Consider the following 49650-nt stretch of genomic DNA (forward strand, 5'->3'; position numbering starts at 1 on the left):
GCCGTCGGTGTGCAGGTCGACCGGGCAGCCGTACTCGGCGGCGAGGTCGAGGGCGGTCTCGGCGAAGCCGGTGGGGTCGGGGTCGAGGTCGGGACAGCCGCCCACGGCGGCGCCCATCTTCACGGCGTCCCGCAGCAGGGCCAGCCCGTCGGCCCCCGCGGCCCCGGTCAGCAGCCGGGGCACGGCGACGGCGGTGAGGTCGGTCAGCCCGCGCAGCGCCCGCCGGGCCTGCAGGACGGCCTCCAGCGAGCGCAGCCCCTGCACGTCGCCGATCCGCACGTGGCAGCGCAGGGCGGTGGCCCCGTGCCCGAGCTGGAGCAGCGCGGCCTCGGTGGCGCGGCGCTGGACGTCCTCGGCGGCGTACGAGACGGGGCCGTCCGCCTCGGCGGTGAGCGCGGTGGCGCCGTGCCCGTGCGGTTCGGCGGGCGCGGGCAGCAGCAGATAGCCGCTGAGGTCCACGCGCGGGCCGGGCGCCAGGCTCCCGGCGGTGCCCACCGCCTCGATGTGCCCGCCGCTCAGCCGCACGTCCACGGTGCGGCCGTCGGCGAGCCGGGCGCCGCAGAGGACGAGGGCCCCGTCGCCGGGCACGACGGCGGGAGGGGTGGCATCGCCGCCGGGGTTCGCCGGGGGCTGCGGCTGGCTGTCGGGCATCGCGCTCCTCCGGGGGCCGGGGCGTGCATGATCACGCAGCACGTCCGAGCGTAGGGCGCGTCAGGAACGGCTTCGAGCAAGCGACGAATAGTCGTACTGATGTGGTGCGGGAAGGCTTCCGTGGCGCCGTCGCGGGCACCCGCCGGATACGGATTTCACCTTCGGCGGCCAACCGTGTAATGTCTTCCTCGCTCGCCCCAATAGCTCAGTCGGCAGAGCGTCTCCATGGTAAGGAGAAGGTCAACGGTTCGATTCCGTTTTGGGGCTCTGGTGTGAGAGGTTCCCCGCCTTCGGGCGGGGATCCCTCCCACATCAAAGCGGTGTAGCTCAGTCGGTAGAGCAAGCGGCTCATAATCGCTGTGTCACCGGTTCAAGTCCGGTCACCGCTACACGTAGTAGCCGATTGTGGGGTCGGTCCTCCGGTCGGCTACTCTTGTCTGCGTTCATCCGTCCATTCCGTCAAGGAGCACTCACGTGGCTGCCACCGACGTCCGCCCGAAGATCACGCTGGCCTGCGTGGAGTGCAAGGAGCGGAACTACATCACCAAGAAGAACCGGCGTAACGACCCGGACCGTCTTGAGATGAAGAAGCACTGCCCCCGTTGCAACTCGCACACCGCGCACCGCGAGACGCGATAACAACAGGCTCGTTCATGAGGCCGTCCCCATTCCTTGGGGGCGGCCTCGTGGCGTATCCGCCACCGTAACCACCCAGGAGGTGCCGAGCCCATGGCGCTCGACCAGTCCTTCGTAGGGCGGACCTATCCGGCCACCGAACCGTACGAGGTCGGCCGGGAGAAGATCCGCGAATTCGCCGAGGCCATCGGCGACACCAATCCGGTGTACACCGACCCCGAGGCCGCCAAGGCGCTGGGGCACCCGGATGTGATCGCCCCGCCGACTTTTGTCTTCTCCATCACGTACCGGGCCGCCGGCGCGGTCGTGAACGACCCGCAGCTGGGCCTGGACTACTCGCGCGTCGTGCACGGCGACCAGAAGTTCGCCTACGCCCGCCCCGTGCGGGCCGGTGACCGCCTCTCGGTCGTCTCCACGATCGAGTCGATCAAGTCCCTGGCGGGCAACGACGTCCTGTCGGTCCGCGGCGACGTCCAGGACGAGCACGGCGAGCACGTGGTGACCGCGCACACGACGCTGGTGGCCCGCGCGGCCGAGGAGGCGTGATGGCTGCCCGTATCTCCTACGACGAGGTCGAGATCGGCACCGAGCTGCCGGCCCGCTCCTTCCCGGTGACGCGCGCGGACCTGGTCCGCTACGCGGGCGCCTCGGGCGACTTCAACCCGATCCACTGGAACGAGAAGTTCGCCAAGGAGGTGGGCCTGCCGGACGTGATCGCGCACGGCATGTTCACCATGGCCGAGGCAGGCCGCGTCGTCACCGACTGGGTGGGCGACCCGGGCGCCGTCGCCGAGTACGGCGTGCGCTTCACCCGCCCGGTGGTCGTGCCGGACGACGACACGGGCGCGGTGATCGAGGTCACGGCCAAGGTCGCGGCCAAGGACGACGAGCACCGGACGGTCCGGGTGGACCTGGTGGTCAAGAGCGAGGGCAAGAAGGTCCTGGGGATGTCGCGAGCGGTCGTACGCCTCGCCTGACGCCGGGGGCGCCGCGAACGAGCGGCGCCCTCCCTCTTTGACATCCGAAGTAAGTGACCACTAACTTATGACCCATGGTCAGGATGAGCGCGGAGGAGCGCCGCGAGAGTGTGATCCGCGCCGCAATCACGGAGTTCGCGCGCGCCGGCTACAAGGGCACGTCCACGGAGTCGATCGCGCGCCGCGTGGGCGTCTCGCAGCCGTATCTGTTCCGGCTCTTCCCGACCAAGGAGGCGATCTTCCTGGCGGCGGCCCACCGCTGCCTGGAGGAGACCGGGGAGGTCTTCCGGAAGGCGGTCGAGGGCGCGCCGCCCCGCGGGGTGCTGCAGGCCATGGCCGCCGCCTACGACCACCTCATCGCCGAGGACCCCGAGAAGCTGCAGATGCAGATGCAGATCTACGTCGCGGTGGCCTCGGCCGAGGCGGCGGGGGACCACGAGTTCGGGAGCGCCATCCGGGCGGCGTGGCTGGAGCTGTGGGACGGGGCGAACCTGGCGCTCGGCGGGGACCCGAAGGAGACGACGAGGTTCCTGGCCAAGGGGATGCTGATCAACACGCTGGTGTCCCTGGGGTTCCCGCCGGGTCACCGGGTGTGGAGCGGCTTCTAGGGGACGCGGGAGACCCGCGTCTCCTCATGGCCATCAAAGTTAGTGACCAATTACTAATTAACACGGGGGAGAGCATGCAACCCAAAGCAATCTGGGCCCTGATCATCACCGGCGCGGCCGGCTTCATGGCGGCCCTGGACAACCTGGTCGTCACCACGGCCCTCCCGTCGATCCGCAAGGACCTCGGCGGGGCGCTGGAAGACCTGGAATGGACCGTCAACGCCTACACGCTGACCTTCGCGGTCCTGCTGATGTTCGGCGCGGCCCTGGGCGACCGCTTCGGCCGCCGCAAGCTCTTCGTCACCGGCCTGGTGATCTTCACGGCCGCCTCCGCCGCGGCCGCCCTCGCGCCCGGCATCGAGGCCCTGATCGCCGCCCGGGCCGTCCAGGGCGTGGGCGCCGCCATCACCATGCCGCTGACGCTCACGCTCCTCACTGCGGCCGTCCCCGCCGACCGCCGGGGCCTGGCCTACGGCATCAAGGGGGCCGTGGACGGCCTGGCCGTCGCCGGCGGCCCGCTCATCGGCGGCACGCTCACCGAGCACGTCTCCTGGCAGTGGATCTTCTGGCTCAACGTCCCGCTGGGCCTGGCCCTCATCCCGCTGGCCCGCCTCCGCCTGGACGAGTCGCGCGCCGAGAACGCCCGCCTGGACCTCCCCGGCACGCTGCTCGTCAGCGGCGGCCTCTTCGGCGTCGTCTACGGCCTGATCAACGCCGACGCGCACGGCTGGACGAGCCCCCGGGTCCTGACCGCCCTCGTCGCGGGAGGCGTCCTCATAGGAGGCTTCATCGGCCACGGCCTCCGCGCCGAGCGGCCCATGCTCCCCATGCGCCTCTTCAAGAACCGCGCCTTCGCCGGCGTGAACGCCGCGAGCGTCTTCATGTTCCTGGGCATGTTCGGCTCGATCTTCCTGCTCAGCCAGTTCCTCCAGAACGTGCTCGGCTACTCGCCCACCGAGGCCGGGCTGCGCATGCTCCCCTGGACCGGCATGCCCATCATCGCGGCGCCGCTCTCCGGCTACCTCGCCGACCGCATCGGCAGCCGCCCCGTCGTCGTCACCGCCCTGGCCCTCCAGGCCCTCGGCCTCGCCCACTTCGCCCTGGTCATGAGCCCGGACGTCTCCTACGCGGCCCAGCTCCCCGGACTGATCCTCAGCGGCATCGGCATGGGCCTGTTCTTCGCCCCCGCCGCGAAGCTCGTCATGTCCGGCGTCCGCCCGGCGGAGCAGGGCATGGCCTCCGGTGCGAACAACGCTCTGCGGGAGGTGGGCGGGGCGCTGGGCATCGCCGTCCTCGCCTCCCTCTTCTCCGCCCGGGGCGGCTACGGGTCGCCCCAGCGCTTCCTGGACGGCCTGACCCCTGCGCTCTGGGCCGGCGCGGCGGCGGTGGCGCTCGGGGCGCTGGCGGCGACCCTGATCCCCTCGCACCGCGGCGCGCCCTCCCGGGCCGGGACCCAGCCCGCCGACCTAGTCGGCACGCCCTGACGCACCACCCCCGCCGCTGCGCGGCCGGTCCCACCCACCCACCCGTCAGGGAATGGCAGAGGCGCTGCACCGGAAACCCGGCGGGCAGCAGCCACCGCCTCCCAGGGGCAGGGAAGGGCAGCCGCCGCCGCTTGCGGGGGAGGGCGGCGGCCACCGTGTGACGGAGGGGGGACGGGATAAGGGAGGAGCCACTGCCTGCGGAAGGGGCCGGGGGAGAGGGACCGTCTACGGCAGGGGCACCGGCGGCGGGAGGGACCATCGACGGGAGGGGACCGTCTGTGTAGGGGGACGACGGGAAAAGCAGGAGCCACCGCCTACTGCAGGGGTACCGGCGGCGGGAGGGGACCACCCACCGGAGAGGACCGTCCACGGGAAGGGACCGCCCACTGGAGGGGACTATCCACCGGAGAGGACCGTCCACGGAGAGGGACGGGGCGGGGAAGGCAGGAGTCCCCGCCTGCGGAAGGGGCCGGGGAGGGGGACCGTCCACGGAGGGGGACGGGGGCGCAGGGGGTGTTTCGGAATGCTGCCGGATATTTGTGGGCGGCGCGCGGGGTGCCCGGTGCGGCGGACGGTTCCGCCCGTAAATATCCGATTCCGAAACACCCCCGGAGCCCCCGGCCCCCGGCCCCGGACCACCGCGCCCGACCCACCCGTACCCTGGTCTGGTGCAGGAACGACACGACGCCCCCCTCGCCCCCCTGACCACCTTCAGGCTCGGCGGCCCGGCCACCCGCCTGATCACGGCCACCACCGACGCCGAGGTGATCGCCGCCGTCCGCGAGGCCGACGAGACCGCCACCCCGCTGCTGATCATCGGCGGCGGCAGCAACCTCGTCATCTCCGACAAGGGCTTCGAGGGCACCGCCCTGCGCATCGCGACCACCGGTTTCACCCTCACCGGCACCGGCCTCGAACTGGCCGCCGGCGAGAACTGGTCCGACGCCGTCGCCCGCACCGTCGAAGCCGGCCTCGCCGGCATCGAATGCCTCGCCGGAATCCCCGGCTCCGCTGGTGCCACCCCCATCCAGAACGTCGGCGCCTACGGCCAGGACGTCGCCCAGACGATCACCGAGGTCGTCGCCTACGACCGCCGCACCGGCGAGACGGTGACCCTCACCAACGCCGAGTGCGCCTTCTCCTACCGCCACAGCCGCTTCAAGCAGGACCCCGCCCGCTACGTCGTCCTCCGCGTCCGCTTCGAGCTGGAGGACGCGGACGGCATGTCCGCCCCCATCCGCTACCCGGAGACCGCCCGCGCCCTCGGCGTCGAGGCCGGCGACCGCGTCCCCGCGGAGCAGGCCCGCGAGACGGTCCTCAAGCTGCGCGCGGGCAAGGGCATGGTGCTCGACCCCGAGGACCACGACACGTGGTCGGCCGGGTCGTTCTTCTGCAACCCGATCCTCACCGAGGCGGAGCACGCGGCGTTCCTGACCCGCGTCGCGGACCGGCTCGGCCCGGACGTGGCGCCTCCGGCGTACCCGGCGGGGGAGGGCTTCATGAAGACCTCGGCGGCCTGGCTGATCGACAAGGCGGGCTTCACGAAGGGGTACGGGTCGGGCGCGGCGCGCATCAGCACGAAGCACACGCTGGCGCTCACGAACCGTGGCGAGGCCACGACGGAGGATCTCCTCGCCCTCGCCCGCGAGGTCCGTGCCGGTGTCCACGAGGCGTTCGGGGTGACCCTGGTGAACGAGCCGGTCACGGTCGGCGTGGCCCTGTAAGAGCGCTCAGCCGGGGCGGCCAGCCGGGCAAGAGCGGCCAGCCGGGTAAGAGCGGCCAGCCAGGTAAGAGCGACCAGCCAGGTAAGAGCGCTCAGCCGGCAAGCCAGCCGTCGATCCCCCGCAGCAACTCCGCCCGCACACCCTCCGGCGCAGCCGACCCCCGTACCGACTGCCGCGCCAGCTCCGCCAGCTCCGCGTCGGTGAAGCCGTGGTGCTCCCGCACCAGCTCGTACTGCGCGGCGAGCCGCGAGCCGAAGAGCAGGGGGTCGTCCGCGCCGAGAGCTATCGGGACGCCGGCGTCCCACAGGGTGCGCAGCGGCACGTCGCCCGGCTTCTCGTAGACGCCGAGGGCGACGTTCGACGAGGGGCACACCTCGCACGTCACTCCCCGCTCCGCGAGCTTCCGCATCAGGCGGGGGTCCTCGGCGGCCCGGACGCCGTGCCCCACGCGGGAGGCGTGCAGGTCGTCCAGGCAGTCCCGCACGCTGCTCGGGCCCGAGAGCTCGCCGCCGTGCGGCGCGGCCAGCAGACCGCCCTCACGGGCGATCTCGAAGGCGCGGTCGAAGTCGCGCGCGAGGCCGCGCCGCTCGTCGTTGGAGAGCCCGAACCCGACCACGCCCCGGTCGGCGTACCGCACGGCGAGCCGGGCGAGCGTCCGCGCGTCCAGCGGGTGCTTCATGCGGTTGGCGGCGACGAGGACCCGCATCCCCAGGCCGGTCTCCTTGGACGCCGTCTCGACCGCGTCGAGGATGATCTCCAGGGCGGGGATGAGCCCGCCCAGCCGCGGCGCGTAGGACGTCGGATCGACCTGGATCTCCAGCCACCGGGACCCGTCGCGGACGTCCTCCTCCGCGGCCTCCCGCACGAGCCGCTGGATGTCCTCCGGCGCCCGGAGGCACGACCGCGCGATGTCGTACAGCCGCTGGAAGCGGAACCAGCCGCGCTCGTCCGTCGCCCGCAGCTTCGGGGGCTCGCCGCTGCTCAGCGCCTCGGGGAGGTGAACCCCGTACTTGTCGGCGAGTTCCAGCATGGTGCCGGGCCGCATGGACCCGGTGAAGTGCAGGTGCAGATGGGCTTTCGGCAGCAGCCGCAGGTCTCTGGTTGCGGCTTCGCCGCGGGCGCGAACACTCTCCATTCGCAGATCCTGCCGCATGCACAGGCCAACCGGAAGGGAGTTTGCCCCGGCGGGCCCCTTAACGGGCGCTGCCCCGAAAACGAATACGGGCCCCCGGCACAAGCCGGGAGCCCGTCACGAAGCTCGCTGAAGCCGCGCTCAGGCGCGCGCCTCCGCCAGCAGCTTCTGGATCCGCGAGACGCCCTCGACGAGGTCCTCGTCGCCCAGCGCGTAGGACAGCCGCAGGTACCCCGGAGTGCCGAAGGCCTCGCCCGGCACCACCGCGACCTCGACCTCTTCCAGGATCAGCGCGGCGAGCTCCACGGACGTGGCGGGGCGCTTGCCGCGGATCTCCTTGCCGAGCAGGGCCTTCACCGACGGGTAGGCGTAGAACGCGCCCTCCGGCTCCGGGCAGTAGACGCCTTCGATCTCGTTGAGCATGCGCACGATCGTGCGGCGGCGCCGGTCGAAGGCGACCTTCATCTCGTCGACGGCGGACAGGTCGCCCGCGACCGCGGCGATCGCGGCGCGCTGTGCGACGTTGGACACATTCGAGGTGGCGTGCGACTGCAGGTTCGTCGCGGCCTTGATCACGTCCTGCGGGGCGATGACCCACCCGACCCGCCAGCCGGTCATGGCGTACGTCTTGGCGACGCCGTTGACGACGATGCACTTGTCGCGGAGCTCCGGCACCACGACCGGCAGCGACGAGAACTCGGCGTCGCCGTAGACCAGGTGCTCGTAGATCTCGTCCGTCAGCACCCACAGCCCGTGCTCCGCGGCCCAGCGGCCGACGGCCTCCACCTGCTCGCGCGAGTAGACGGCGCCGGTCGGGTTCGACGGGGAGACGAAGAGCAGCACCTTCGTGCGCTCGGTGCGGGCGGCCTCCAGCTGCTCCACCGAGACGCGGTAGCCGGTGGTCTCGTCGGCCACGACGTCGACCGGGACGCCTCCGGCCAGCCGGATGGACTCGGGGTAGGTGGTCCAGTACGGCGCCGGGACGATGACCTCGTCGCCCGGGTCGAGGATCGCGGCGAAGGCCTCGTAGATGGCCTGCTTGCCGCCGTTGGTGACCAGTACCTGCGAGGCCTCGACCTGGTAGCCGGAGTCGCGCAGCGTCTTGGCGGCGATGGCGGCCTTCAGCTCGGGCAGGCCGCCGGCGGGCGTGTAGCGGTGGTTCTTCGGGTCGCGGCAGGCCTCCACCGCGGCCTCGACGATGTAGCCGGGGGTCGGGAAGTCGGGCTCGCCGGCACCGAAGCCGATCACCGGGCGGCCGGCGGCCTTGAGGGCCTTGGCCTTGGCGTCGACGGCGAGCGTCGCGGACTCGGAGATCGACCCGATGCGGGTCGACACCCGGCGCTCGGTGGGGGACTGGAGGGAGGGCTCGGAAGGAGTCGCAGCGGTCATGGGGGCATCGTTGCAGACGGGGGACGAAGCGGGCGCCCACGTCCCGCAGAAGGCCTGACGCAAGGCCCGGCACAAGGCCGGCACAAGGCCTGGCACGGGGCCCGGCACGGGGCCCGGTACGGGGCTTCGCAGGGCTCCGCGTACGACTCCCAAGCCCCGGAGGAACCCATTCCGGAAGCCCCTCGCGACCCGTTGCCGCCCCCTCGCGGCACACGTCGCGGCACAAGCTGTTCGACGCACGCCCCAGGAACACGTACACTCAACCGTCGTTGGCCCTCACCGGCCGCAATCGAGGTCCGCACACACCGTGCGAACGCTCGGATGCGGTACGTTGGGGAAACCACAAAGGGTCGTAGCTCAATTGGTAGAGCACTGGTCTCCAAAACCAGCGGTTGGGGGTTCAAGTCCCTTCGGCCCTGCTACACGCATCGTCACCAGGGTGCGTGCGTGCGTACGTACTGAAATGCACCGCCGTGCGGCTCAACCGGGCGCGGCACGGCTCACGACCCGGATTCAGGTGAGGACGTAGTGACGGAAGCCCTTGGCTCCACCGCGACGCCTGAGAGCGGTCGTCCCGAGGACGAGGTGGCCGCCAAGAAGGGCCGCCGTGGCGGGAAGCGCGGGAAGAAGGGCCCCTTCGGCCGCCTCGCGCTGTTCTACCGCCAGATCGTCGCCGAGCTCCGCAAGGTCGTCTGGCCCACCCGGGGTCAGCTGTCGACGTACACCACTGTGGTGATCGTCTTTGTCGTCATCGTCATTGGCCTGGTCACCGTGATTGACTATGGGTTCACCAACGCCGTCAAGTACGTCTTCGGCTGAATCCGCGGGTAGGGCGGCTGCCGTGAGGCGGGCCGCCCCTTTCGCACGTTCCACCCCTTGTAGCCAGGAAGAAGCAGCCACGTGTCTGACCCGAACCTGAACGACGCCGTCGAGCCCGTCGAGGCGGCAGAGGCCGACGTGGATGCCGCCGCCTCGGCAGAGGTCGAGGGCGACGACACCGCGCAGGAGATCGTCGAGGGCGCCGACGCCGCCGACGAGCTCGACGCCGAGGAAGCCGCTGCGGGCGAGCCGGCCGAAGAGGCCGCCCTCCACGTCGAGTCCGACGAGGACGCCGAGGACGACGAGGCCACCGAGGAAGAGGCCGAAGAGGCCGCCGAGGAAGAGCCCGCCGTCGACCCCATCACGGCCCTGCGCGAAGAGCTCCGCGGCCTGCCCGGCGAGTGGTACGTCATCCACACCTACGCCGGTTACGAGAACCGCGTGAAGACCAACCTCGAGCAGCGCGCCGTCTCGCTGAACGTCGAGGACTACATCTTCCAGGCCGAGGTGCCGCAGGAAGAGGTCGTCCAGATCAAGAACGGTGACCGCCGCACCGTCCGCCAGAACAAGCTCCCGGGCTACGTCCTGGTGCGCATGGACCTGACGAACGAGTCCTGGGGCGTCGTCCGCAACACCCCGGGTGTCACCGGCTTCGTCGGCAACGCCTACGACCCCTACCCGCTGACGCTGGACGAGATCGTCAAGATGCTCGCCCCGGAGGCCGAGGAGAAGGCCGCCCGCGAGGCCGCCGAGGCCGAGGGCAAGCCGGCGCCGCAGCGCAAGGTCGAGGTCCAGGTGCTGGACTTCGAGGTGGGCGACTCGGTCACCGTCACCGACGGTCCGTTCGCGACCCTGCAGGCCACGATCAACGAGATCAACGCCGACTCGAAGAAGGTCAAGGGCCTCGTCGAGATCTTCGGCCGCGAGACCCCGGTCGAGCTGAGCTTCGACCAGATCCAGAAGAACTGACACTTCTGATCAAACGCTTCCGAACAGGTCAGACCAGCTGATAAAGCGGGTCTGACCTGCTCGGTTTTTGGCCGCAGCATGTTACCCGTTATCGTGGTGCGGTATGCCTGCGCGCACTGTGCGCGGGCAAAAAACTCTCACTAGGACCCGGAGAGAGCAATGCCTCCCAAGAAGAAGAAGGTCACGGGGCTTATCAAGCTCCAGATCAGCGCCGGTGCCGCGAACCCGGCTCCGCCGGTCGGCCCCGCGCTGGGCCAGCACGGCGTCAACATCATGGAGTTCTGCAAGGCCTACAACGCCGCGACCGAGTCGCAGCGTGGCATGGTCGTGCCGGTGGAGATCACGGTCTACGAGGACCGTTCCTTCACCTTCGTGACCAAGACTCCGCCGGCCGCGAAGCTGATCCTCAAGGCCGCGGGCGTGGACAAGGGCTCGGGCGAGCCGCACAAGACCAAGGTCGCCAAGATCACCGAGGCGCAGGTCCGTGAGATCGCCACGACCAAGATGCCCGACCTGAACGCCAACGACCTGGACGCCGCGTCGAAGATCATCGCCGGCACCGCCCGTTCCATGGGCATCACGGTCGAGGGCTGACCTCCACCCCCCTGGCAGCACCCCGTGGAAGGGCCAGCGCTGGCCCGCACCACGACTCCAATCACCACTGAGGAGTTTCAGTGAAGCGCAGCAAGACTCTTCGCAACGTGGACGCGAAGATCGACCGGGAGCGTCTGTACGCCCCGCTCGAGGCCGTCCGCCTGGCGAAGGACACCTCCGCCACCAAGTTCGACGCGACCGTCGAGGTTGCCATGCGTCTGGGCGTCGACCCGCGCAAGGCCGACCAGATGGTCCGCGGCACCGTGAACCTTCCGCACGGCACCGGTAAGACCGCCCGGGTCCTGGTCTTCGCGACCGGCGACCGTGCCGAGGCCGCGCGTGCCGCGGGCGCCGACATCGTCGGCGCCGACGAGCTCATCGACGAGGTCGCGAAGGGCCGTCTGGACTTCGACGCCGTCGTCGCCACCCCGGACCTCATGGGCAAGGTCGGCCGCCTCGGCCGCGTGCTCGGTCCGCGTGGTCTGATGCCGAACCCGAAGACCGGCACGGTCACCCCGGACGTGGCGAAGGCTGTCACGGACATCAAGGGCGGCAAGATCGAGTTCCGCGTCGACAAGCACTCGAACCTGCACTTCATCATCGGCAAGGTCTCCTTCGACGAGACCAAGCTGGTGGAGAACTACGCCGCGGCGCTCGAGGAGATCACCCGCCTCAAGCCGTCCGCCGCGAAGGGCCGCTACATCAAGAAGGCGACCCTGACCACCACCATGGGCGCCGGCATCCCGCTGGACCCGAACCGCACCCGCAACCTCCTCGTCGAGGACGAGACCGTCTGATCCTGACCGGATCACGACGCCTCTGCGCGTAAGCGAACGAGCAGGCCCCGCATCTTTATGTGAGATGCGGGGCCTGCTCGCGTTTTTGACGTCTTCGATGCGGTTGACCGGGGTATCCGCCGGTGAGGTGAACTAACGTTCACATTGATCGCTTTTGAGCAGAGGGGGGCAAGGACATGCACGAGTCCACCTGGAAGCGCCTGGGCCTGTCCGTGACGGCCGTGGCCCTGCTGGCCGGCGTCACGGCCTGCGGGGGCGACAAGAAGGACGACAGGGGTGCCTCAGGGGCCTCCACCAAGGCGGAGAAGCCGGCGGCGGCGGGGCTGGCGACCGAGGCCGTCAACGCGGCCTTCAAGAAGACGCAGTCGGTGAAGTCGGCCAAGTTCAAAATGACCATGAAGATGCCGGGTCTCGGCGACCAGCCGCTGACCCTGGAGTCCTCCGGCGTCATGGGCTGGGACCCCAGCGTCGTGGACCAGCGCATGACCGGCGCCGGGCTGCCCGCCAAGGACGGCGCTCCCGCCGAGGCCCGGTCCATCACGATCGGCAGCGTCACGTACACGGACGTGGGCCCGGAGGCCGCCGCCAAGAACGACGGCAAGCGCTGGCTCAAGATCGACCTCGCGGAGATGGCCAAGGAGTCCGGCGGCGACTCCAAGGCCCTCCAGCAGCTGATGGGCGGCGGGCAGGGCCAGAGCCAGGACCCGGCCAAGCAGATGGCGCTGCTGAAGGAGTCGCCCAACGTCAAGCTGGTCGGCGAGGAGACGGTCGAGGGGGAGCAGGCCCGGCACTACAAGGGCACGCTCACCACGGACGAGGCCGTGAAGTCCAACAAGAGCCTTGAGGGCCTCGACGAGAAGGACCGGCAGCAGCTGCTGGACTCCATCAAGCAGGCCGGCATCACGCAGTACGACATGGACGTCTGGGTGAACTCCGACGACCTCCCCATGAAGCTGGTCATGAAGATGGACACCGCCAAGGGCCGGATGGAGATCACCCAGAACCTCTCCGACTTCGGCGCCAAGGCCGACGTCCAGGCGCCGCCGGCGGAGCAGACCGTCGACCTGCTGGAGAAGCTCAAGAAGATGAAGGAGACCGGCGACACCCCGTCGCTGTCCTCCTGACCTGCGGGGAAACCACCGCCCGGAGGCCGATTTGCCTCCGGGCACCCCGTTCACGTACCTTCTTCCAGAAGCCAAAGACCGCTGGTCGTTGCTGTGCCTCTGCAAAGAGGTGTGGTGGCCGAAGGATCCGCTAGCTGCGGGCGACCTGCGCAGGTGATTTGAGGAAGCACTCCCGCGACGACTTCGGGTCGAAGCGGTCGAGTTACGCCCCGAGCACCTGTGCCGGGGCGTTTCGTTTTGCCCAGGTCCCTTCGCGTAGCGGTCCCGAATCACCCGGAAGGAGGCCGAGGCTCATGGCGACGTCCGCCAAGGCTGCTGCGGTTGCCGAGCTGACGGACAAGTTCCGTAGCTCGAACGCCGCTGTGCTGACCGAGTACCGCGGTCTCACCGTGGCGCAGCTCAAGACGCTGCGTCGTTCGCTCGGTGAGAACGCCCAGTACGCCGTGGTGAAGAACACGCTGACCCAGATCGCGGCCCGTGAGGCCGGGATCACGCTGGAGGACCAGCTCTTCGCTGGCCCGACGGCCGTTGCCTTCGTCACCGGTGACCCGGTGGAGTCGGCGAAGGGTCTCCGTGACTTCGCCAAGGAGAACCCGAACCTCATCATCAAGGGCGGTGTCCTTGACGGTAAGGCGCTCTCCGCTGATGAGATCAAGAAGCTTGCGGACCTCGAGTCCCGCGAGGTTCTGCTCAGCAAGCTGGCCGGTGCCATGAAGGGCAAGCAGTCCCAGGCTGCCTCGCTCTTCCAGGCGCTGCCGACGAAGCTCGTCCGCACCGCGGACGCGCTGCGCGCCAAGCTCGCCGAGCAGGGCGGTGCCGAGTAATTCGGCTCGCGCATTGATCGGTGCCACCCGGCACCGGTCGCAGCGGGCCGTACGCCCGCCGACATGTACATCCCGGCACCTGCCGATTTAGTGGAAGGACCGCCATCATGGCGAAGCTGACCCAGGACGAGCTGCTCGCGCAGTTCGAGGAGATGACCCTCATCGAGCTCGCGGCCTTCGTGTCCGCGTTCGAGGAGAAGTTCGACGTCACCGCCGCCGCTGCCGCGCCGGTCATGGTCGCCGGTGCCGCTGGTGGCGCCGCCGCCGCCGAGGTCGAGGAGAAGGACGAGTTCGACGTCATCCTCACCGCCGCCGGTGACAAGAAGATCCAGGTCATCAAGGTCGTCCGTGAGCTGACCTCCCTGGGCCTGAAGGAGGCCAAGGACCTCGTCGACGGCACCCCGAAGCCGGTCCTCGAGAAGGTCGCCAAGGACGCCGCGGAGAAGGCCGCCGAGGCCCTCAAGGGCGCCGGCGCCTCCGTCGAGGTCAAGTGACCTCGCGAGTCGTCTGACTCTTCCCGCCGGCATCAGCCGGTAGTCGAAGGGCGATCACCCATGCGGGTGGTCGCCCTTCGGCGTTTCCCCGGACGGCTGCGCGGAGCACGTCCCGAGGGCGAGTATGGTGATCTTCGTTGCCCTCCCGGAGGGGTCGTGGGCCTTGACGAACGCGACGGGGCGCGCAATTCTCAGGACGCGTCGCCACATCGGTCCACCGTCCGAGGCATGGATCGAAGGCGAACTGGGAAGTCTTGCGTCAGGCGATGCCTGCAGGCGTCCGCCGCACAGCGAGGGACAACAGGATCCCGGAGGGAGAGATTGGTATCGCACCGGTCTCCGCATATCCGCTCTGGACATCAGTGGGCCAAGTGGCTACACTGACCCTTTGCGCTGCCTGTTAGCTGCTCCCTGCCCGTCACCAGGGGCATGCCCACTATCGAGCACTGCTGATGGAAACCCGCTGACCTGGGATTTCTTATCGATGCACGGTGTGGGGCCGGTACGCGCGTAGTGAGTCCGAGCCCTCGGAAGGACCCCCTCTTGGCCGCCTCGCGCAACGCCTCGACTGCCAATACGAACAACGGCGCCAGCACCGCCCCGCTGCGCATCTCTTTTGCGAAGATCAAGGAGCCCCTCGAGGTTCCGAACCTCCTTGCGCTGCAGACCGAGAGCTTCGACTGGCTGCTCGGCAATGCCGCCTGGAAGGCTCGCGTCGAGGCTGCGCTGGAGTCTGGTCAGGACGTCCCCACGAAGTCCGGTCTGGAGGAGATCTTCGAGGAGATCTCCCCGATCGAGGACTTCTCCGGGTCGATGTCGCTGACCTTCCGCGACCACCGTTTCGAGCCCCCGAAGAACTCGATCGACGAGTGCAAGGAGCGCGACTTCACGTACGCGGCCCCGCTCTTCGTCACCGCCGAGTTCACGAACAACGAGACCGGTGAGATCAAGTCTCAGACGGTCTTCATGGGCGACTTCCCGCTCATGACCAACAAGGGCACCTTCTGCATCAACGGCACCGAGCGTGTCGTCGTCTCGCAGCTGGTCCGCTCGCCCGGCGTCTACTTCGACTCCTCCATCGACAAGACGTCCGACAAGGACATCTTCACGGCCAAGATCATCCCGTCCCGGGGTGCCTGGCTGGAGATGGAGGTCGACAAGCGCGACATGGTCGGTGTCCGCATCGACCGCAAGCGCAAGCAGTCCGTCACCGTCCTCCTGAAGGCTCTCGGCTGGACCACCGAGCAGATCCTCGAGGAGTTCGGCGAGTACGAGTCCATGCGCGCCACCCTGGAGAAGGACCACACCCAGGGCCAGGACGACGCGCTTCTCGACATCTACCGCAAGCTGCGCCCGGGCGAGCCCCCGACGCGTGAGGCCGCGCAGACGCTGCTCGAGAACCTCTACTTCAACCCCAAGCGCTACGACCTCGCGAAGGTCGGCCGCTACAAGGTGAACAAGAAGCTCGGCGCGGAGGCCCCCCTCGACGCCGGTGTGCTGACCACGGACGACGTCATCGCGACGATCAAGTACCTGGTCAAGCTGCACGCCGGTGAGCTGGAGACGGTCGGCGAGAACGGCACCTCGATCGTCGTCGAGACCGACGACATCGACCACTTCGGCAACCGTCGTCTGCGCAACGTCGGCGAGCTCATCCAGAACCAGGTCCGCACGGGTCTGGCTCGTATGGAGCGCGTCGTCCGCGAGCGCATGACCACCCAGGACGTCGAGGCGATCACGCCGCAGACCCTGATCAACATCCGGCCGGTCGTCGCCTCCATCAAGGAGTTCTTCGGCACCAGCCAGCTGTCCCAGTTCATGGACCAGACCAACCCGCTGTCGGGTCTGACCCACAAGCGCCGTCTCTCGGCGCTGGGCCCGGGTGGTCTCTCCCGTGAGCGGGCCGGCTTCGAGGTCCGAGACGTTCACCCGTCGCACTACGGCCGCATGTGCCCGATCGAGACCCCCGAAGGCCCGAACATCGGTCTGATCGGCTCGCTCGCCTCCTACGGCCGTGTCAACGCGTTCGGTTTCGTCGAGACCCCGTACCGCAAGGTCGTCGAGGGTGTCGTCACGGACGACGTCGACTACCTGACTGCCGACGAGGAAGACCGCTTCGTCATCGCCCAGGCGAACGCCGCCCTCACCGAGGACATGCGCTTCGCCGAGGCCCGCGTGCTGGTCCGCCGCCGTGGCGGCGAGATCGACTACATCGCCGGCGACGACGTCGACTACATGGACGTCTCCCCGCGCCAGATGGTGTCGGTCGCGACCGCCATGATCCCGTTCCTCGAGCACGACGACGCCAACCGCGCGCTCATGGGATCGAACATGATGCGCCAGGCCGTTCCGCTGATCAAGGCCGAGGCGCCGCTGGTCGGCACCGGCATGGAGTACCGCTGCGCGGTCGACGCCGGTGACGTCATCAAGGCCGAGAAGGACGGTGTCGTCCAGGAGGTCTCCGCCGACTACGTCACGGTGGCCAACGACGACGGCACGTACAACACCTACCGCGTCGCCAAGTTCTCCCGCTCGAACCAGGGCACGTCCTTCAACCAGAAGGTCGTCGTCGACGAGGGCGCCCGCGTCATCGCCGGCCAGGTGCTCGCCGACGGTCCGTCCACGGACGAGGGCGAGATGGCCCTCGGTAAGAACCTGCTCGTGGCGTTCATGCCGTGGGAGGGTCACAACTACGAGGACGCGATCATCCTGTCGCAGCGCCTCGTCCAGGACGACGTCCTCTCCTCGATCCACATCGAGGAGCACGAGGTCGACGCCCGTGACACCAAGCTCGGCCCGGAGGAGATCACCCGGGACATCCCGAACGTCTCCGAGGAGGTCCTCGCCGACCTCGACGAGCGCGGCATCATCCGCATCGGTGCCGAGGTCGTCGCCGGCGACATCCTGGTCGGCAAGGTCACCCCGAAGGGTGAGACCGAGCTGACGCCGGAGGAGCGCCTGCTCCGCGCGATCTTCGGTGAGAAGGCCCGTGAGGTCCGTGACACCTCGCTGAAGGTCCCGCACGGCGAGATCGGCAAGGTCATCGGCGTCCGCGTCTTCGACCGCGAGGAGGGGGACGAGCTTCCCCCGGGCGTGAACCAGCTGGTCCGCGTCTACGTCGCCCAGAAGCGCAAGATCACCGACGGTGACAAGCTCGCCGGCCGTCACGGCAACAAGGGTGTCATCTCCAAGATCCTTCCGGTCGAGGACATGCCGTTCCTCGAGGACGGCACCCCGGTCGACATCATCCTCAACCCGCTCGGTGTCCCGTCCCGAATGAACCCGGGACAGGTCCTCGAGATCCACCTCGGCTGGCTCGCCAGCCGCGGCTGGAAGGTCGAGGGCGACGAGGACTGGATGAAGCGCCTGCAGGCCATCGGCGCCGACGAGGTCGCAGCCGGCACCAACGTCGCGACCCCGGTCTTCGACGGCGCCCGCGAGGACGAGATCGCCGGTCTCTTCGAGTCCACGATCCCCAACCGCGACGGTGACCGCCTGGTCCTGCCCTCGGGCAAGGCCCGGATGTTCGACGGCCGCTCCGGCGAGCCGTTCCCGGACCCGATCTCCGTCGGGTACATGTACATCCTCAAGCTGCACCACCTGGTCGACGACAAGCTGCACGCCCGTTCGACCGGCCCGTACTCCATGATCACCCAGCAGCCGCTGGGTGGTAAGGCTCAGTTCGGTGGCCAGCGCTTCGGTGAGATGGAGGTGTGGGCGCTCGAGGCATACGGTGCCGCCTACGCCCTCCAGGAGCTGCTGACCATCAAGTCCGACGACGTGACCGGCCGCGTGAAGGTCTACGAGGCCATCGTCAAGGGCGAGAACATCCCCGAGCCCGGCATTCCCGAGTCCTTCAAGGTGCTCATCAAGGAAATGCAGTCCCTGTGCCTCAACGTGGAGGTGCTGTCCTCGGACGGCATGTCCATCGAGATGCGCGACACGGACGAGGACGTCTTCCGCGCTGCGGAAGAGCTCGGTATCGACCTGTCCCGGCGCGAGCCGAGCAGCGTCGAAGAGGTCTGACGGGTCTGACGGGGGGCTCGCCACGAGCCCCCCGTCGTCCCCGGACCCCCTCAGACCACTGATGAAGACACGACCCTGAAAGAGGGATTGACGAACAGTGCTCGACGTCAACTTCTTCGACGAGCTGCGGATCGGCCTGGCGACCGCGGACGACATCCGAACCTGGTCCCACGGCGAGGTCAAGAAGCCGGAGACCATCAACTACCGCACCCTCAAGCCCGAAAAGGACGGACTCTTCTGCGAGAAGATCTTCGGTCCGACCCGGGACTGGGAGTGCTACTGCGGCAAGTACAAGCGTGTCCGCTTCAAGGGCATCATCTGTGAGCGCTGTGGCGTCGAGGTCACCCGCGCCAAGGTGCGCCGTGAGCGGATGGGCCACATCGAGCTGGCCGCTCCCGTCACCCACATCTGGTACTTCAAGGGCGTTCCGTCGCGTCTGGGCTACCTGCTCGACCTCGCCCCGAAGGACCTCGAGAAGGTCATCTACTTCGCCGCCTACATGATCACGTGGGTGGACGAGGAGCGCCGCACGCGCGACCTGCCCTCGCTGGAGGCCCACGTCTCCGTCGAGCGCCAGCAGATCGAGCAGCGCCGTGACGCCGACCTCGAGGCCCGCGCCAAGAAGCTCGAGTCCGACCTGGCCGAGCTCGAGGCCGAGGGTGCCAAGGCCGACGTGCGCCGCAAGGTGCGCGAGGGCGCCGAGCGTGAGATGAAGCAGCTGCGCGACCGTGCGCAGCGCGAGATCGACCGTCTCGACGAGGTCTGGAACCGCTTCAAGAACCTCAAGGTCCAGGACCTCGAGGGCGACGAGCTGCTCTACCGCGAGCTGCGCGACCGCTTCGGCACCTACTTCATGGGTGCGATGGGCGCCGCCGCGCTGCAGAAGCGCCTGGAGTCCTTCGACCTCGACGAGGAGGCCGAGCGCCTCCGCGAGATCATCCGGACCGGCAAGGGCCAGAAGAAGACCCGTGCGCTCAAGCGCCTCAAGGTCGTCTCCGCCTTCCTGCAGACCCGCAACAGCCCCAGCGGCATGGTGCTGGACTGCATCCCCGTGATCCCGCCGGACCTGCGTCCGATGGTGCAGCTGGACGGTGGCCGCTTCGCGACCTCCGACCTGAACGACCTGTACCGCCGTGTGATCAACCGCAACAACCGCCTCAAGCGTCTCCTTGACCTCGGTGCCCCCGAGATCATCGTGAACAACGAGAAGCGGATGCTGCAGGAGGCCGTCGACGCGCTGTTCGACAACGGCCGCCGCGGTCGCCCGGTCACCGGTCCCGGTAACCGCCCGCTGAAGTCCCTCAGCGACATGCTGAAGGGTAAGCAGGGTCGATTCCGTCAGAACCTGCTCGGTAAGCGAGTCGACTACTCGGCCCGTTCCGTCATCGTCGTCGGTCCGCAGCTGAAGCTGCACCAGTGCGGTCTGCCCAAGGCCATGGCGCTGGAGCTCTTCAAGCCGTTCGTGATGAAGCGCCTGGTCGACCTGAACCACGCGCAGAACATCAAGTCGGCCAAGCGCATGGTCGAGCGCGGCCGCACCGTGGTGTACGACGTCCTCGAAGAGGTCATCGCCGAGCACCCGGTGCTGCTGAACCGTGCGCCCACCCTGCACCGCCTCGGCATCCAGGCCTTCGAGCCGCAGCTGGTCGAGGGCAAGGCCATCCAGATCCACCCGCTCGTCTGCACCGCGTTCAACGCGGACTTCGACGGTGACCAGATGGCCGTCCACCTGCCGCTCTCCGCGGAGGCGCAGGCCGAGGCCCGCATCCTGATGCTGTCCTCGAACAACATCCTCAAGCCGGCCGACGGCCGTCCGGTCACCATGCCGACCCAGGACATGGTGCTCGGTCTGTTCTTCCTCACCACCGACGAGGAAGAGCGCAAGGTCATCGGCGAGGGCCGGTCCTTCGGCTCGGTCGCCGAGGCGATCATGGCGTTCGACGCCCGTGAGCTCTCGCTCCAGGCGAAGGTCGACATCCGCTTCCCGATCGGCACCGTTCCCCCGCGCGGCTGGGTTCCCCCGGTCGCCGAGGAGGGCGAGCCGGAGTGGCAGCAGGGCGACAGCTTCCGCCTGCGCACCACCCTGGGCCGCGCGCTCTTCAACGAGCTGCTGCCCGAGGACTACCCGTTCGTCGACTACTCGGTGGGCAAGAAGCAGCTCTCCGAGATCGTCAACGACCTGGCCGAGCGCTACCCCAAGGTCATCGTGGCGGCGACGCTCGACAACCTGAAGGCGGCCGGCTTCCACTGGGCGACCCGTTCCGGCGTCACCGTGGCCATCTCCGACGTCGTGGTCCCCGAGGCCAAGAAGGAGATCGTCCGCGGCTACGAGGCGCAGGACGAGAAGGTCCAGAAGCAGTACGAGCGCGGTCTGATCACCAAGGACGAGCGCACGCAGGAGCTCATCGCGATCTGGACCAAGGCGACCAACGAGGTTGCCGAGGCGATGAACGCGAACTTCCCCAAGACGAACCCCATCTTCATGATGGTTGACTCGGGTGCCCGAGGAAACATGATGCAGATGCGACAGATCGCCGGTATGCGTGGTCTGGTGTCGAACGCGAAGAACGAGACCATCCCGCGACCCATTAAGGCGTCGTTCCGTGAGGGTCTCTCCGTGCTGGAGTACTTCATCTCCACCCACGGTGCCCGTAAGGGTCTCGCGGACACCGCCCTCCGTACCGCCGACTCGGGTTACCTGACCCGTCGTCTCGTGGACGTCTCGCAGGACGTCATCATCCGCGAGGAGGACTGCGGCACCGAGCGCGGCCTCAAGCTGCAGATCGCGTCCCGCGGCGCCGACGGCGTGCTGCGCAAGGCCGAGGACGTCGAGACCAGCGTCTACGCCCGCATGCTGGCCGAGGACGTCGTCATCGACGGCAAGGTCATCGCGCCGGCCAACGTCGACCTCGGTGACGTGCTCATCGACCAGCTCGTCGCCAACGGCGTCGAGACGGTCAAGACCCGTTCGGTCCTCACCTGTGAGTCCGCGGTCGGCACCTGTGCCTTCTGCTACGGCCGCTCGCTGGCGACCGGCAAGCTGGTGGACATCGGTGAGGCGGTCGGCATCATCGCCGCCCAGTCCATCGGTGAGCCCGGTACCCAGCTGACGATGCGTACCTTCCACACCGGTGGTGTGGCCGGTGACGACATCACCCAGGGTCTGCCCCGTGTCGTCGAGCTCTTCGAAGCCCGTACGCCCAAGGGTGTCGCCCCGATCTCGGAGGCGGCCGGCCGCATCCGCATCGAGGAGACCGAGAAGACCAAGAAGATCGTCGTCACTCCGGACGACGGCAGCGAGGAGACGGCGTTCCCGATCTCCAAGCGCGCCCGTCTGCTGGTCAGCGAGGGCGAGCACGTCGAGGTGGGCCAGAAGCTCACCGTGGGTGCCACCAACCCGCACGACGTGCTGCGCATCCTGGGTCAGCGCGCCGTCCAGGTCCACCTGGTCGGCGAGGTCCAGAAGGTCTACAACTCGCAGGGTGTGTCGATCCACGACAAGCACATCGAGATCATCATCCGGCAGATGCTGCGCCGCGTGACGATCATCGAGTCCGGCGACGCGGAGCTGCTGCCGGGCGAGCTCGTGGAGCGCTCGCGCTTCGAGGGCGAGAACCGTCGTGTGGTCACCGAGGGCGGTCACCCCGCCTCCGGCCGTCCGCAGCTGATGGGTATCACCAAGGCCTCGCTCGCCACCGAGTCGTGGCTGTCGGCGGCGTCCTTCCAGGAGACGACCCGGGTGCTCACCGACGCGGCGATCAACGCCAAGTCGGACTCCCTGATCGGCCTCAAGGAGAACGTCATCATCGGTAAGCTCATCCCGGCCGGTACGGGTCTGTCCCGCTACCGCAACATCCGGGTGGAGCCCACCGAGGAGGCCAAGGCCGCGATGTACTCGGCCGTCGGTTACGACGACATCGACTACTCGCCCTTCGGCACCGGCTCCGGCCAGGCGGTCCCGCTGGAGGACTACGACTACGGTCCGTACAACCAGTAAGTCGCAAGCGGTACGTCCACAGGGCGGTCACCCCACGGGGTGGCCGCCCTGCGGCGTACCGGGGGGCGTGCCTGGGCAGCGCCGGCCGCGTGATTTCACCCATACGCGCGACACGAACCGCCTGCGGCCCCGGCAAAACGTGACATATGCAGCACATCGGGGTGTCCTCCGCGTGTGCATTTGTTTTGACCGCAGCCCATGCGCTAGGTAGGCTCTGACCTTGTGCCTGGGGTGTCCCTGGGCTCTCGTGTGTGCCCACAGTCCGCACGGGAGACCGGACCTCTCGGATCTTCTCGGTCCGAAGCGGTCGAAGACACCGAATTCTGCGCCCTTTCCAGCATCGGCAGGGGTCTGCAGCCTTCGACACGCCCGACCGCGTGGGTCGGCGGGTTCCCAGGTTAGTTTTATCGAGATCACAGAAACCGGAGAAACGGTGCCTACGATCCAGCAGCTGGTCCGAAAGGGCCGGCAGGACAAGGTCGAGAAGAACAAGACGCCCGCACTCGAGGGTTCGCCCCAGCGCCGCGGCGTCTGCACGCGTGTTTTCACCACCACCCCGAAGAAGCCGAACTCGGCGCTCCGTAAGGTCGCGCGTGTGCGTCTGACCTCCGGCATCGAGGTCACCGCTTACATTCCGGGTGAGGGCCACAACCTGCAGGAGCACTCGATCGTGCTCGTTCGCGGTGGCCGTGTGAAGGACCTTCCGGGTGTTCGCTACAAGATCATCCGCGGTTCCCTCGACACGCAGGGCGTCAAGAACCGTAAGCAGGCTCGCAGCCGCTACGGCGCCAAGAAGGAGAAGTAAGAATGCCTCGTAAGGGCCCCGCCCCGAAGCGCCCGGTCATCATCGACCCGGTTTACGGCTCCCCTCTGGTGACGTCGCTGATCAACAAGATCCTCCTGCACGGCAAGCGCTCCACCGCCGAGCGCATCGTGTACGGCGCCATGGAGGGTCTGCGCGAGAAGACCGGTAACGACCCGGTCATCACCCTCAAGCGCGCTCTCGAGAACGTCAAGCCGGCTCTCGAGGTCAAGTCCCGCCGTGTCGGTGGCGCCACCTACCAGGTGCCGGTCGAGGTCCGTCCGGGCCGCGCCTCCACCCTGGCGCTGCGCTGGCTGGTCGGTTACTCCCGCGCCCGTCGCGAGAAGACCATGACCGAGCGCCTCATGAACGAGCTGCTGGACGCCTCGAACGGCCTCGGCGCTTCGGTCAAGAAGCGTGAGGACACGCACAAGATGGCCGAGTCCAACAAGGCCTTCGCGCACTACCGCTGGTAGTCGCTACCCCCATCGAGAACCGAGAGAAGACTGAGCCATATGGCCACCACTTCGCTTGACCTGGCCAAGGTCCGCAACATCGGGATCATGGCCCACATCGACGCGGGCAAGACGACCACCACCGAGCGGATCCTGTTCTACACCGGTGTTTCGTACAAGATCGGTGAGGTCCACGACGGCGCTGCCACGATGGACTGGATGGAGCAGGAGCAGGAGCGTGGCATCACGATCACCTCTGCTGCCACCACCTGCCACTGGCCGCTGAACGACGTCGACCACACCATCAACATCATCGACACCCCGGGCCACGTCGACTTCACCGTCGAGGTGGAGCGTTCGCTGCGCGTGCTCGACGGTGCCGTGACGGTGTTCGACGGCGTTGCCGGTGTTGAGCCCCAGTCCGAGACCGTTTGGCGTCAGGCGGACCGCTACGGCGTGCCGCGCATCTGCTTCGTCAACAAGCTGGACCGTACGGGTGCCGAGTTCCACCGCTGTGTCGACATGATCGTCGACCGCCTGGGCGCGGTTCCGCTGGTCATGCAGCTGCCGATCGGCACCGAGGCCGACTTCAAGGGCGTGGTCGACCTCGTCCAGATGAAGGCGCTGGTCTGGTCCGCCGAGGCCGCCAAGGGCGAGATGTACGACGTCGTCGACATCCCGGACACCCACATCGAGGCTGCCGAGGAATGGCGCGGCAAGCTCCTCGAGGGCGTTGCCGAGAACGACGAAGAGATGATGGAGCTCTTCCTCGAGGGCCAGGAGCCCACCGAGGAGCAGCTGATGGCGGCCATCCGCCGCATCACGCTCGCGTCGAAGGGCGGCAGCGACTCGCCGACCGTCACCCCGGTGTTCTGTGGTACCGCGTTCAAGAACAAGGGCGTTCAGCCCCTGCTCGACGCCGTGGTCCGCTACCTGCCGTCGCCGCTGGACATCGAGGCCGTTGAGGGCCACGCGGTCAACAACGCCGACGAGGTCGTGAAGCGCAAGCCGTCCGACGACGAGCCGTTCGCCGGCCTTGCCTTCAAGATCATGAGCGACCCGCACCTCGGCAAGCTCACCTTCGTCCGGGTTTACTCGGGCCGCATGACGGCGGGCACCCAGGTGCAGAACTCCGTCAAGGGCAAGAAGGAGCGCATCGGCAAGATCTACCGGATGCACGCGAACAAGCGTGAGGAGATCGAGTCGGTGGGTGCCGGTGACATCGTCGCCGTCATGGGTCTGAAGCAGACCACCACCGGTGAGACCCTCTGCGACTCCGCGAACCCGGTGATCCTCGAGTCGATGGACTTCCCGGCCCCGGTCATCCAGGTCGCCATTGAGCCCAAGTCCAAGGGCGACCAGGAGAAGCTCGGCGTCGCGATCCAGCGTCTCGCCGAGGAGGACCCGTCCTTCCAGGTCCACACGGACGAGGAGACGGGCCAGACCATCATCGCGGGTATGGGCGAGCTGCACCTCGACGTGCTGGTCGACCGTATGAAGCGTGAGTTCAAGGTCGAGGCCAACGTCGGCAAGCCGCAGGTCGCGTACCGCGAGACGATCCGCAAGGCCGTCGAGCGCATCGACTACACGCACAAGAAGCAGACTGGTGGTTCCGGCCAGTTCGCCAAGGTGCAGATGGCGATCGAGCCCCTCGAGGGCGACGGTTACGAGTTCGAGAACAAGGTCACCGGTGGCCGTATCCCGCGGGAGTACATCCCGTCCGTGGACGCGGGTTGCCAGGAGGCCATGGAGTTCGGCGTGCTCGCCGGCTACCCGCTGACCGGCGTCAAGGTGACGCTGCTCGACGGTGCCTACCACGACGTCGACTCCTCCGAGCTGGCGTTCAAGATCGCCGGTTCCATGGCGTTCAAGGAGGGTGCTCGTAAGGCGTCCCCGGCTCTGCTCGAGCCGATGATGTCCGTCGAGGTCACCACCCCCGAGGACTACATGGGTGATGTCATCGGTGACATCAACTCCCGCCGTGGCCAGATCCAGGCCATGGAGGACCGTCACGGCGCCAAGCTCGTCAAGGGCCTGGTTCCGCTGTCGGAGATGTTCGGCTACGTCGGAGACCTCCGCAGCAAGACTTCGGGTCGCGCAAGCTACTCGATGCAGTTCGACTCCTACGCCGAGGTTCCGCGGAACGTCGCCGAGGAGATCATCGCGAAGGCCAAGGGCGAGTAATCAGCTCCGTCTCCACAGACGAAGCTCACGCTTTAGGCTTGACACCGACTGTCGGGGCATACCACCGCAAACCATGGCGGTGTGCCCCGGCGGACGGCACCCCAGCAAAGATCCCTGGCGCCGACCCAATCCAGGCGTACAGAACCACTCCCCAGGAGGACCCCAGTGGCGAAGGCGAAGTTCGAGCGGACTAAGCCGCACGTCAACATCGGCACCATCGGTCACGTCGACCACGGTAAGACCACTCTTACCGCGGCGATCACCAAGGTGCTGCACGACGCGTACCCGGACCTGAACCCCTTCACGCCTTTCGACGAGATCGACAAGGCCCCGGAGGAGCGTCAGCGCGGTATCACCATCTCGATCGCGCACGTCGAGTACCAGACCGAGTCGCGTCACTACGCCCACGTTGACTGCCCGGGTCACGCGGACTACATCAAGAACATGATCACCGGTGCCGCCCAGATGGACGGCGCGATCCTCGTGGTCGCCGCGACCGACGGTCCGATGCCGCAGACCAAGGAGCACGTGCTCCTGGCCCGCCAGTCCGGCGTTCCGTACATCGTTGTCGCCCTGAACAAGGCCGACATGGTGGACGACGAGGAGATCCTGGAGCTCGTCGAGCTCGAGGTCCGTGAGCTCCTCAACGAGTACGAGTTCGACGGCGACAACGCTCCGGTCGTCCAGGTCTCGGCGCTCAAGGCGCTCGAGGGCGACAAGGAGTGGGGCGAGAAGCTCCTCGGCCTGATGAAGGCCGTCGACGAGAACATCCCGCAGCCCGAGCGTGACGTCGACAAGCCGTTCCTGATGCCGATCGAGGACGTCTTCACGATCACCGGTCGTGGCACCGTCGTCACCGGTCGTATCGAGCGCGGTGTCCTCAAGGTCAACGAGACCGTCGACATCATCGGCATCAAGACCGAGAAGACCACCACCACGGTCACCGGCATCGAGATGTTCCGCAAGCTGCTCGACGAGGGCCAGGCCGGTGAGAACGTCGGTCTGCTCCTCCGTGGCATCAAGCGCGAGGACGTCGAGCGCGGCCAGTGCATCATCAAGCCGGGTTCGGTCACCCCGCACACCGAGTTCGAGGCCACGGCCTACATCCTGTCGAAGGACGAGGGTGGCCGTCACACCCCGTTCTTCAACAACTACCGTCCGCAGTTCTACTTCCGTACGACTGACGTGACCGGTGTTGTGACCCTCGCCGAGGGCACCGAGATGGTCATGCCCGGCGACAACGCCGAGATGTCCGTCTCCCTGATCCAGCCCGTCGCGATGGAGGAGGGCCTGCGCTTCACCATCCGTGAGGGCGGCCGCACCGTCGGCGCCGGCCAGGTCACCAAGATCAACAAGTAAGTCTTCTTACTTGAAGGTCTGAGAAGGCCCCGCACATCCTCGGATGTGCGGGGCCTTCTCGCATGCGCCCGTACGGACGGAAATCAACGGACGGAATCAGCTGTACGGGTGAACGCCGTACGGTCGCATCAGGTGTGCGGGAGCTCCGGGCGCCAGATCCACGGCCGCGCGTCCGGGCTCATCCCGGCCACGCACAGCTGGTGGCCGGCGTCCGTGGTCATCGCGGAGGTCCCCACGGGCACGAGCCTGGCGTCGGAGCGCACGGGCTCGGAGTCGCCGGAGCCGTCGATGAGCTGTATCTCGCCGTTCACCGCCCGCCCGAGCACCATCACCGCGTCCTGCCCGCCCCGGACGGCCAGGGTGTGCGCGGAGAGCGGCCCGTAGCCCGCGAAGTTCTGCAGCTCGGCGGTGCGCATCTCCTCGGAGCCCGGCGTGAAGGTGTGCACCACCGGCTCGACGGCCGCGGGGGAGCGGTAGACCAGGGCCAGGGCGCCCTCGGGGCCGAGCGCCGCACCGGGGAGCCCGCCCGGCTGCGGCAGGCCCTTCAGGGGCGCGTAGCGGACCGGCTTGCCCGGCTCGTCCTGCGTCCAGTGGTGGACGGTGTCGCGGCCGGTGCCGAAGACGTGGACGCGCTGCTCCCCGTCCAGGACGGCGGTGAGCCCGTCCTGGATCTCCTGCCCGTGCAGGCTCTGCCACTTCCCCCAGGTGCCGTCGGCCTCCCGCACCCGGCCGGAGACGCCCTTGCCCGCGTTGCGGACGAAGAGGTGCACGCGCCCGTCGGGGGCGGCGACGGCGGCCGGCACGCCCACGCGGCGGCCGCGGTCGGGGCGCTGCTCGGGGTTGCCGAGGCCGGTCCAGGCCTTGAAGGGGCCGCCGGGGGAGCGCTGCTCCAGGACGACGATCTCGCGGGTGTCGGGGCGGCCCTGCCCGGTGAGGGCGGAGAACCGCAGGGCGAACAGCAGCCGGCGCCCCTGGGAGTCCTGCACGGCCGCGAGGACGGGCGCGAGGGGCCCGCCGCCGAGGTTCTGCGGTTCGCCCCAGCGGCCGCTGCCGGGGGAGGTCTCCTGCCAGCGCACGGCCTGGGTGCCCAGTACGCCGAAGGCCTCCAGGCGGCCGGCCCGGTCGGTGCCCAGCGCGGTGGTGGCGCCCTGGTAGCGGTAGTGGGTGGAGCGGATCCAGCCCTTGCGGTTGGTCATCGGGCGGTCGCCGCCCTGGCCGTAGTCGCCGCAGCCGGCGGGGTTGCCGCACTCCCAACCGGGGTCGCCGCCGTACGCCTCGACCAGGCGGTGCTTCTGCTCTATGACCTCGGGCGGGAGGTTGTGCGGCCAGCGCTGGTTGTAGTAGCCGCGGAAGGACGTGGTCACGAAGCGGGGCGGGTGGCCCTCGCGCTTGGTGGTGTCGGCCACCCACTGGGAGAGCGCCTTCCAGGTGAAGAGCGCGGTCGGGGTGTGGTCGCGGTGGTCGGAGCAGGCCCCGTAGTCGTTGTCCTTGGGGTGGGTGGCGTCGTGGACCTGGTAGTCGGGGTCCGGATCCATGGTGTGGACCACGGTGGGCCGGAACCGGTCCATGATCGCGGCGAGGACGTCCACCAGCGTGCCGTGCCGGTAGGTGCTGGAGGACGTGCACGGCGAGCCGGTGGCGACGAGCGACTGCATCTCGCCCTCGGGCCGCTCCCACAGCAGGGGCAGCCGCATCTCGCCGGCCGAGAGCATGGCGATGTTGAGGAAGATCAGCTGGGCCTTGCGCCTGCCGTTGGTGAGCTCGTTCGTCTCGGCCGTGACGCCGCCGCCCAGGTCCAGGACGGACTTCTTCCAGGCCGTGAACCGGTCCAGGCCGATCATCTCGGCGTACGCCTGGCGCAGGCCCTGGTGGCGCGCGGAGGAGTAGGCCGCCTTGTCGGGCCTGGTCTTGGGCATGCCCTCGATCCAGTTCTGCCCGACGGCCTCGCCGGCCGTGACGTAGACCGAGACGACGGGGACCCCGGCCCGCACGATGTGCTCGGCGTCGGGGCTCATGAAGTACAGGTCGTCGTCGGGGTGCGCCATGACCTGCAGCAACAGCGAGTTTCCGGTGTTGGTGAAGGACTGGGTGGCGCTGGGGTCCACAGCTCTTATGGGGTTGGGGGAGGCCTTGGGCTTCTTGCCGCCCCCTCCGCTGCACCCCGCCGCGACGGCCGCCGTGACGGCGGCCAGGCCGGCGAGCGCGGTCCGGCGGGATATCACCATGTGCTGTGAGATGTTCAACTACATGACTCCGTCCCGTTGTGCGGCACGCGGTCCCCTGCTTCCCCGGCGTGATAGGGGACGACGGGGGGAGCGCGGCGGTTGCCCGGGGCCGCGGCAAACCCCGGCAAAGTGCGGATTTCTCGGCGTCCGGCAGGCGTGTGGCGGGTGACCTGGGGGACCCGAGCGGCGGTCGAGGTGTAAGAGCCATAGTGTCCCGTATGTCGGCGAGGTGGTTTGACAACTGAGCCGGTCGGGGTACCGTCTTCGGCCAGGATTGGCGCCTCTTCGGGCACGTATGGCACACTGTTCAGGTTGCTCGGTTGAGTGCCGATGCTGCGCGCCTCCCGCCGGGAGGACTGGAAGCGAGTCCCGCAGTACTCGTCGTCTCTTATCAGAGGCGGAAGTACGGGAATCTTCCGGGAAGTGTCAGCGGGGCCCCAGCCAGGCACTCGGTGGGTGTCTTTCCCCCACAACCCCCTTCATCAGGGAATTTCCTTAGGGAAATCTGCTGGAAGGGGCGCGACACGCCCGACCGCGTGGGTCGGAGGTGGAGCGGGGAAGGACCGCGTTCGGAAGCGATTCCGGGCGCAGCCGGCCGAGTCCCAGAGCGTTACGAGAGACAGGACTACTGAGTAGCCATGGCGGGACAGAAGATCCGCATCCGGCTCAAGGCCTACGACCACGAGGTCATCGACTCCTCGGCGAAGAAGATCGTCGAGACGGTGACGCGCACTGGTGCGTCGGTCGCGGGCCCGGTGCCGCTGCCCACTGAGAAGAACGTGTACTGCGTCATCAAGTCGCCGCACAAGTACAAGGACTCGCGCGAGCACTTCGAGATGCGCACGCACAAGCGCCTCATCGACATCCTCGACCCCACGCCGAAGACGGTTGACTCGCTTATGCGTCTCGACCTGCCGGCGGGCGTCGACATCGAGATCAAGCTCTGAGGTGACGCGCGAGATGGCTAAGAACATTAAGGGCGTCCTGGGCGAGAAGCTCGGCATGACCCAGGTCTGGGACGAGAACAACCGGGTTGTCCCGGTGACCGTCGTCAAGGCCGGGCCCTGCGTCGTCACCCAGGTCCGCACCAACGACAGCGACGGCTACGAGTCGGTCCAGATCGCCTTCGGCGAGATCGACCCGCGCAAGGTGAACAAGCCCCTCAAGGGTCACTTCGCCAAGGCCGACGTCACCCCGCGCCGCCACCTGGTGGAGCTGCGTACCGCTGACGCCAGCGAGTACACGCTCGGCCAGGAGATCACCGCCGCCGTGTTCGAGTCGGGCGTCAAGGTTGACGTCACCGGCAAGAGCAAGGGCAAGGGCTTCGCCGGTGTCATGAAGCGTCACAACTTCCGTGGCCTCGGCGCCGGGCACGGCACCCAGCGCAAGCACCGCTCCCCCGGTTCCATCGGTGGCTGCGCCACCCCGGGCCGTGTGTTCAAGGGCCTCCGCATGGCGGGCCGCATGGGCAACGAGCGGGTCACCACCCAGAACCTGACCGTCCACGCCGTTGACGCGGAGAAGGGCCTGCTCCTGATCAAGGGCGCGGTTCCTGGTCCGAACGGCGGCCTCGTCCTGGTCCGTACCGCGGCCAAGGGGGCCTGAGGTAACGATGAGCACCATTGACATCCTTTCGCCGGCAGGCGACAAGGCCGGGACCGTCGAGCTCCCCGCGGAGATCTTCGACGCGAAGGTCAGCGTTCCGCTGATCCACCAGGTCGTCGTCGCGCAGCTGGCCGCTGCCCGTCAGGGCACGCACAAGACCAAGACCCGTGGCGAGGTCCGCGGCGGTGGCAAGAAGCCGTACCGCCAGAAGGGCACCGGTCGCGCCCGTCAGGGTTCGACCCGCGCGCCGCAGTTCGCCGGTGGTGGCGTCGTGCACGGTCCCGTGCCGCGTGACTACTCGCAGCGCACCCCGAAGAAGATGAAGGCCGCCGCCCTGCGCGGTGCCCTCTCGGACCGCGCGCGTCACTCCCGCATCCACGTCGTCTCCGACGTGGTCGAGGGTGCGGCGTCCACCAAGGCCGCGAAGAGCCTGTTCGGCAAGATCAGCGAGCGGAAGAACCTGCTCCTGGTCGTCGAGCGTGCCAACGAGGCCGCGTGGCTGTCCGCCCGCAACCTGCCCCAGGTTCACATCCTGGAGCCGGGCCAGCTGAACACGTACGACGTGCTCGTCTCCGACGACGTGGTCTTCACCCAGGCCGCCTTCGAGTCCTTCGTGTCTGGCCCCAAGGCCGTTGAGACCGAAGGGAGCGAGGCCTGATGACTGAGGCCGTCGTCACCAGCAAGACGTTCTCGGACCCGCGCGACCTCCTGGTCAAGCCGGTTGTCTCCGAGAAGAGCTACGCGCTGCTGGACGAGAACAAGTACACGTTCATCGTCGACCCGCGCGCCAACAAGACCCAGATCAAGCAGGCCGTCGAGGCGGTCTTCTCGGTCAAGGTCACCGGGGTCAACACGATCAACCGTCAGGGTAAGCGCAAGCGCACCAAGACTGGTTTCGGCAAGCGCGCCAACACCAAGCGCGCCATCGTGACCCTCGCCGAGGGCGACCGTATCGACATCTTCGGCGGTCCGACCGCCTAAGGGCGGTCTGGATCGTCCGGAATCGGACGAGGACTGAGAAATGGGTATCCGCAAGTACAAGCCGACGACCCCGGGCCGTCGTGGCTCCAGCGTCGCCGACTTTGTCGAGATCACGCGGTCCACGCCGGAGAAGTCGCTGGTCCGCCCCCTGCACAGCAAGGGCGGCCGTAACAACACCGGTCGTGTGACCGTCCGTCACCAGGGCGGTGGCCACAAGCGCGCCTACCGTGTGATCGACTTCCGTCGTCACGACAAGGACGGCGTGCCGGCCAAGGTCGCTCACATCGAGTACGACCCGAACCGCACCGCGCGCATCGCGCTCCTGCACTACGCAGACGGCGAGAAGCGCTACATCATCGCCCCGGCCAAGCTGAACCAGGGCGACCGGATTGAGAACGGCCCCGGGGCCGACATCAAGCCGGGCAACAACCTCCCGCTCCGCAACATCCCGGTCGGTACCACGATCCACGCGATCGAGCTCCGTCCCGGTGGTGGCGCCAAGTTCGCCCGCTCTGCCGGTTCCTCCGTGCAGCTGCTGGCGAAGGAGGGCCAGTACGCCCACCTGCGTATGCCGTCCGGCGAGGTCCGCCTGGTCGACGTCCGCTGCCGCGCCACGGTCGGCGAGGTCGGCAACGCCGAGCAGTCGAACATCAACTGGGGCAAGGCCGGCCGCATGCGCTGGAAGGGCGTTCGCCCGACCGTCCGCGGTGTCGCGATGAACCCGGTTGACCACCCGCACGGTGGTGGTGAGGGTAAGACCTCCGGTGGTCGCCACCCGGTCTCCCCGTGGGGTCAGAAGGAGGGTCGTACTCGTTCTCCCAAGAAGGCGAGCAACAAGTACATCGTCCGCCGCCGCAAGACGAACAAGAAGCGCTAGGAGCGGGTTTAGATGCCGCGTAGTCTCAAGAAGGGACCCTTCGTCGACGGACACCTCATCAAGAAGGTGGACGCTCAGAACGAGGCTGGTACCAAGAACGTCATCAAGACCTGGTCCCGTCGCTCCATGATCGTGCCGGCCATGCTCGGCCACACGCTCGCGGTGCACAACGGCAAGACGCACGTCCCGGTGTTTGTCACCGAGTCGATGGTCGGCCACAAGCTCGGCGAGTTCTCGCCGACCCGCACCTTCCGCGGCCACGTCAAGGACGACCGCAAGTCGAAGCGCCGCTAAGCGGGGTGCGAACGACTATGACTGACACCGAAGGGACAACCATGGAAGCCAGGGCCCAGGCGCGGTACATCCGCGTCACGCCCATGAAGGCCCGCCGCGTGGTGGACCTCATCCGTGGCATGGACGCCACGGAGGCTCAGGCGGTCCTGCGTTTCGCCCCGCAGGCCGCGAGCGTGCCGGTGGGCAAGGTGCTGGACAGCGCCATTGCCAACGCCGCGCACAACTACGACCACACGGACGCTTCGTCGCTGTACATCAGCGAGGCGTTCGTGGACGAGGGCCCGACCCTGAAGCGGTTCCGTCCGCGTGCCCAGGGCCGTGCCTACCGGATCCGCAAGCGGACCAGCCACATCACCGTGGTCGTCAGCAGCAAGGAAGGAACCCGGTAATGGGCCAGAAGGTTAACCCGCACGGGTTCCGGCTCGGCATCACCACGGACTTCAAGTCCCGTTGGTACGCCGACAAGCTGTACAAGGACTACGTCAAGGAAGACGTTGCCATTCGTCGCATGATGACGAAGGGCATGGAGCGCGCCGGTATCTCGAAGGTTGAGATCGAGCGCACCCGCGACCGCGTCCGCGTTGACATCCACACCGCTCGCCCGGGCATCGTCATCGGCCGCCGCGGCGCCGAGGCCGACCGCATCCGCGGTGAGCTGGAGAAGCTGACCGGCAAGCAGGTTCAGCTGAACATCCTCGAGGTCAAGAACCCCGAGGTGGACGCTCAGCTGGTGGCCCAGGCCGTCGCCGAGCAGCTGTCCTCCCGCGTCTCCTTCCGTCGCGCCATGCGTAAGAGCATGCAGTCGACGATGAAGGCCGGCGCCAAGGGCATCAAGATCCAGTGCGGTGGCCGTCTCGGCGGCGCCGAGATGTCCCGCTCGGAGTTCTACCGCGAGGGCCGTGTGCCCCTGCACACGCTCCGCGCGAACGTCGACTACGGCTTCTTCGAGGCCAAGACCACCTTCGGTCGCATCGGCGTGAAGGTCTGGATCTACAAGGGCGACGTCAAGAACATCGCCGAGGTCCGCGCCGAGAACGCCGCTGCGCGTGCGGGCAACCGCCCGTCCCGTGGCGCCGGCGAGCGCCCGGCCCGTGGTGGCCGTGGCGGCGAGCGTGGCGGCCGCGGCCGCAAGCCGCAGCAGAACGCCGCTGCCGAGGCCCCCAAGGCCGAGGCCGCTGCCGCTGCTCCGGCTGAGTCCACCGGAACGGAGGCCTGACCGACATGCTGATCCCTCGCAGGGTCAAGCACCGCAAGCAGCACCACCCCAAGCGGAACGGCATGGCCAAGGGTGGCACCGAGCTCGCCTTCGGTGAGTACGGCATCCAGGCCCTGACCCCGGCCTACGTGACGAACCGTCAGATCGAGTCCGCTCGTATCGCCATGACGCGTCACATCAAGCGTGGCGGCAAGGTGTGGATCAACATCTACCCGGACCGTCCGCTGACCAAGAAGCCGGCCGAGACCCGCATGGGTTCCGGTAAGGGTTCTCCGGAGTGGTGGATCGCGAACGTCAAGCCCGGTCGGGTGATGTTCGAGCTGTCCTTCCCGAACGAAAAGGTTGCTCGTGAGGCGCTGACCCGCGCCGCGCACAAGCTTCCGATGAAGTGCCGCATTGTTCGGCGCGAGGCAGGTGAGTCGTGATGGCCGCTGGTATCAAGGCGACCGAGCTGCGCGAGCTCAACGACGAGGACCTCGTCGCGAAGCTCCGTGAGGCCAAGGAAGAGCTGTTCAACCTCCGCTTCCAGGCGGCGACCGGGCAGCTTGAGAACCACGGTCGGCTCAAGTCCGTCCGTAAGGACATCGCCCGGATCTACACCCTGATGCGCGAGCGTGAGCTGGGCATCGAGACGGTGGAGAGCGCCTGATGAGCGAGAAGAATGTGACTGAGACGAACGACCGCGGTTTCCGCAAGACCCGTGAGGGTCTCGTCGTCAGCGACAAGATGGACAAGACCGTCGTCGTCGCCGTCGAGGACCGCGTCAAGCACGCGCTGTACGGCAAGGTCATCCGCCGTACGAACAAGCTCAAGGCGCACGACGAGCAGAACGCTGCCGGCGTCGGCGACCGCGTCCTCCTGATGGAGACGCGTCCGCTGTCCGCCTCGAAGCGCTGGCGCGTCGTCGAGATCCTCGAGAAGGCCAAGTAATTTCTGAGGGGGTTTCCCCTCGGATAAGTTCCGCCAGGCTCGGCGTGGGGCTTCAGGGCTGTTTTGAATAAACACCGTGAGGCCCCCGCCGGGAACCGGCAGACGATCAGGAGATAGACGTGATCCAGCAGGAGTCGCGACTTCGGGTCGCCGACAACACTGGTGCCAAGGAGATCCTTTGCATCCGTGTTCTCGGTGGTTCGGGTCGCCGCTACGCGGGCATCGGTGACGTCATCGTCGCCACCGTCAAGGACGCGATCCCCGGTGGCAACGTGAAGAAGGGTGACGTCGTCAAGGCCGTCATCGTTCGCACCGTCAAGGAGCGCCGCCGTCCGGATGGCTCGTACATCCGTTTCGACGAGAACGCCGCTGTCGTTCTCAAGAACGACGGTGACCCCCGCGGCACCCGTATCTTCGGCCCCGTGGGCCGAGAGCTGCGCGAGAAGAAGTTCATGAAGATCGTCTCGCTCGCGCCGGAGGTGCTGTAACCGATGAAGATCAAGAAGGGCGACCTGGTCCAGGTCATCACCGGTAAGGACAAGGGCAAGCAGGGCAAGGTCGTTCAGGCCTTCCCCGCTGAGAACCGTGTTCTCGTCGAGGGTGTCAACCGGGTCAAGAAGCACACCAAGGCCGGCCAGACCGCCCGTGGTTCCAAGACCGGTGGCATCGTCACGACCGAGGCCCCGATCCACGTGAGCAACGTTCAGCTCATCGTGGAGAAGGACGGCAAGAAGGTCGTCACCCGCGTCGGTTACCGCTTCGACGACAACGGCAACAAGATCCGCGTTGCCAAGCGCACCGGTGAGGACATCTGATGACTGCCACCACCAACGCGCCGCGTCTCAAGCTGCGCTACCGCGAAGAGATCGTCGGCAAGCTGCGTGAGGAGTTCTCGTACGAGAACGTCATGCAGGTTCCCGGCCTCACCAAGATCGTGGTCAACATGGGTGTGGGCGACGCCGCCCGCGACTCCAAGCTGATCGAGGGCGCCATCCGCGACCTCACCACGATCACGGGCCAGAAGCCCGCCGTCACCAAGGCTCGCAAGTCCATCGCGCAGTTCAAGCTGCGTGAGGGCCAGCCGATCGGCGCCCACGTCACCCTCCGTGGTGACCGCATGTGGGAGTTCCTGGACCGCACCCTGTCGCTCGCGCTGCCGCGCATCCGCGACTTCCGTGGTCTGTCCCCGAAGCAGTTCGATGGTCGGGGCAACTACACCTTCGGTCTCACGGAGCAGGTCATGTTCCACGAGATCGACCAGGACAAGATCGACCGCGTCCGGGGTATGGACATCACCGTGGTGACCACGGCGACCAACGACGACGAGGGCCGCGCCCTCCTTCGTCACCTCGGCTTCCCGTTCAAGGAGGCGTAAGCGAGATGGCGAAGAAGTCTCTTATTGCCAAGGCTGCTCGCAAGCCCAAGTTCGGTGTGCGCGCGTACACCCGCTGCCAGCGCTGCGGCCGCCCGCACTCCGTGTACCGCAAGTTCGGCCTCTGCCGCGTGTGCCTTCGTGAGATGGCTCACCGTGGCGAGCTGCCGGGCGTGACCAAGAGCTCCTGGTAACAACCCACTTGGGTTGACCAGGACTCTCGGTAAGCATCAAGGACGGTGGGGCCCGACTCTTCACTCGCGTAGAGTTGAAGGGTTGGGTGCCCGCCGCCCATGACCGTCTTACTACGCCGTAGGTCCCCGCGCCGCACCCGCCCCGACCCTGTTCGGGGAGAGGGATGGCGCAGATAGGAAACCACGGCGAGAGAGGCCGAAGGCCAAACATGACCATGACCGATCCGATCGCAGACATGCTGACCCGTCTGCGGAACGCGAACTCGGCTTACCACGACTCCGTGGCCATGCCCCACAGCAAGATCAAGGCGCACATCGCCGAGATCCTGCAGCAGGAGGGCTACATCGCCGGCTGGAAGGTCGAGGACGCCGAGGTCGGCAAGAGCCTCGTCATCGACCTGAAGTTCGGTCCGAACCGCGAGCGCTCGATCGCCGGGATCAAGCGCATCTCGAAGCCGGGCCTGCGTGTCTACGCAAAGTCCACCAACCTGCCGAAGGTCCTCGGCGGCCTGGGCGTGGCGATCATCTCCACGTCCCACGGTCTCCTGACCGGCCAGCAGGCCAGCAAGAAGGGCGTGGGTGGGGAAGTCCTCGCCTACGTCTGGTAACCAGGGAACGGAGGAATAGCCAATGTCGCGTATTGGACGGCTGCCCATCCAGGTTCCCGCTGGTGTGGACGTCACCATCGATGGCCGTACGGTGCACGTGAAGGGCCCCAAGGGTTCCCTCACGCACGCCGTTGCCGCGCCCATCGAGATCGCTAAGGCCGAGGACGGCACCCTTGTCGTCTCGCGTCCGAACGACGAGCGTCAGAACAAGGCCCTGCACGGCCTGTCCCGCACGCTGGTGGCGAACATGATCACCGGCGTGACCGCGGGCTACAGCAAGGCTCTTGAGATCAGCGGTGTCGGTTACCGCGTCCAGGCGAAGGGCTCCAACCTGGAGTTCTCCCTGGGCTACAGCCACCCGATTCTGATCGAGGCCCCCGAGGGCATCACCTTCAAGGTCGAGTCCCCCACCAAGCTCAGCGTCGAGGGCATCGACAAGCAGAAGGTCGGCGAGGTTGCCGCCAACATCCGCAAGCTTCGCAAGCCCGACCCCTACAAGGCCAAGGGCGTGAAGTACGCGGGCGAGGTCATCCGCCGCAAGGTCGGAAAGGCTGGTAAGTAAGCCATGGCATACGGTGTGAAGATCGCCAAGGGCGATGCTTACAAGCGCGCCGCCAAGCAGCGCCGCCACATCCGCATCCGCAAGAACATGTCGGGTACGGCCGAGCGTCCGCGCCTGGTCGTGACGCGTTCCAACCGTGGCATCACCGCCCAGGTGATCGACGACATCAAGGGTCACACCCTGGCGTCGGCGTCCCACCTGGACGCGTCGATCCGCGGTGGCGAGGGCGACAAGAGCGCCCAGGCCACGAAGGTGGGCGCCCTGGTCGCCGAGCGCGCCAAGGCCGCCGGCGTCGAGGCCGTCGTGTTCGACCGCGGTGGCAACCAGTACGCCGGGCGCATTGCCGCTCTGGCGGACGCCGCCCGCGAAGCCGGGCTGAAGTTCTAAGCCCCGGTTCCGGAGCTAGCGGACGTAACAGAGAGAGGTAAATCCAATGGCTGGACCCCAGCGCCGCGGAAGCGGTGCCGGTGGCGGCGAGCGGCGGGACCGGAAGGGTCGCGACGGTGGCGCTGCCGCCGAGAAGACCGCGTACGTTGAGCGCGTAGTCGCGATCAACCGCGTCGCCAAGGTTGTCAAGGGTGGTCGTCGCTTCAGCTTCACCGCGCTCGTCGTGGTGGGTGACGGTGACGGCACCGTGGGTGTCGGTTACGGCAAGGCCAAGGAAGTTCCGGCTGCCATCGCCAAGGGCGTGGAAGAGGCCAAGAAGAACTTCTTCAAGGTCCCCCGTATCCAGGGCACCATCCCGCACCCGATCCAGGGCGAGAAGGCCGCGGGCGTCGTCCTGCTCAAGCCGGCTTCCCCCGGTACCGGTGTTATCGCCGGTGGCCCGGTGCGTGCCGTGCTCGAGTGCGCCGGCGTTCACGACATCCTGTCGAAGTCGCTCGGTTCTTCGAACCCGATCAACATCGTGCACGCCACGGTGACGGCCCTCCAGGGACTCTCCCGTCCCGAGGAGATCGCCGCCCGTCGTGGCCTGCCGCTGGAGGACGTGGCTCCCGCCGCTCTGCTGCGGGCGCGTGCAGGGGCGGGTGCGTAATGGCTCGCCTCAAGGTCACGCAGGTCAAGTCCTACATCGGTAGCAAGCAGAACCACCGCGACACCCTGCGTTCGCTTGGTCTCAAGAAGATCAACGACGTGGTTGTCAAGGAGGACCGTCCCGAGATCCGCGGCATGGTGCAGACCGTCCGCCACCTCGTGACGGTTGAGGAGGTCGACTGACATGGCGGAGCAGAACCCGCTGAAGGTCCACAACCTCCGTCCTGCCCCGGGCGCCAAGACCGCCAAGACCCGTGTGGGTCGTGGTGAGGCGTCCAAGGGTAAGACCGCAGGTCGTGGTACCAAGGGCACCAAGGCCCGTTACCAGGTTCCGCAGCGCTTCGAGGGTGGGCAGATGCCCCTCCACATGCGCCTGCCGAAGCTCAAGGGCTTCAAGAACCCGTTCCGCACCGAGTTCCAGGTCGTGAACCTGGACAAGCTGGCCGCGCTCTACCCGCAGGGTGGCGAGGTCACGGTGGCCGACCTGGTCGCCAAGGGTGCGGTTCGTAAGAACCAGCTCGTCAAGGTCCTGGGCCAGGGCGAGATCTCCGTGGCGCTGCAGGTTTCGGTTGACGCCGTCTCCGGCTCCGCCAAGGAGAAGATTGTCGCTGCCGGCGGCACCGTCACCGAGCTCGTCTGAGCTCGTTGAACTGACAACCGGGGATGTCCCAAAAGGGGCATCCCCGGTTGGTCGTTCCAAGGGGGGCACGGTCGCCGGTAAGGTGGCGTGCACTGTTAACCTCCGCGCGGCCTGTGTCCGCGCGGATTTTGACTGATAAGTATTCGTCGATCCTCAAGACCGTCACCTCTCGCGTGGCAACGTGAGAGGCGCAGGAGGCACCGTGCTCACCGCGTTCGCCCGGGCGTTCAAGACGCCCGACCTGCGCAAGAAGCTGCTGTTCACGCTGGGCATCATGGTGCTCTTCCGACTCGGTGCGCACGTACCGGTGCCGGGAGTCGACTACCGCAATGTCCAGATGTGCATGGACCAGACCAAGAGCGGTCAGGGCCTCTTCGGCCTCGTGAACATGTTCAGTGGTGGCGCGCTGCTGCAGATCACGATCTTTGCGCTCGGGATCATGCCGTACATCACGGCGAGCATCATCCTGCAGCTCCTGACCGTCGTCATTCCACGGCTGGAAGCCCTCAAGAAGGAGGGGCAGTCGGGTCAGGCGAAGATCACGCAGTACACGCGCTATCTGACCGTGGCTCTTGCGATCCTTCAGGGCACCGGCCTGGTCGCCACGGCCCGCAGCGGTGCCTTGTTCGGGGGCTGCACCGTCGGGAACCAGATCGTTCCCAACCAGTCGATCTTCACCACCGTCGTCATGGTCATCACCATGACCGCCGGTACCGCGCTGATCATGTGGCTCGGTGAGCTCATCACCGACCGCGGCATCGGCAACGGCATGTCGATCCTGATGTTCACCTCCATCGCCGCCGGTTTCCCGAGCTCTCTCTGGGCGATCAAGCTCCAGGGCAGCCTGATGGGCGGTTGGCTGGAGTTCTCCCTGGTCATCCTGTGCGGTCTCGCGATGGTCGCGCTCGTCGTCTTCGTCGAGCAGGCCCAGCGCCGGATCCCCGTGCAGTACGCCAAGCGCATGATCGGCCGCCGTTCCTACGGCGGTACGTCCACCTACATCCCGCTCAAGGTGAACCAGGCGGGCGTGATCCCCGTCATCTTCGCCTCGTCGCTGCTCTACATTCCGGCGTTGCTCGTGCAGTTCACCGGCTCCAAGGCGGGCTGGGCGAACTGGATCAACGCCAATCTGGTCAAGGGTGACCACCCGATCTACATGGCCACCTACTTCCTGCTGATCGTTTTCTTCGCCTTCTTCTACGTCGCCATCTCCTTCAACCCCGAAGAAGTTGCCGACAACATGAAGAAGTATGGTGGGTTCATCCCGGGCATCCGGGCGGGTCGTCCCACCGCGGAGTACCTGAGCTACGTGCTGAACCGCATCACGTGGCCGGGCTCTCTCTACCTGGGCCTGATCGCCCTGGTGCCCACGGTGGCACTGGTCACACTCAACGCGAACCAGAACTTCCCGTTCGGGGGAACCAGCATCCTGATCATCGTGGGTGTCGGTCTGGAGACTGTGAAGCAGATCGAGAGCCAGCTTCAGCAGCGCAACTACGAAGGGTTCCTCCGCTGATGCGAATCGTCCTCGTCGGGCCGCCCGGCGCCGGCAAGGGTACGCAGGCCGCGTACCTCGCCAAGAACCTCGCGATCCCGCACATCTCGACGGGCGACCTTTTCCGGGCGAACATCAGCCAGGGCACGCCCCTGGGCCAGAAGGCCCAGGAGTACATGCGGGCCGGCCAGCTCGTGCCGGACGAGGTCACCATCGGCATGGCCAAGGACCGCATGGGCAAGGAGGACGCCGCCGGCGGCTTCCTGCTCGACGGCTTCCCGCGCAACCTGGCCCAGGCCGAGGCGCTGGACGCCATCCTCAAGGCCGGCGGCCTCAAGCTGGACGCCGTCCTGGACCTGGAGGTCCCGGAGGACGAGGTCGTCAAGCGGATCGCCGGTCGCCGGATGTGCCGCAAGGACAGCAGCCACATCTTCCACGTGATCTACAACCCCCCGAAGACCGAGGGTGAGTGCGACACGTGCGGCGGTGAGCTGTACCAGCGCGAGGACGACCGCGAGGAGACCGTCCGCAAGCGGCTGGAGGTCTACCACACGGAGACCGAGCCGATCATCGACTACTACAAGGCCCAGGGCCTCGTGGTGACGATCCCGGCCCTCGGCAAGGTCGCCGAGGTGACGGAGCGGGCGATGGCCGCGCTGGAGCGCGAAGCCGCCTGACATGGCACGTACTACGGCCGCGGTGCCCTTCGGGGCACCGCGGCCGTAGTGTTTGTTTGAGCATTTGGACCGTAAGACCCAGGAAGGCATCCCATGGTCGAGATCAAGACCGCCGAGCAGATCGCGAAGATGCGCGAGGCCGGCCTGGTCGTCGCCGCCGTGCACGCGGCCACCCGGGAGGCGGCCGTCCCCGGTGCCACGACCAAGGACCTGGACGACGTCGCCCGCAAGGTGATCGCCGAGCACGGCGCGAAGTCGAACTTCCTCGGGTACGGCGGCTTCCCCGCCACCATCTGCACCTCGGTGAACGAGGTCGTCGTCCACGGCATCCCGGACACGAAGACCGTCCTCAAGGACGGCGACATCATCTCCATCGACGCCGGCGCCATCATCGACGGCTGGCACGGTGACGCGGCCTTCACGGCCTTCGTGGGCACCGGTCACGCTCCGGAGCTGCTGGAGCTCTCCCGGGTGACCGAGGAGTCCATGTGGGCCGGCATCGCCGCCGTGAAGAACGGCAACCGCCTGGTGGACATCTCCCGGGCGATCGAGGGCTACATCCGCCGCCAGCCCCGCCCGGCCTCCGGGAAGTACGGGATCATCGAGGACTACGGCGGCCACGGCATCGGCTCCGAGATGCACATGGACCCGCACCTGCTGAACTACGTCTCCCGCAAGCGCGGCAAGGGCCCCAAGCTCGTCCCGGGCTTCTGTATCGCCATCGAGCCCATGGTGAGCCTCGGCACGGCCCGTACGCACGTCCTGGAGGACGACTGGACGGTCCTCACGGACGACATGTCCTGGTCCTCCCACTGGGAACACTCCGTCGCCCTGACGGAGGAAGGGCCGCTGGTCCTGACGGCGGTCGACGGCGGCAAGGCGAAGCTGGCGGAATACGGGGTCACCGCGGCTCCGGACCCGCTCGCCCGGGGCGCCGCATAAGGATCACTGCGGCTGGGCAGTCACCCCTGGATTAGTCTTTCGGGTTGCCCTGACGTAGACTGACGCGTCGGCTCTCGTGTATCCGCATGCCTTCGTACCGATGGCACGCACATACGAGAGTTGATCAAGGTAGCCGATTCGAAAGGCGAAGCGTGGCCAAGAAGCAAGGTGCCATCGAGATCGAGGGCACCGTGATCGAGTCTCTGCCGAACGCAATGTTCAAGGTGGAGCTCCAGAACGGTCACAAGGTCCTCGCGCACATCAGCGGCAAGATGCGGATGCACTACATCCGCATCCTTCCGGATGACCGGGTCGTCGTGGAGCTCTCTCCCTACGACCTGACGCGTGGCCGGATCGTCTACCGCTACAAGTAGATCTTGTCGCCGTCCCGCTCGTACGGGGCGACGGCACTGACCCGGAGAACCTCACACCCATGAAGGTCAAGCCGAGCGTCAAGAAGATCTGCGACAAGTGCAAGGTGATCCGCCGCCACGGCCGGGTCATGGTCATCTGCGACAACCTGCGCCACAAGCAGCGCCAGGGCTGACGCAGAACCTGCACTTCGCAGTTTCTTCGCGCGACGCGAGCAAAAACGTACATACGCAGAACCCGTCCAGTGCTCACTGGCGACACCTCCGGCGGGGGCCGGGGACCCGGAACGTACCTAGTACGGCGGCCGGGATCGGTTCTGTGTCAGACCCCCGAGAACATCTGGAGCCATTGAATGGCACGCGTTTCCGGTGTTGACATCCCGCGCGACAAGCGCGTGGAGGTTGCACTCACCTACGTCTTCGGTATCGGCCGCACCCAGTCGCAGGCGACTCTCGCCGCCACCGGTGTGAACCCGAACACCCGCGTTCGTGACCTTCCCGAAGAGGACCTGGTCAAGATCCGCGAGTACGTGGACGCCAACCTCAAGACCGAGGGTGACCTCCGTCGCGAGATCCAGGCCGACATCCGCCGCAAGGTCGAGATCGGCTGCTACCAGGGTCTGCGTCACCGTCGTGGCCTGCCGGTCCACGGTCAGCGCACCAGCACGAACGCTCGTACCCGCAAGGGCCCGCGTCGCGCCATCGCCGGCAAGAAGAAGCCGGGCAAGAAGTAGTCCACAGCGGACGCTGCGGTGCTCCGGGGGGCAACCCCCGGGTCGGCCGCATTCCAGCGGTCTTCGCTGTAGGACCGACCACCTCCCTCCATCAGGAGTAAGACATGCCCCCCAAGGGTCGTCAGGGCGCTGCCAAGAAGGTGCGCCGCAAGGAAAAGAAGAACGTCGCTCACGGCCACGCGCACATCAAGAGCACGTTCAACAACACGATCGTGTCCATCACGGACCCGACCGGCAACGTGATCTCCTGGGCCTCCGCCGGCCACGTCGGCTTCAAGGGCTCGCGCAAGTCCACCCCGTTCGCCGCGCAGATGGCCGCCGAGTCCGCCGCGCGTCGTGCGCAGGAGCACGGCATGCGCAAGGTCGACGTCTTCGTCAAGGGCCCGGGTTCCGGTCGTGAGACCGCCATCCGTTCGCTCCAGGCGACCGGTCTCGAGGTCGGCTCCATCCAGGACGTCACCCCGACCCCGCACAACGGCTGCCGCCCCCCGAAGCGTCGCCGCGTCTGACGCTGCGCGGCTTCGGCTGCTGCCTTGAGGGTCTGGGCGGTACGGCTTCCCTTCCTGGGAGCCGTACCGCCCGTATCCTTGTAATACCTCGGGACATCAAATAGTGGGTGTCCATGACTGAAGGATTCATCGCATGCTGATCGCTCAGCGCCCCTCGCTGACCGAAGAGGTCGTCGACGAGTTCCGCTCCCGGTTCGTGATCGAGCCGCTGGAGCCGGGCTTCGGCTACACCCTCGGCAACTCCCTGCGCCGTACGCTCCTCTCCTCGATCCCGGGTGCGGCGGTCACGTCCATCCGCATCGACGGTGTCCTGCACGAGTTCACCACCGTGCCGGGCGTCAAGGAGGACGTCACCGACCTCATCCTGAACATCAAGCAGCTGGTCGTCTCCTCGGAGCACGACGAGCCGGTCGTGATGTACCTGCGCAAGCAGGGCCCGGGTCTGGTCACCGCCGCCGACATCGCCCCGCCGGCCGGTGTCGAGGTGCACAACCCCGACCTGGTTCTGGCGACCCTGAACGCCAAGGGCAAGCTGGAGATGGAGCTGACCGTCGAGCGCGGTCGCGGCTACGTCTCCGCTGTCCAGAACAAGCAGGTGGGCCAGGAGATCGGCCGCATCCCGGTCGACTCCATCTACTCGCCGGTCCTCAAGGTCACCTACAAGGTCGAGGCGACCCGAGTCGAGCAGCGCACCGACTTCGACAAGCTGATCGTCGACGTCGAGACCAAGCAGGCCATGCGCCCGCGCGACGCCATGGCGTCCGCCGGTAAGACCCTGGTCGAGCTGTTCGGTCTGGCCCGCGAGCTCAACATCGACGCCGAGGGCATCGACATGGGCCCGTCCCCGACGGACGCCGCCCTGGCCGCCGACCTTGCGCTGCCGATCGAGGAGCTCGAGCTCACGGTCCGCTCGTACAACTGCCTCAAGCGCGAGGGCATCCACTCCGTGGGTGAGCTCGTGGCCCGCTCCGAGGCCGACCTGCTCGACATCCGCAACTTCGGTGCGAAGTCGATCGACGAGGTCAAGGCGAAGCTGGCCGGCATGGGCCTGGCCCTCAAGGACAGCCCGCCCGGATTCGACCCGACCGCCGCCGCCGACGCCTTTGGCGCGGACGACGACGCGGACGCCGGGTTCGTGGAGACTGAGCAGTACTAAGAGCTCGGGTCTCACGGCTCGATCTTGGCTGCCGGCCGGTTTCGGCTGGTCGCGCAGTTCCCCGCGCCCCTTACGGGGCGCGGGTCTCCGACGGGCGACCGCCCGCTCGGATACTGACCCCGGTACCTGATACGGCCGGGGCAGACACCTAGGAGAAACACCATGCCGCGTCCCACCAAGGGTGCCCGTCTGGGCGGCGGTGCCGCGCACGAGAAGCTGATGCTGGCGAACCTCGCCAAGTCGCTCTTCGAGCACGGCCGCATCACGACGACCGAGGCCAAGGCCCGCCGCCTGCGTCCGGTCGCCGAGCGCCTGATCACCAAGGCGAAGAAGGGCGACATCCACAACCGTCGCCAGGTGCTGCAGACGATCACGGACAAGGGCATCGTGCACGTGCTCTTCACCGAGATCGCTCCGCGCTTCGCCGAGCGTCCGGGTGGCTACACCCGCATCACCAAGATCGGTAACCGCCGTGGCGACAACGCGCCCATGGCCGTGATCGAGCTGGTCGAGGGCGAGATCGCCAAGAAGGCGACCGTCGCCGAGGCCGAGGCCGCCACCAAGCGTGCGGTCAAGGAGTCCGAGGCTGCCGCCGAGGCTCCGGCCGAGGAGTCGAAGGACGCCTGACAACGCTGATGCGTGTCAGTGACGGGCCCGCCCCTTTCCGGGGGCGGGCCCGTCCCGCATTTCTGAGAGGAACCCCTGGTGAGTGACGAGGTGGCACCCGGTTACGTACGGGTGCGGCTGGACCTTTCGTACGACGGCAAGGACTTCTCCGGCTGGGCCAAGCAGCGCGAGGGCCAGCGCACGGTCCAGGGCGAGCTGGAGGCCGCGATCCGGACCGTGACCCGGTCCAAGGAGACGTACGAGCTGACGGTCGCGGGCCGTACCGACTCCGGAGTGCACGCCCGGGGCCAGGTCGCGCACGTCGACCTGCCGGCCGAGGTATGGGCCGAGCACGAGGAGAAGCTGCTGCGCCGGCTGGCCGGCCGGCTTTCGCACGACGTGCGGGTGTGGAAGGTCGCCGAGGCGCCGGCCGGGTTCAACGCGCGCTTCTCCGCGATCTGGCGGCGCTATGCCTACCGGGTGACGGACCGTCACGGCGGTGTCGATCCGCTGCTGCGCGGTCATGTGCTGTGGCACGACTGGCCGTTGGACGTCGACGCCATGAACGCGGCCTCGAAGGCGCTGATCGGCGAGCACGACTTCGCCGCCTACTGCAAGCGGCGCGAGGGTGCGACGACCATCCGGACGCTGCAGCAGCTGAGTTGGGAGCGGGACGCCTCCGGCGTCATCACGGCGACCGTGCGGGCGGACGCGTTCTGCCACAACATGGTGCGGTCGCTGGTGGGTGCGCTGCTGTTCGTGGGTGACGGGCACCGGCCGGTGGACTGGCCGGGCAAGGTGCTGGCGGCGCGGGTGCGCGATTCGGCCGTGCACGTGGTGCGCCCGCACGGGCTCACGCTGGAGGAGGTCGGCTATCCGGCCGACTCCGAGCTCGCGGCGCGGAACATCGCGGCGCGGAACAAGAGGACGCTGCCCGGCGCGGGTTGCTGCTGACGAAACGCAGGTGGGGCCCGGCGAAAGCCGGGCCCCACCTGCGTTTCGGGGTTAGGCGGGGCAGCTGACCGCCAGGTCGCTGTTGACCGTGAAGTACGGCTTGATGCCGTCGACCTTCGGGTACAGGTCCGTCTTGTTGCGGTCGACGATGTCGCCGACGAGGCGGGCCACCTTGACCGGCTCGCCGTCCGGGGTCAGGCGCAGGGCCAGGTCCCAGACGGTGTTCTCCTCGCCGGTGCCGCGGGCGTGCCGCAGCTCGGCGTAGGGGACGGTCACGCGGAAGGCCGCGCTGCCGACGGCGGTGACCTGCGCGGTGACCTTGTCGGCCGTGTCCGCGCGGGGCGTGGCGACGAGGACCGGCTCGGCGCCGTCGGCGAACTCGGCGCCGTGCAGGGTGCCTTCGACGGTGAGGGCGGTCTCGTCCTGGCGGACGAGGCGGGCCTCGGCGTGGACGGGGCGGTTCCAGGCGCGCAGGGCGAGGAAGCCGTCGACCGTCGGGTAGGGCACCCACCAGGTGAAGGGCGCGTCGGGCAGCGGCTCCAGCTCGACCAGGCCGCGGCCCTCGGCGAGGTGAGAGACGACGCGGCGGCGGGCGCCGTCGTCGCCGCGGACGACGTGGAGGTCCCAGCGGCCCTCGCCCAGGCGCAGCTGCTTGCGGTCGAGGACGGCGGTGTACGGGTCCTTCGGGCCGGCCGGTGCCTTCAGCGGCACGGCGACGGGCTTGCCCTCCTTGCGGCGGGTGACTGTGAGGGAGAGCTTCTCGCCGGAGAGGCCCTTGCGGTCGACGGAGACGAGGATGTTGCCGTCGGCGTCGACGCGGCAGGAGGCGGTGCAGCGCAGCGGCTTGCGGACGATCTCCTTGATCGCGGCCTTCACCGGCGGGGTGGAGGGCTTGGCGACGCCGCGGCGCAGCGGGCGGAGGATCTTGCCGGCGGTGCGGCGCAGCATCTTCGTCAGCGGGACGGGCGCGGGCTTGCGCTCGGCGGTGCCGGAGCCCGCGGGGGCCGCCGCTGCCGGGGCGGAGCCGTCGCGGACCCCGCCGAGGCTCTCGATGAGCTCCTCGTAGCGGCGGGCGATGGCGTCGGGGTGGTAGCGCTCGGCGGAGACGAGGGCGGCCTTGCCCATGGCGTGCCGCAGCTCGTCGTCCTCGATGAGCTTGAGGAGGCCCTTGGCGATGGCGTCGCTGTCGAGGTTGGTGACGAGGAGGCCGTCGTGGCCGTCCTTGATGATCTCGCCGGGGCCGTGCGGGCAGTCGGTGGCGACGACGGGGACGCCGCAGTTCATGGCCTCCACGATCGTCATGCCGAAGGACTCCTCGCGGGAGGTCACGGCGGCGATCGAGCCCTTGGCCCACTCGGTCTCGATGGGGGAGTGGGGGCCCATGAGGGTGATGTGCTCGGTGAGGCCGAGCTGGTCGATCTGCTCGCGCAGCTTCGCCTGCTGGGGGCCGCGGCCGTAGATGCGCAGCTTCCAGTCGGGGCGGGCGGCGGCGACGGTGACCCAGGCCTTGACCAGGAGGTCGTAGCGCTTGACGGGGATGAGGCGGCCGGCGGCGACGACGAGCTTGGCGGTGCCGTCGGAGGGCTCGACCTCGGAGGCGGGGACGCCGTTGGGCAGCGCGACGAGCTTGGTCCTGATGCCGGGGAACTGCTCGCGGTGGGTCGCGGCGTCGGCGTCGGAGACGGCGGTGTGGGCGTCGAGGTGCGGGATGGCGCGGTCCTGGGCGGCGCGGATGTTCGGCTCGTGGGTGCCGTAGATCCGGTGCTCCTGGCCGATCCGCAGGTAGCGCTCCTGCCCGAATTCGGCCAGGTACATGACCAGGCCGGGGCGGGTGGCGACGACGACGTCGGCGTCGGTGCGGGCGAGGTGCTCGGCGACGCGCTTGTCGGTCAGGGCGCTGAAGTGCGCGCCCTTGGCCTCGACGGGCGGGATGTGGGCGCTGTCCTGCTCCAGGAGCGGGTTGTCCCGGTCGGCGCCGGTCTCGGCGCGGGTGTCGATCAGGTGGACCAGCTTCACCTTGCGGTGCAGGGGGAGCTTGGGTGTGCCACCGGTCCTGTGGATGGACACGATCTCCACCTCGTGCCGGGCGGCGAGCGCGCCGGCGACGTTGAAGGTGGAGCGGATCGTGCCGCCGATGCCGTAGGCGTTCTGCAAAAGGAAAGAGATCTTCATGGCGGTGTGTGCGCGGCGTTACGGGCGGCGCGTCCGTCCTTCCCCCTGGCCTGGGTGTACGGGTCTCCCCTGTCGGCCGGATGCTTCTGCGGTCCGGTCCGATCCGTCGGTTAAGACCGTTGGGAGGGATTTCGGTTGCTTGTCGAGGCTACATTGTGGCTTGAGTCACGTCGCTTACGTCAAGGGTGAGATCGTTCTCCGGGTCGAAGACGGGGCGCACGGCGACGGTACCCCGCACCGGGTGTTCCAGGTCGCGCGCGGGGTGCACGTCGGTGCGCTTGCGGTCCACGCCGTCGCCCGTGAGACGGCCGAGCGGGACGGGCGGTTCCGCGGGGGCGGGGCGCAGTTCCAGGCGGTGGACGTCGTGGGCGGTGCCGCGGCGGGCGAACAGCAGGTCGTAGGGGACGGTGCAGCGCAGCCGGAGCCCGGGCAGGGCGGTGAGGCCGCCGT

General features: G+C 67.8%; 54 protein-coding genes, 3 tRNA genes and 2 pseudogenes. 53 read left to right on the forward strand and 6 right to left on the reverse strand.

The annotated features are described in order from the left end of the window. A pseudogene (locus V7793_RS07450) lies at positions 1 to 651 on the reverse strand (hydrolase); the annotation flags it as partial. A gap of 194 nt (positions 652 to 845) precedes the next feature. Between V7793_RS07450 and V7793_RS07455 the strand changes: the two are divergent. From V7793_RS07455 to V7793_RS07490, 8 genes are all read left to right on the forward strand, one after another. Continuing rightward, positions 846 to 918 (forward strand) — tRNA-Thr (locus tag V7793_RS07455). 49 nt (positions 919 to 967) lie between these two features. Beyond that, a tRNA-Met gene (locus V7793_RS07460) sits at positions 968 to 1040 on the forward strand. 85 nt (positions 1041 to 1125) lie between these two features. Next, on the forward strand, positions 1126 to 1290 hold the full coding sequence (gene rpmG, locus V7793_RS07465) for a 50S ribosomal protein L33 (protein ID WP_006604855.1): 165 nt from the start codon (positions 1126 to 1128) through the stop codon (positions 1288 to 1290). Between the two features lie 90 nt (positions 1291 to 1380). Continuing rightward, entirely contained in the window at positions 1381 to 1833 is a 453-nt protein-coding gene (locus tag V7793_RS07470) for a MaoC family dehydratase N-terminal domain-containing protein (protein WP_335582116.1), read from the forward strand. After that, a complete protein-coding gene (locus V7793_RS07475; protein WP_335582117.1) occupies positions 1833 to 2264 on the forward strand; it encodes a MaoC family dehydratase in 432 nt (143 codons plus the stop codon). Before V7793_RS07470 ends, V7793_RS07475 begins: the two co-directional genes overlap by 1 nt. A gap of 74 nt (positions 2265 to 2338) precedes the next feature. After that, the gene (locus tag V7793_RS07480; RefSeq protein ID WP_335582118.1) at positions 2339 to 2872 is read left to right on the forward strand and encodes a TetR/AcrR family transcriptional regulator; all 534 of its coding nucleotides are present in this window, start codon (positions 2339 to 2341) and stop codon (positions 2870 to 2872) included. A gap of 74 nt (positions 2873 to 2946) precedes the next feature. Beyond that, on the forward strand, positions 2947 to 4356 hold the full coding sequence (locus tag V7793_RS07485; protein ID WP_335582119.1) for a DHA2 family efflux MFS transporter permease subunit: 1410 nt from the start codon (positions 2947 to 2949) through the stop codon (positions 4354 to 4356). 668 nt (positions 4357 to 5024) lie between these two features. After that, on the forward strand, positions 5025 to 6080 hold the full coding sequence (locus V7793_RS07490) for a UDP-N-acetylmuramate dehydrogenase (RefSeq protein WP_335582120.1): 1056 nt from the start codon (positions 5025 to 5027) through the stop codon (positions 6078 to 6080). Positions 6081 to 6171: 91 nt separating this feature from the next. Here the strand turns inward: V7793_RS07490 and V7793_RS07495 are convergent, their stop codons facing one another. Together V7793_RS07495 and V7793_RS07500 are read right to left on the reverse strand one after the other, a co-directional pair. Continuing rightward, a complete protein-coding gene (locus V7793_RS07495; protein WP_335582121.1) occupies positions 6172 to 7215 on the reverse strand; it encodes an adenosine deaminase in 1044 nt (347 codons plus the stop codon). A 138-nt stretch (positions 7216 to 7353) separates the two neighbouring features. Next, positions 7354 to 8601, reverse strand: coding sequence for a pyridoxal phosphate-dependent aminotransferase (locus V7793_RS07500; protein ID WP_335582122.1), 1248 nt, complete (start codon positions 8599 to 8601; stop codon positions 7354 to 7356). 346 nt (positions 8602 to 8947) lie between these two features. Here V7793_RS07500 and V7793_RS07505 point away from each other — a divergent pair. The 14 genes from V7793_RS07505 to tuf all read left to right on the forward strand — a co-directional run bounded on the left by V7793_RS07505 (position 8948) and on the right by tuf (position 27045). Next, a tRNA-Trp gene (locus V7793_RS07505) sits at positions 8948 to 9020 on the forward strand. Positions 9021 to 9129: 109 nt separating this feature from the next. After that, positions 9130 to 9420, forward strand: a complete 291-nt coding sequence (secE, locus tag V7793_RS07510) for a preprotein translocase subunit SecE (protein ID WP_030368429.1) — start codon at positions 9130 to 9132, stop codon at positions 9418 to 9420. An 81-nt stretch (positions 9421 to 9501) separates the two neighbouring features. Beyond that, the gene (nusG, locus tag V7793_RS07515; protein ID WP_335582123.1) at positions 9502 to 10389 is read left to right on the forward strand and encodes a transcription termination/antitermination protein NusG; all 888 of its coding nucleotides are present in this window, start codon (positions 9502 to 9504) and stop codon (positions 10387 to 10389) included. A 159-nt stretch (positions 10390 to 10548) separates the two neighbouring features. After that, on the forward strand, positions 10549 to 10983 hold the full coding sequence (rplK, locus tag V7793_RS07520; protein WP_058046838.1) for a 50S ribosomal protein L11: 435 nt from the start codon (positions 10549 to 10551) through the stop codon (positions 10981 to 10983). An 80-nt stretch (positions 10984 to 11063) separates the two neighbouring features. Next, positions 11064 to 11780: a 50S ribosomal protein L1 gene (gene rplA, locus V7793_RS07525; protein WP_058046837.1), complete on the forward strand. Its 717-nt coding sequence runs from the start codon at positions 11064 to 11066 to the stop codon at positions 11778 to 11780. Between the two features lie 176 nt (positions 11781 to 11956). Beyond that, on the forward strand, positions 11957 to 12904 hold the full coding sequence (locus V7793_RS07530) for a hypothetical protein (protein WP_335582124.1): 948 nt from the start codon (positions 11957 to 11959) through the stop codon (positions 12902 to 12904). Positions 12905 to 13197: 293 nt separating this feature from the next. Continuing rightward, complete coding sequence (rplJ, locus tag V7793_RS07535; protein ID WP_058046835.1) at positions 13198 to 13728, forward strand: 50S ribosomal protein L10; 531 nt, start codon at positions 13198 to 13200, stop codon at positions 13726 to 13728. Between the two features lie 107 nt (positions 13729 to 13835). Beyond that, on the forward strand, positions 13836 to 14222 hold the full coding sequence (rplL, locus tag V7793_RS07540) for a 50S ribosomal protein L7/L12 (protein ID WP_058046834.1): 387 nt from the start codon (positions 13836 to 13838) through the stop codon (positions 14220 to 14222). A 543-nt stretch (positions 14223 to 14765) separates the two neighbouring features. After that, on the forward strand, positions 14766 to 18248 hold the full coding sequence (rpoB, locus tag V7793_RS07545; RefSeq protein ID WP_335582125.1) for a DNA-directed RNA polymerase subunit beta: 3483 nt from the start codon (positions 14766 to 14768) through the stop codon (positions 18246 to 18248). 97 nt (positions 18249 to 18345) lie between these two features. Then, on the forward strand, positions 18346 to 22245 hold the full coding sequence (locus tag V7793_RS07550; protein ID WP_168093378.1) for a DNA-directed RNA polymerase subunit beta': 3900 nt from the start codon (positions 18346 to 18348) through the stop codon (positions 22243 to 22245). 433 nt (positions 22246 to 22678) lie between these two features. Beyond that, a complete protein-coding gene (gene rpsL, locus V7793_RS07555; protein ID WP_003948652.1) occupies positions 22679 to 23050 on the forward strand; it encodes a 30S ribosomal protein S12 in 372 nt (123 codons plus the stop codon). Between the two features lie 2 nt (positions 23051 to 23052). Then, positions 23053 to 23523: a 30S ribosomal protein S7 gene (rpsG, locus tag V7793_RS07560; protein ID WP_004950419.1), complete on the forward strand. Its 471-nt coding sequence runs from the start codon at positions 23053 to 23055 to the stop codon at positions 23521 to 23523. Between the two features lie 39 nt (positions 23524 to 23562). Then, positions 23563 to 25686, forward strand: coding sequence for an elongation factor G (gene fusA / locus V7793_RS07565; RefSeq protein WP_335582126.1), 2124 nt, complete (start codon positions 23563 to 23565; stop codon positions 25684 to 25686). Positions 25687 to 25851: 165 nt separating this feature from the next. Next, positions 25852 to 27045: an elongation factor Tu gene (gene tuf, locus V7793_RS07570; protein ID WP_058046830.1), complete on the forward strand. Its 1194-nt coding sequence runs from the start codon at positions 25852 to 25854 to the stop codon at positions 27043 to 27045. A gap of 128 nt (positions 27046 to 27173) precedes the next feature. On the opposite strand, the gene V7793_RS07575 is transcribed toward tuf, so the two are convergent. Next, complete coding sequence (locus V7793_RS07575; protein WP_335582127.1) at positions 27174 to 29288, reverse strand: PIG-L family deacetylase; 2115 nt, start codon at positions 29286 to 29288, stop codon at positions 27174 to 27176. Between the two features lie 620 nt (positions 29289 to 29908). Between V7793_RS07575 and rpsJ the strand changes: the two genes are divergently transcribed. From rpsJ to truA, 31 genes are all read left to right on the forward strand, one after another. Then, on the forward strand, positions 29909 to 30217 hold the full coding sequence (gene rpsJ, locus V7793_RS07580; RefSeq protein ID WP_003948644.1) for a 30S ribosomal protein S10: 309 nt from the start codon (positions 29909 to 29911) through the stop codon (positions 30215 to 30217). A gap of 13 nt (positions 30218 to 30230) precedes the next feature. Then, positions 30231 to 30875 (forward strand): 50S ribosomal protein L3, encoded by a 645-nt coding sequence (gene rplC / locus V7793_RS07585; RefSeq protein ID WP_030368416.1) that lies wholly within the window; start codon positions 30231 to 30233, stop codon positions 30873 to 30875. A 7-nt stretch (positions 30876 to 30882) separates the two neighbouring features. Beyond that, positions 30883 to 31533 carry a 50S ribosomal protein L4 gene (gene rplD, locus V7793_RS07590; RefSeq protein ID WP_120756559.1) on the forward strand — a complete coding sequence of 217 codons (651 nt, stop codon included), beginning with the start codon at positions 30883 to 30885 and terminating at the stop codon, positions 31531 to 31533. Then, positions 31533 to 31856 carry a 50S ribosomal protein L23 gene (gene rplW, locus V7793_RS07595; RefSeq protein WP_030368414.1) on the forward strand — a complete coding sequence of 108 codons (324 nt, stop codon included), beginning with the start codon at positions 31533 to 31535 and terminating at the stop codon, positions 31854 to 31856. The genes rplD and rplW overlap by 1 nt, the downstream gene beginning before the upstream one ends. 40 nt (positions 31857 to 31896) lie before the next feature. Continuing rightward, entirely contained in the window at positions 31897 to 32733 is an 837-nt protein-coding gene (rplB, locus tag V7793_RS07600; RefSeq protein ID WP_168092750.1) for a 50S ribosomal protein L2, read from the forward strand. A 12-nt stretch (positions 32734 to 32745) separates the two neighbouring features. Beyond that, positions 32746 to 33027: a 30S ribosomal protein S19 gene (gene rpsS, locus V7793_RS07605; RefSeq protein WP_004950443.1), complete on the forward strand. Its 282-nt coding sequence runs from the start codon at positions 32746 to 32748 to the stop codon at positions 33025 to 33027. Between the two features lie 41 nt (positions 33028 to 33068). Next, positions 33069 to 33416 carry a 50S ribosomal protein L22 gene (gene rplV / locus V7793_RS07610; RefSeq protein ID WP_031012097.1) on the forward strand — a complete coding sequence of 116 codons (348 nt, stop codon included), beginning with the start codon at positions 33069 to 33071 and terminating at the stop codon, positions 33414 to 33416. Next, entirely contained in the window at positions 33416 to 34243 is an 828-nt protein-coding gene (gene rpsC / locus V7793_RS07615) for a 30S ribosomal protein S3 (protein ID WP_058046825.1), read from the forward strand. Before rplV ends, rpsC begins: the two co-directional genes overlap by 1 nt. Before the next feature lie 5 nt (positions 34244 to 34248). Continuing rightward, positions 34249 to 34668, forward strand: coding sequence for a 50S ribosomal protein L16 (gene rplP, locus V7793_RS07620; protein WP_106677952.1), 420 nt, complete (start codon positions 34249 to 34251; stop codon positions 34666 to 34668). Further along, positions 34668 to 34892: a 50S ribosomal protein L29 gene (gene rpmC / locus V7793_RS07625; RefSeq protein ID WP_030368408.1), complete on the forward strand. Its 225-nt coding sequence runs from the start codon at positions 34668 to 34670 to the stop codon at positions 34890 to 34892. Before rplP ends, rpmC begins: the two co-directional genes overlap by 1 nt. Further along, entirely contained in the window at positions 34892 to 35173 is a 282-nt protein-coding gene (gene rpsQ / locus V7793_RS07630; RefSeq protein WP_058046824.1) for a 30S ribosomal protein S17, read from the forward strand. The genes rpmC and rpsQ overlap by 1 nt, the downstream gene beginning before the upstream one ends. 119 nt (positions 35174 to 35292) lie before the next feature. Beyond that, positions 35293 to 35661 carry a 50S ribosomal protein L14 gene (rplN, locus tag V7793_RS07635; RefSeq protein ID WP_099199421.1) on the forward strand — a complete coding sequence of 123 codons (369 nt, stop codon included), beginning with the start codon at positions 35293 to 35295 and terminating at the stop codon, positions 35659 to 35661. A 3-nt stretch (positions 35662 to 35664) separates the two neighbouring features. Continuing rightward, positions 35665 to 35988 carry a 50S ribosomal protein L24 gene (gene rplX / locus V7793_RS07640; RefSeq protein ID WP_336003569.1) on the forward strand — a complete coding sequence of 108 codons (324 nt, stop codon included), beginning with the start codon at positions 35665 to 35667 and terminating at the stop codon, positions 35986 to 35988. Then, entirely contained in the window at positions 35988 to 36548 is a 561-nt protein-coding gene (gene rplE / locus V7793_RS07645) for a 50S ribosomal protein L5 (protein ID WP_030368404.1), read from the forward strand. The genes rplX and rplE overlap by 1 nt, the downstream gene beginning before the upstream one ends. A gap of 5 nt (positions 36549 to 36553) precedes the next feature. Then, positions 36554 to 36739 (forward strand): type Z 30S ribosomal protein S14, encoded by a 186-nt coding sequence (locus V7793_RS07650; RefSeq protein WP_030368403.1) that lies wholly within the window; start codon positions 36554 to 36556, stop codon positions 36737 to 36739. 209 nt (positions 36740 to 36948) lie between these two features. After that, positions 36949 to 37347, forward strand: coding sequence for a 30S ribosomal protein S8 (gene rpsH / locus V7793_RS07655; protein WP_058046822.1), 399 nt, complete (start codon positions 36949 to 36951; stop codon positions 37345 to 37347). Between the two features lie 22 nt (positions 37348 to 37369). Then, positions 37370 to 37909, forward strand: a complete 540-nt coding sequence (gene rplF / locus V7793_RS07660; protein ID WP_030368401.1) for a 50S ribosomal protein L6 — start codon at positions 37370 to 37372, stop codon at positions 37907 to 37909. 3 nt (positions 37910 to 37912) lie between these two features. Next, entirely contained in the window at positions 37913 to 38296 is a 384-nt protein-coding gene (rplR, locus tag V7793_RS07665; RefSeq protein ID WP_058046821.1) for a 50S ribosomal protein L18, read from the forward strand. A 46-nt stretch (positions 38297 to 38342) separates the two neighbouring features. Continuing rightward, positions 38343 to 38945: a 30S ribosomal protein S5 gene (gene rpsE / locus V7793_RS07670; RefSeq protein ID WP_030368399.1), complete on the forward strand. Its 603-nt coding sequence runs from the start codon at positions 38343 to 38345 to the stop codon at positions 38943 to 38945. Next, a complete protein-coding gene (gene rpmD, locus V7793_RS07675; protein ID WP_058046820.1) occupies positions 38945 to 39127 on the forward strand; it encodes a 50S ribosomal protein L30 in 183 nt (60 codons plus the stop codon). The genes rpsE and rpmD overlap by 1 nt, the downstream gene beginning before the upstream one ends. 1 nt (position 39128) lies before the next feature. Continuing rightward, complete coding sequence (gene rplO, locus V7793_RS07680; protein ID WP_336003574.1) at positions 39129 to 39584, forward strand: 50S ribosomal protein L15; 456 nt, start codon at positions 39129 to 39131, stop codon at positions 39582 to 39584. Between the two features lie 202 nt (positions 39585 to 39786). Beyond that, a complete protein-coding gene (secY, locus tag V7793_RS07685; protein ID WP_058046819.1) occupies positions 39787 to 41100 on the forward strand; it encodes a preprotein translocase subunit SecY in 1314 nt (437 codons plus the stop codon). Then, on the forward strand, positions 41100 to 41756 hold the full coding sequence (locus V7793_RS07690; protein ID WP_336003577.1) for an adenylate kinase: 657 nt from the start codon (positions 41100 to 41102) through the stop codon (positions 41754 to 41756). Before secY ends, V7793_RS07690 begins: the two co-directional genes overlap by 1 nt. Positions 41757 to 41849: 93 nt before the next feature. Further along, positions 41850 to 42698: a type I methionyl aminopeptidase gene (gene map, locus V7793_RS07695; protein WP_336003579.1), complete on the forward strand. Its 849-nt coding sequence runs from the start codon at positions 41850 to 41852 to the stop codon at positions 42696 to 42698. A gap of 152 nt (positions 42699 to 42850) precedes the next feature. Continuing rightward, positions 42851 to 43072, forward strand: coding sequence for a translation initiation factor IF-1 (gene infA / locus V7793_RS07700; protein WP_003956442.1), 222 nt, complete (start codon positions 42851 to 42853; stop codon positions 43070 to 43072). A gap of 59 nt (positions 43073 to 43131) precedes the next feature. Next, on the forward strand, positions 43132 to 43245 hold the full coding sequence (gene rpmJ, locus V7793_RS07705) for a 50S ribosomal protein L36 (protein ID WP_003956441.1): 114 nt from the start codon (positions 43132 to 43134) through the stop codon (positions 43243 to 43245). A 177-nt stretch (positions 43246 to 43422) separates the two neighbouring features. Then, positions 43423 to 43803: a 30S ribosomal protein S13 gene (gene rpsM / locus V7793_RS07710; RefSeq protein WP_030368393.1), complete on the forward strand. Its 381-nt coding sequence runs from the start codon at positions 43423 to 43425 to the stop codon at positions 43801 to 43803. Between the two features lie 104 nt (positions 43804 to 43907). After that, positions 43908 to 44312 carry a 30S ribosomal protein S11 gene (gene rpsK / locus V7793_RS07715; protein WP_003948617.1) on the forward strand — a complete coding sequence of 135 codons (405 nt, stop codon included), beginning with the start codon at positions 43908 to 43910 and terminating at the stop codon, positions 44310 to 44312. Positions 44313 to 44445: 133 nt separating this feature from the next. Further along, positions 44446 to 45468, forward strand: coding sequence for a DNA-directed RNA polymerase subunit alpha (locus tag V7793_RS07720; protein ID WP_004946635.1), 1023 nt, complete (start codon positions 44446 to 44448; stop codon positions 45466 to 45468). Positions 45469 to 45630: 162 nt separating this feature from the next. Next, positions 45631 to 46095, forward strand: a complete 465-nt coding sequence (gene rplQ, locus V7793_RS07725) for a 50S ribosomal protein L17 (RefSeq protein WP_030368392.1) — start codon at positions 45631 to 45633, stop codon at positions 46093 to 46095. A 78-nt stretch (positions 46096 to 46173) separates the two neighbouring features. Continuing rightward, a complete protein-coding gene (gene truA, locus V7793_RS07730; RefSeq protein WP_336003583.1) occupies positions 46174 to 47028 on the forward strand; it encodes a tRNA pseudouridine(38-40) synthase TruA in 855 nt (284 codons plus the stop codon). A 51-nt stretch (positions 47029 to 47079) separates the two neighbouring features. Here truA and V7793_RS07735 read toward each other — a convergent pair whose 3' ends face one another. Together V7793_RS07735 and V7793_RS07740 are read right to left on the reverse strand one after the other, a co-directional pair. Beyond that, the gene (locus V7793_RS07735) at positions 47080 to 49200 is read right to left on the reverse strand and encodes a glycosyltransferase family 4 protein (protein ID WP_336003584.1); all 2121 of its coding nucleotides are present in this window, start codon (positions 49198 to 49200) and stop codon (positions 47080 to 47082) included. 148 nt (positions 49201 to 49348) lie between these two features. After that, positions 49349 to 49650, reverse strand: a pseudogene (locus V7793_RS07740) (hypothetical protein); the annotation flags it as partial.

Origin of the sequence: Streptomyces sp. KLMMK (assembly GCF_036961605.1) — a bacterium.
GTDB classification, from domain to species: Bacteria; Actinomycetota; Actinomycetes; order Streptomycetales; family Streptomycetaceae; genus Streptomyces; species Streptomyces telluris.

Bases quoted from the DNA above. Each gene is read 5' to 3' on its own strand.
- rpsG (WP_004950419.1), top strand. From the start codon at position 23,053: ATGCCTCGTAAGGGCCCCGCCCCGAAGCGCCCGGTCATCATCGACCCG.
- rpsK (WP_003948617.1), top strand. From the start codon at position 43,908: ATGCCCCCCAAGGGTCGTCAGGGCGCTGCCAAGAAGGTGCGCCGCAAG.
- V7793_RS07495 (WP_335582121.1), bottom strand. From the start codon at position 7,215: ATGGAGAGTGTTCGCGCCCGCGGCGAAGCCGCAACCAGAGACCTGCGG.
- rpsJ (WP_003948644.1), top strand. From the start codon at position 29,909: ATGGCGGGACAGAAGATCCGCATCCGGCTCAAGGCCTACGACCACGAG.
- rpmJ (WP_003956441.1), top strand. From the start codon at position 43,132: ATGAAGGTCAAGCCGAGCGTCAAGAAGATCTGCGACAAGTGCAAGGTG.
- rplQ (WP_030368392.1), top strand. From the start codon at position 45,631: ATGCCGCGTCCCACCAAGGGTGCCCGTCTGGGCGGCGGTGCCGCGCAC.
- rplK (WP_058046838.1), top strand. From the start codon at position 10,549: ATGCCTCCCAAGAAGAAGAAGGTCACGGGGCTTATCAAGCTCCAGATC.
- rplJ (WP_058046835.1), top strand. From the start codon at position 13,198: ATGGCGACGTCCGCCAAGGCTGCTGCGGTTGCCGAGCTGACGGACAAG.
- V7793_RS07530 (WP_335582124.1), top strand. From the start codon at position 11,957: ATGCACGAGTCCACCTGGAAGCGCCTGGGCCTGTCCGTGACGGCCGTG.
- V7793_RS07690 (WP_336003577.1), top strand. From the start codon at position 41,100: ATGCGAATCGTCCTCGTCGGGCCGCCCGGCGCCGGCAAGGGTACGCAG.
- rplW (WP_030368414.1), top strand. From the start codon at position 31,533: ATGACTGAGGCCGTCGTCACCAGCAAGACGTTCTCGGACCCGCGCGAC.
- rpsE (WP_030368399.1), top strand. From the start codon at position 38,343: ATGGCTGGACCCCAGCGCCGCGGAAGCGGTGCCGGTGGCGGCGAGCGG.
- V7793_RS07475 (WP_335582117.1), top strand. From the start codon at position 1,833: ATGGCTGCCCGTATCTCCTACGACGAGGTCGAGATCGGCACCGAGCTG.
- map (WP_336003579.1), top strand. From the start codon at position 41,850: ATGGTCGAGATCAAGACCGCCGAGCAGATCGCGAAGATGCGCGAGGCC.
- rplX (WP_336003569.1), top strand. From the start codon at position 35,665: ATGAAGATCAAGAAGGGCGACCTGGTCCAGGTCATCACCGGTAAGGAC.
- rplL (WP_058046834.1), top strand. From the start codon at position 13,836: ATGGCGAAGCTGACCCAGGACGAGCTGCTCGCGCAGTTCGAGGAGATG.
- rpsC (WP_058046825.1), top strand. From the start codon at position 33,416: ATGGGCCAGAAGGTTAACCCGCACGGGTTCCGGCTCGGCATCACCACG.
- V7793_RS07480 (WP_335582118.1), top strand. From the start codon at position 2,339: ATGGTCAGGATGAGCGCGGAGGAGCGCCGCGAGAGTGTGATCCGCGCC.
- rplV (WP_031012097.1), top strand. From the start codon at position 33,069: ATGGAAGCCAGGGCCCAGGCGCGGTACATCCGCGTCACGCCCATGAAG.
- V7793_RS07735 (WP_336003584.1), bottom strand. From the start codon at position 49,200: ATGAAGATCTCTTTCCTTTTGCAGAACGCCTACGGCATCGGCGGCACG.
- rplD (WP_120756559.1), top strand. From the start codon at position 30,883: ATGAGCACCATTGACATCCTTTCGCCGGCAGGCGACAAGGCCGGGACC.
- rpsQ (WP_058046824.1), top strand. From the start codon at position 34,892: ATGAGCGAGAAGAATGTGACTGAGACGAACGACCGCGGTTTCCGCAAG.
- rplB (WP_168092750.1), top strand. From the start codon at position 31,897: ATGGGTATCCGCAAGTACAAGCCGACGACCCCGGGCCGTCGTGGCTCC.
- rpsM (WP_030368393.1), top strand. From the start codon at position 43,423: ATGGCACGCGTTTCCGGTGTTGACATCCCGCGCGACAAGCGCGTGGAG.
- rpsS (WP_004950443.1), top strand. From the start codon at position 32,746: ATGCCGCGTAGTCTCAAGAAGGGACCCTTCGTCGACGGACACCTCATC.
- fusA (WP_335582126.1), top strand. From the start codon at position 23,563: ATGGCCACCACTTCGCTTGACCTGGCCAAGGTCCGCAACATCGGGATC.
- rpmD (WP_058046820.1), top strand. From the start codon at position 38,945: ATGGCTCGCCTCAAGGTCACGCAGGTCAAGTCCTACATCGGTAGCAAG.
- rplP (WP_106677952.1), top strand. From the start codon at position 34,249: ATGCTGATCCCTCGCAGGGTCAAGCACCGCAAGCAGCACCACCCCAAG.
- V7793_RS07720 (WP_004946635.1), top strand. From the start codon at position 44,446: ATGCTGATCGCTCAGCGCCCCTCGCTGACCGAAGAGGTCGTCGACGAG.
- V7793_RS07470 (WP_335582116.1), top strand. From the start codon at position 1,381: ATGGCGCTCGACCAGTCCTTCGTAGGGCGGACCTATCCGGCCACCGAA.
- rpmC (WP_030368408.1), top strand. From the start codon at position 34,668: ATGGCCGCTGGTATCAAGGCGACCGAGCTGCGCGAGCTCAACGACGAG.
- rpsH (WP_058046822.1), top strand. From the start codon at position 36,949: ATGACCATGACCGATCCGATCGCAGACATGCTGACCCGTCTGCGGAAC.
- rplR (WP_058046821.1), top strand. From the start codon at position 37,913: ATGGCATACGGTGTGAAGATCGCCAAGGGCGATGCTTACAAGCGCGCC.
- V7793_RS07650 (WP_030368403.1), top strand. From the start codon at position 36,554: ATGGCGAAGAAGTCTCTTATTGCCAAGGCTGCTCGCAAGCCCAAGTTC.
- rplE (WP_030368404.1), top strand. From the start codon at position 35,988: ATGACTGCCACCACCAACGCGCCGCGTCTCAAGCTGCGCTACCGCGAA.
- rplO (WP_336003574.1), top strand. From the start codon at position 39,129: ATGGCGGAGCAGAACCCGCTGAAGGTCCACAACCTCCGTCCTGCCCCG.
- rplF (WP_030368401.1), top strand. From the start codon at position 37,370: ATGTCGCGTATTGGACGGCTGCCCATCCAGGTTCCCGCTGGTGTGGAC.
- rplC (WP_030368416.1), top strand. From the start codon at position 30,231: ATGGCTAAGAACATTAAGGGCGTCCTGGGCGAGAAGCTCGGCATGACC.
- V7793_RS07500 (WP_335582122.1), bottom strand. From the start codon at position 8,601: ATGACCGCTGCGACTCCTTCCGAGCCCTCCCTCCAGTCCCCCACCGAG.
- V7793_RS07485 (WP_335582119.1), top strand. From the start codon at position 2,947: ATGCAACCCAAAGCAATCTGGGCCCTGATCATCACCGGCGCGGCCGGC.